General features: G+C 66.4%; 58 protein-coding genes, 1 tRNA gene and 1 pseudogene (2 of these 60 running past the window's edge). 17 read left to right on the plus strand and 43 right to left on the minus strand.

Going from position 1 to position 54,099, the window contains the following annotated elements; genetic code table 11:
* Nucleotides 1-650, minus strand: the 5' portion of a protein-coding gene (gene coxB, locus RTY13_RS10425) for a cytochrome c oxidase subunit II (RefSeq protein ID WP_312783246.1). Its footprint begins 301 nt before the window's first position; 650 of the gene's 951 nt are visible here — the first part of the coding sequence; the start codon lies at nt 648-650; the stop codon falls past the left edge of the window.
* Nucleotides 640-1,020, minus strand: a complete 381-nt coding sequence (locus RTY13_RS10430) for a c-type cytochrome (protein ID WP_312783248.1) — start codon at nt 1,018-1,020, stop codon at nt 640-642. Before RTY13_RS10430 ends, coxB begins: the two co-directional genes overlap by 11 nt.
* A 234-nt stretch (nt 1,021-1,254) precedes the next feature.
* On the opposite strand from RTY13_RS10430, the pseudogene RTY13_RS17705 reads away from it, so the two are divergent.
* Nucleotides 1,255-1,716: pseudogene (locus RTY13_RS17705) on the plus strand (c-type cytochrome); the annotation flags it as partial.
* On the opposite strand, the gene RTY13_RS10435 reads toward RTY13_RS17705, so the two are convergent.
* From RTY13_RS10435 to RTY13_RS10450, 4 genes are read right to left on the minus strand one after another with little or no spacing between them, the layout of a single operon-like run.
* Nucleotides 1,712-2,446: a cytochrome b gene (locus RTY13_RS10435; protein WP_312783250.1), complete on the minus strand. Its 735-nt coding sequence runs from the start codon at nt 2,444-2,446 to the stop codon at nt 1,712-1,714. The pseudogene RTY13_RS17705 and the gene RTY13_RS10435 overlap by 5 nt on opposite strands.
* Nucleotides 2,443-3,174, minus strand: coding sequence for a cytochrome c oxidase assembly protein (locus RTY13_RS10440; protein WP_312783252.1), 732 nt, complete (start codon nt 3,172-3,174; stop codon nt 2,443-2,445). The genes RTY13_RS10435 and RTY13_RS10440 overlap by 4 nt, the downstream gene beginning before the upstream one ends.
* 57 nt (nt 3,175-3,231) lie before the next feature.
* Complete coding sequence (locus tag RTY13_RS10445) at nt 3,232-4,539, minus strand: PQQ-dependent sugar dehydrogenase (RefSeq protein WP_312783254.1); 1,308 nt, start codon at nt 4,537-4,539, stop codon at nt 3,232-3,234.
* Complete coding sequence (locus RTY13_RS10450; protein WP_312783256.1) at nt 4,539-4,961, minus strand: DUF2231 domain-containing protein; 423 nt, start codon at nt 4,959-4,961, stop codon at nt 4,539-4,541. The genes RTY13_RS10445 and RTY13_RS10450 overlap by 1 nt, the downstream gene beginning before the upstream one ends.
* 264 nt (nt 4,962-5,225) lie before the next feature.
* Between RTY13_RS10450 and RTY13_RS10455 the strand changes: the two genes are divergently transcribed.
* Together RTY13_RS10455 and RTY13_RS10460 are read left to right on the plus strand one after the other, a co-directional pair.
* Complete coding sequence (locus tag RTY13_RS10455) at nt 5,226-6,005, plus strand: hypothetical protein (protein WP_312783258.1); 780 nt, start codon at nt 5,226-5,228, stop codon at nt 6,003-6,005.
* Nucleotides 5,989-6,804: a metallophosphoesterase gene (locus RTY13_RS10460; protein ID WP_312783260.1), complete on the plus strand. Its 816-nt coding sequence runs from the start codon at nt 5,989-5,991 to the stop codon at nt 6,802-6,804. The genes RTY13_RS10455 and RTY13_RS10460 overlap by 17 nt, the downstream gene beginning before the upstream one ends.
* 23 nt (nt 6,805-6,827) lie before the next feature.
* On the opposite strand, the gene RTY13_RS10465 is transcribed toward RTY13_RS10460, so the two are convergent.
* Complete coding sequence (locus RTY13_RS10465) at nt 6,828-7,721, minus strand: SDR family oxidoreductase (protein ID WP_312783261.1); 894 nt, start codon at nt 7,719-7,721, stop codon at nt 6,828-6,830.
* 201 nt (nt 7,722-7,922) lie between these two features.
* Between RTY13_RS10465 and RTY13_RS10470 the strand changes: the two genes are divergently transcribed.
* Both RTY13_RS10470 and RTY13_RS10475 read left to right on the plus strand, forming a co-directional pair.
* On the plus strand, nt 7,923-8,942 hold the full coding sequence (locus RTY13_RS10470; protein WP_312783262.1) for a ligase-associated DNA damage response exonuclease: 1,020 nt from the start codon (nt 7,923-7,925) through the stop codon (nt 8,940-8,942).
* On the plus strand, nt 8,942-10,564 hold the full coding sequence (locus tag RTY13_RS10475; protein ID WP_312783264.1) for a cisplatin damage response ATP-dependent DNA ligase: 1,623 nt from the start codon (nt 8,942-8,944) through the stop codon (nt 10,562-10,564). Before RTY13_RS10470 ends, RTY13_RS10475 begins: the two co-directional genes overlap by 1 nt.
* Nucleotides 10,565-10,811: 247 nt before the next feature.
* Here RTY13_RS10475 and RTY13_RS10480 read toward each other — a convergent pair whose 3' ends face one another.
* The 3 genes from RTY13_RS10480 to RTY13_RS10490 all read right to left on the minus strand — a co-directional run bounded on the left by RTY13_RS10480 (nt 10,812) and on the right by RTY13_RS10490 (nt 12,781).
* Nucleotides 10,812-11,003: a DUF3008 family protein gene (locus tag RTY13_RS10480; protein ID WP_105562386.1), complete on the minus strand. Its 192-nt coding sequence runs from the start codon at nt 11,001-11,003 to the stop codon at nt 10,812-10,814.
* Nucleotides 11,004-11,226: 223 nt separating this feature from the next.
* Nucleotides 11,227-11,493, minus strand: coding sequence for a SemiSWEET family sugar transporter (locus tag RTY13_RS10485; RefSeq protein ID WP_409450305.1), 267 nt, complete (start codon nt 11,491-11,493; stop codon nt 11,227-11,229).
* 73 nt (nt 11,494-11,566) lie between these two features.
* The gene (locus tag RTY13_RS10490; protein ID WP_312783265.1) at nt 11,567-12,781 is read right to left on the minus strand and encodes an FAD-dependent oxidoreductase; all 1,215 of its coding nucleotides are present in this window, start codon (nt 12,779-12,781) and stop codon (nt 11,567-11,569) included.
* 72 nt (nt 12,782-12,853) lie between these two features.
* On the opposite strand from RTY13_RS10490, the gene RTY13_RS10495 reads away from it, so the two are divergent.
* Both RTY13_RS10495 and pdeM read left to right on the plus strand, forming a co-directional pair.
* Nucleotides 12,854-15,316, plus strand: a complete 2,463-nt coding sequence (locus RTY13_RS10495; RefSeq protein ID WP_312783266.1) for a ligase-associated DNA damage response DEXH box helicase — start codon at nt 12,854-12,856, stop codon at nt 15,314-15,316.
* Nucleotides 15,313-16,032, plus strand: coding sequence for a ligase-associated DNA damage response endonuclease PdeM (pdeM, locus tag RTY13_RS10500; protein WP_312783267.1), 720 nt, complete (start codon nt 15,313-15,315; stop codon nt 16,030-16,032). Before RTY13_RS10495 ends, pdeM begins: the two co-directional genes overlap by 4 nt.
* 34 nt (nt 16,033-16,066) lie before the next feature.
* Here the strand turns inward: pdeM and RTY13_RS10505 are convergent, their stop codons facing one another.
* From RTY13_RS10505 to RTY13_RS10560, 12 genes are all read right to left on the minus strand, one after another.
* The gene (locus RTY13_RS10505) at nt 16,067-16,621 is read right to left on the minus strand and encodes a lipocalin family protein (protein WP_312783268.1); all 555 of its coding nucleotides are present in this window, start codon (nt 16,619-16,621) and stop codon (nt 16,067-16,069) included.
* Between the two features lie 103 nt (nt 16,622-16,724).
* Complete coding sequence (locus RTY13_RS10510) at nt 16,725-17,387, minus strand: hemerythrin domain-containing protein (protein WP_312783269.1); 663 nt, start codon at nt 17,385-17,387, stop codon at nt 16,725-16,727.
* A gap of 118 nt (nt 17,388-17,505) precedes the next feature.
* Nucleotides 17,506-18,645, minus strand: a complete 1,140-nt coding sequence (locus RTY13_RS10515) for a hybrid sensor histidine kinase/response regulator (protein WP_312783270.1) — start codon at nt 18,643-18,645, stop codon at nt 17,506-17,508.
* Nucleotides 18,642-19,217 (minus strand): chemotaxis protein CheB, encoded by a 576-nt coding sequence (locus RTY13_RS10520; RefSeq protein WP_312783271.1) that lies wholly within the window; start codon nt 19,215-19,217, stop codon nt 18,642-18,644. Before RTY13_RS10520 ends, RTY13_RS10515 begins: the two co-directional genes overlap by 4 nt.
* Nucleotides 19,214-20,050: a CheR family methyltransferase gene (locus tag RTY13_RS10525; RefSeq protein ID WP_312783273.1), complete on the minus strand. Its 837-nt coding sequence runs from the start codon at nt 20,048-20,050 to the stop codon at nt 19,214-19,216. Before RTY13_RS10525 ends, RTY13_RS10520 begins: the two co-directional genes overlap by 4 nt.
* Entirely contained in the window at nt 20,047-23,469 is a 3,423-nt protein-coding gene (locus tag RTY13_RS10530; RefSeq protein ID WP_312783274.1) for a response regulator, read from the minus strand. Before RTY13_RS10530 ends, RTY13_RS10525 begins: the two co-directional genes overlap by 4 nt.
* 146 nt (nt 23,470-23,615) lie before the next feature.
* Complete coding sequence (locus RTY13_RS10535) at nt 23,616-23,906, minus strand: hypothetical protein (protein WP_312783276.1); 291 nt, start codon at nt 23,904-23,906, stop codon at nt 23,616-23,618.
* Between the two features lie 227 nt (nt 23,907-24,133).
* Nucleotides 24,134-24,778 carry a hypothetical protein gene (locus tag RTY13_RS10540; protein ID WP_312783277.1) on the minus strand — a complete coding sequence of 215 codons (645 nt, stop codon included), beginning with the start codon at nt 24,776-24,778 and terminating at the stop codon, nt 24,134-24,136.
* 26 nt (nt 24,779-24,804) lie between these two features.
* Nucleotides 24,805-25,152 (minus strand): hypothetical protein, encoded by a 348-nt coding sequence (locus RTY13_RS10545; RefSeq protein WP_105562249.1) that lies wholly within the window; start codon nt 25,150-25,152, stop codon nt 24,805-24,807.
* Nucleotides 25,153-25,368: 216 nt separating this feature from the next.
* Nucleotides 25,369-25,752 (minus strand): hypothetical protein, encoded by a 384-nt coding sequence (locus RTY13_RS10550; RefSeq protein ID WP_312783279.1) that lies wholly within the window; start codon nt 25,750-25,752, stop codon nt 25,369-25,371.
* A 2-nt stretch (nt 25,753-25,754) separates the two neighbouring features.
* Nucleotides 25,755-26,573 carry a TIGR02587 family membrane protein gene (locus RTY13_RS10555; RefSeq protein ID WP_312783281.1) on the minus strand — a complete coding sequence of 273 codons (819 nt, stop codon included), beginning with the start codon at nt 26,571-26,573 and terminating at the stop codon, nt 25,755-25,757.
* 3 nt (nt 26,574-26,576) lie between these two features.
* Complete coding sequence (locus tag RTY13_RS10560; RefSeq protein WP_312783283.1) at nt 26,577-26,873, minus strand: hypothetical protein; 297 nt, start codon at nt 26,871-26,873, stop codon at nt 26,577-26,579.
* Nucleotides 26,874-27,257: 384 nt separating this feature from the next.
* Between RTY13_RS10560 and RTY13_RS10565 the strand changes: the two genes are divergently transcribed.
* The gene (locus RTY13_RS10565; RefSeq protein WP_296172073.1) at nt 27,258-27,431 is read left to right on the plus strand and encodes a DUF1328 domain-containing protein; all 174 of its coding nucleotides are present in this window, start codon (nt 27,258-27,260) and stop codon (nt 27,429-27,431) included.
* A gap of 263 nt (nt 27,432-27,694) precedes the next feature.
* Nucleotides 27,695-28,438: a Crp/Fnr family transcriptional regulator gene (locus tag RTY13_RS10570; protein WP_105562254.1), complete on the plus strand. Its 744-nt coding sequence runs from the start codon at nt 27,695-27,697 to the stop codon at nt 28,436-28,438.
* A gap of 261 nt (nt 28,439-28,699) precedes the next feature.
* Here RTY13_RS10570 and RTY13_RS10575 read toward each other — a convergent pair whose 3' ends face one another.
* Complete coding sequence (locus RTY13_RS10575) at nt 28,700-29,440, minus strand: Crp/Fnr family transcriptional regulator (RefSeq protein ID WP_312783286.1); 741 nt, start codon at nt 29,438-29,440, stop codon at nt 28,700-28,702.
* Between the two features lie 158 nt (nt 29,441-29,598).
* On the opposite strand from RTY13_RS10575, the gene RTY13_RS10580 reads away from it, so the two are divergent.
* The gene (locus tag RTY13_RS10580; RefSeq protein WP_312783288.1) at nt 29,599-30,444 is read left to right on the plus strand and encodes a Crp/Fnr family transcriptional regulator; all 846 of its coding nucleotides are present in this window, start codon (nt 29,599-29,601) and stop codon (nt 30,442-30,444) included.
* A gap of 124 nt (nt 30,445-30,568) precedes the next feature.
* Here RTY13_RS10580 and RTY13_RS10585 read toward each other — a convergent pair whose 3' ends face one another.
* Nucleotides 30,569-30,784: a hypothetical protein gene (locus RTY13_RS10585; RefSeq protein WP_207821867.1), complete on the minus strand. Its 216-nt coding sequence runs from the start codon at nt 30,782-30,784 to the stop codon at nt 30,569-30,571.
* Nucleotides 30,785-30,927: 143 nt separating this feature from the next.
* Here RTY13_RS10585 and RTY13_RS10590 point away from each other — a divergent pair, with 143 nt between their 5' ends.
* Nucleotides 30,928-31,419: a DUF4126 domain-containing protein gene (locus tag RTY13_RS10590; protein ID WP_312783293.1), complete on the plus strand. Its 492-nt coding sequence runs from the start codon at nt 30,928-30,930 to the stop codon at nt 31,417-31,419.
* Between the two features lie 30 nt (nt 31,420-31,449).
* Here RTY13_RS10590 and RTY13_RS10595 read toward each other — a convergent pair whose 3' ends face one another.
* From RTY13_RS10595 to RTY13_RS10615, 5 genes are all read right to left on the minus strand, one after another.
* Nucleotides 31,450-33,534 carry a catalase gene (locus RTY13_RS10595; RefSeq protein ID WP_312783295.1) on the minus strand — a complete coding sequence of 695 codons (2,085 nt, stop codon included), beginning with the start codon at nt 33,532-33,534 and terminating at the stop codon, nt 31,450-31,452.
* Between the two features lie 81 nt (nt 33,535-33,615).
* Nucleotides 33,616-33,855, minus strand: a complete 240-nt coding sequence (locus RTY13_RS10600; RefSeq protein ID WP_312783297.1) for a hypothetical protein — start codon at nt 33,853-33,855, stop codon at nt 33,616-33,618.
* 151 nt (nt 33,856-34,006) lie between these two features.
* Nucleotides 34,007-34,180, minus strand: coding sequence for a hypothetical protein (locus RTY13_RS10605; RefSeq protein WP_312783299.1), 174 nt, complete (start codon nt 34,178-34,180; stop codon nt 34,007-34,009).
* Nucleotides 34,181-34,289: 109 nt separating this feature from the next.
* A complete protein-coding gene (locus tag RTY13_RS10610; RefSeq protein ID WP_312783301.1) occupies nt 34,290-34,745 on the minus strand; it encodes a hypothetical protein in 456 nt (151 codons plus the stop codon).
* Nucleotides 34,746-34,749: 4 nt separating this feature from the next.
* Nucleotides 34,750-35,328: a DUF4142 domain-containing protein gene (locus tag RTY13_RS10615; RefSeq protein ID WP_312783303.1), complete on the minus strand. Its 579-nt coding sequence runs from the start codon at nt 35,326-35,328 to the stop codon at nt 34,750-34,752.
* A gap of 236 nt (nt 35,329-35,564) precedes the next feature.
* On the opposite strand from RTY13_RS10615, the gene RTY13_RS10620 reads away from it, so the two are divergent.
* The gene (locus RTY13_RS10620; protein WP_312783305.1) at nt 35,565-35,780 is read left to right on the plus strand and encodes a hypothetical protein; all 216 of its coding nucleotides are present in this window, start codon (nt 35,565-35,567) and stop codon (nt 35,778-35,780) included.
* A gap of 206 nt (nt 35,781-35,986) precedes the next feature.
* Here RTY13_RS10620 and RTY13_RS10625 read toward each other — a convergent pair whose 3' ends face one another.
* Complete coding sequence (locus RTY13_RS10625; protein WP_312783307.1) at nt 35,987-36,742, minus strand: MFS transporter; 756 nt, start codon at nt 36,740-36,742, stop codon at nt 35,987-35,989.
* Nucleotides 36,743-36,865: 123 nt separating this feature from the next.
* On the opposite strand from RTY13_RS10625, the gene RTY13_RS10630 reads away from it, so the two are divergent.
* On the plus strand, nt 36,866-37,891 hold the full coding sequence (locus RTY13_RS10630; RefSeq protein WP_312783309.1) for a helix-turn-helix transcriptional regulator: 1,026 nt from the start codon (nt 36,866-36,868) through the stop codon (nt 37,889-37,891).
* 2,030 nt (nt 37,892-39,921) lie between these two features.
* Here the strand turns inward: RTY13_RS10630 and RTY13_RS10635 are convergent.
* The gene (locus tag RTY13_RS10635; protein WP_312783311.1) at nt 39,922-40,422 is read right to left on the minus strand and encodes a pyridoxamine 5'-phosphate oxidase family protein; all 501 of its coding nucleotides are present in this window, start codon (nt 40,420-40,422) and stop codon (nt 39,922-39,924) included.
* Nucleotides 40,423-40,594: 172 nt separating this feature from the next.
* On the minus strand, nt 40,595-40,741 hold the full coding sequence (locus RTY13_RS10640; RefSeq protein WP_312783313.1) for a hypothetical protein: 147 nt from the start codon (nt 40,739-40,741) through the stop codon (nt 40,595-40,597).
* Nucleotides 40,742-41,305: 564 nt separating this feature from the next.
* On the opposite strand from RTY13_RS10640, the gene RTY13_RS10645 reads away from it, so the two are divergent.
* Nucleotides 41,306-41,536 (plus strand): hypothetical protein, encoded by a 231-nt coding sequence (locus tag RTY13_RS10645; protein WP_312783315.1) that lies wholly within the window; start codon nt 41,306-41,308, stop codon nt 41,534-41,536.
* Between the two features lie 224 nt (nt 41,537-41,760).
* Here the strand turns inward: RTY13_RS10645 and RTY13_RS10650 are convergent.
* The 4 genes from RTY13_RS10650 to clpX all read right to left on the minus strand — a co-directional run bounded on the left by RTY13_RS10650 (nt 41,761) and on the right by clpX (nt 46,298).
* Nucleotides 41,761-41,837 (minus strand) — tRNA-Val (locus RTY13_RS10650).
* Nucleotides 41,838-41,876: 39 nt separating this feature from the next.
* Entirely contained in the window at nt 41,877-42,152 is a 276-nt protein-coding gene (locus tag RTY13_RS10655; RefSeq protein ID WP_312783316.1) for an HU family DNA-binding protein, read from the minus strand.
* A 120-nt stretch (nt 42,153-42,272) separates the two neighbouring features.
* Entirely contained in the window at nt 42,273-44,672 is a 2,400-nt protein-coding gene (lon, locus tag RTY13_RS10660) for an endopeptidase La (protein ID WP_312783317.1), read from the minus strand.
* 357 nt (nt 44,673-45,029) lie between these two features.
* A complete protein-coding gene (clpX, locus tag RTY13_RS10665) occupies nt 45,030-46,298 on the minus strand; it encodes an ATP-dependent Clp protease ATP-binding subunit ClpX (protein WP_312783318.1) in 1,269 nt (422 codons plus the stop codon).
* A gap of 192 nt (nt 46,299-46,490) precedes the next feature.
* Here clpX and RTY13_RS10670 point away from each other — a divergent pair, with 192 nt between their 5' ends.
* The gene (locus RTY13_RS10670) at nt 46,491-47,138 is read left to right on the plus strand and encodes an HAD-IB family hydrolase (RefSeq protein ID WP_312783320.1); all 648 of its coding nucleotides are present in this window, start codon (nt 46,491-46,493) and stop codon (nt 47,136-47,138) included.
* Nucleotides 47,139-47,166: 28 nt separating this feature from the next.
* Here the strand turns inward: RTY13_RS10670 and RTY13_RS10675 are convergent, their stop codons facing one another.
* The 5 genes from RTY13_RS10675 to tig form a co-directional block, all read right to left on the minus strand.
* Nucleotides 47,167-47,487 carry a hypothetical protein gene (locus RTY13_RS10675; protein ID WP_312783321.1) on the minus strand — a complete coding sequence of 107 codons (321 nt, stop codon included), beginning with the start codon at nt 47,485-47,487 and terminating at the stop codon, nt 47,167-47,169.
* 39 nt (nt 47,488-47,526) lie between these two features.
* Complete coding sequence (locus RTY13_RS10680; RefSeq protein WP_312783323.1) at nt 47,527-48,063, minus strand: cytochrome b; 537 nt, start codon at nt 48,061-48,063, stop codon at nt 47,527-47,529.
* 105 nt (nt 48,064-48,168) lie between these two features.
* A complete protein-coding gene (locus RTY13_RS10685) occupies nt 48,169-48,810 on the minus strand; it encodes an ATP-dependent Clp protease proteolytic subunit (protein ID WP_312783325.1) in 642 nt (213 codons plus the stop codon).
* A 116-nt stretch (nt 48,811-48,926) separates the two neighbouring features.
* Nucleotides 48,927-49,820: a hypothetical protein gene (locus RTY13_RS10690; RefSeq protein ID WP_312783326.1), complete on the minus strand. Its 894-nt coding sequence runs from the start codon at nt 49,818-49,820 to the stop codon at nt 48,927-48,929.
* 229 nt (nt 49,821-50,049) lie between these two features.
* Complete coding sequence (tig, locus tag RTY13_RS10695) at nt 50,050-51,393, minus strand: trigger factor (RefSeq protein ID WP_312783327.1); 1,344 nt, start codon at nt 51,391-51,393, stop codon at nt 50,050-50,052.
* A gap of 170 nt (nt 51,394-51,563) precedes the next feature.
* Here tig and RTY13_RS10700 point away from each other — a divergent pair, with 170 nt between their 5' ends.
* Entirely contained in the window at nt 51,564-52,265 is a 702-nt protein-coding gene (locus RTY13_RS10700; protein ID WP_312783328.1) for an MBL fold metallo-hydrolase, read from the plus strand.
* Between the two features lies 1 nt (nt 52,266).
* Here RTY13_RS10700 and RTY13_RS10705 read toward each other — a convergent pair whose 3' ends face one another.
* Entirely contained in the window at nt 52,267-52,542 is a 276-nt protein-coding gene (locus RTY13_RS10705; protein ID WP_312783330.1) for a hypothetical protein, read from the minus strand.
* 216 nt (nt 52,543-52,758) lie between these two features.
* On the opposite strand from RTY13_RS10705, the gene RTY13_RS10710 reads away from it, so the two are divergent.
* Nucleotides 52,759-52,986, plus strand: a complete 228-nt coding sequence (locus RTY13_RS10710) for a general stress protein (protein ID WP_312783332.1) — start codon at nt 52,759-52,761, stop codon at nt 52,984-52,986.
* Between the two features lie 71 nt (nt 52,987-53,057).
* Here RTY13_RS10710 and egtB read toward each other — a convergent pair whose 3' ends face one another.
* A protein-coding gene (egtB, locus tag RTY13_RS10715) for an ergothioneine biosynthesis protein EgtB (RefSeq protein WP_312783334.1) crosses the window boundary here: on the minus strand, nt 53,058-54,099 show its final stretch. The gene runs 1,106 nt beyond the window's last position; only the last 1,042 of its 2,148 coding nucleotides appear in the window; its start codon lies beyond the right edge, outside the window — the gene reads right to left on this strand; it ends in the stop codon at nt 53,058-53,060.

Consider the following 54,099-nt stretch of genomic DNA (forward strand, 5'->3'; position numbering starts at 1 on the left):
CTGAGACGCCACGCCGCAAAATCCGCCGGCGAATGGGCCACCACCACCAGTCCCATCAGGGCGTGGGGGCCGCCGCAGTATTCCGCGCACTGGCCGGCGTAGACGCCCGGCTCGTCGGCCTGCAGACGCATGAAGTTGCGCCGGCCGGGGATCATGTCGGTCTTGCCGCCGAGGCGCGGGATCCAGACGCTGTGGATCACATCCGCGCTCTCCAGCTCCAGCACCACCGGACGACCGGCGGGAATATGGACCTCATTGGCGTCCTGAACGATCTCGCGCCCCTGATCATCGAGATAGGCCACGCGCCACCACCACATCTCCCCGGTCACCCGGACCCGCATTTCCCCCGCACGCGGCGCCTCGGCCACCCGGGCGGTGACGCTGAGCCCATAGACCAGCAGGCCGCTCAGCACGATGACGGGAAGGGCCAGTCCGCCGATCCAGACCAGCGTCTCGCCCGCCACGCGACGCTTCCACCGACGCGGGCCGAACAGGGCGACCACCAGGGCGAACAGCACCAGGGTCAGAACCCCGGCCCCCATGATGAACAGGACCCAGGCGACCGTGGTCACGGGTCCGGCGAAGGGGCCGGCGGGATCCAGCACCGGGGGCGGCCAGCCGCTCAGCATGGCGGGCGTCTCACTCGTCATCGAGGGTATAGAGATAGGCCGCCACGTCGCGGGCTTCGGCGTCGGTCAGGGGCATGGGCGGCATTCCCGTGTCGGGCAGCAGAGCCGGCGCGTCCCGCACGAAGGCCGCCATCACCTCCGGCTGGTTGGGCAGGCGTCCCGCGATCATCGGTCGCGCCCCCACGCCCGCCAGATTCCCTCCCGTTCGTCCTTGCGGCCAGCGCACGCCGGGGATGGCGTGGCAGGCGGCGCAGCCATGGCGTTCGATCAGCGCCAGCCCCTGCGCGGCGTCGGCCTGGGCCAGGGCGCGCGGCGCATTCGCCTTGTCGGCGCAGGCCGTCGCGGCGGCGCACAGCCCCCCCGCCAGCAGCAAGGCCCCTATGGTCCGCATCGTCCATACATGATCGCATCCCGCCCCTTTCCAGCTTCACCAGAACCCAATCCGTCGCAGCCTCAGGGGTTCCCGCCTGGAACCGGGGCCATAAGGCGGTGTTGGGAAGGGGTGCGCGCCCTCCCTTCCTTCGCTCTTATCGCTCTCGTCCTGGCCGGCCCCGGTCTGGTCGCGTGCGACGCCGCGCCGGGCGAGACCGACCGCGCCTTCTCGGCCACCGGACAGGTCATCGCTATGGGCGGCGGCGCGGGCGGCGCGACGAACGCCTGTTTCACCTGTCATGGACTGCAGGGTCAGGGCGACGGCGTCTCCACGCCCCGTCTGGCCGGACTGGACGCCGGCTATCTGCAAAAACAGATGGAGGACTACGCCAGCGGCCTGCGGCCCGACGACCTCATGACCCGCATAGCCAGGGATCTGGACGCCGACAGCCGACGCGCCGTCGCCGGCTTCTACGCCGGTCTGCCCACTTCGCCGCCAGGGAGCGCCTCCCTTTCCGTCGCCGCGTCCCCGACGATCTGGCGGACAGGCGACCTCTCGCGCGGGATCACGGCCTGCGCATCCTGTCACGGCCCCAGCGGCCAGGGCGCCGGCGAAGGCCAGCCAGCCGTCGCGGGCCAGCCAACCGCCTATACGCTGGAGCAGATCGACCGCTGGAAGTCGGGCAAGCGCCGCAACGATCCTCGCGGCGTCATGGCCGCCGCTGTCCAGAGGCTGACGGACGCAGAAGCGCGCGCCATAGCCCGGTGGCTGTCCGGCCAACCCGTTTCTCCAGGGTCCGCCAGCGCCTCTGCCACCGCGTCCGTTTCGGCCGCAGCTGCGGCGCGACCGGCAGCATCGCGTGAAACACGTCGTCCCGATCGATCAGATGGTGCTTGAGGGCGGCCCCGGCGTGTATCGGGATCATCAGCAACAAGGCCGCCACCATGGCCCAGTGCATCCATTCCGCGACGGCTTCTATCGCCCAAAGCCGGGTGTTCGAGACATCCTGCATCGGCAGCAAGGGCCATGGGACAAGGCCCGCCGCCGCCAGCTGAGTGTCGCGCGCCGTGGCGGAGACCATGGCCCATCCCGACAGCGGCAGGCCGAACAGGCAGATGTAGAAGACATAGTGGGTCACGTGCGCCGCTACGCTCTCCCACCCCGGCTTGTCCGCGTCATTGATCAGATTGGGCGCGGCCAGCCGCCAGGACAGCCGACCGATGACCAGCAGCAGCATCAACAGGCCGACGGCGAAATGCACCTCATAGGCCGCCGACTTGGCGCCGCCGACGGGCAACCGCCCCATCCACCAGCCCCAGCCTAGCTGGAAGACGACCAGGCCCGCCATGGTCCAGTGGAAGAGGATGGCGACCGGCGAATAGCGACCTTCGTCATGATGGCCGGCGGCCCACTCCAGCGCCTGCGCGATCAGCCGGTCGATCATGCCGGGCGCGCCGTCTCGCGCCCCTGGAACAGGCCGGCGACCCGCCACAGGGCGACCAGAAGATAGGCCGCCGCCGCCGGCGCCCACATGATCAGGCCCGCCGCCTGCTGGTCTTCAAGCGGCGTCAGCCCCCAGGCCAGGGTCGAGGCGAAATGCGGCGCGTAGAGGGGCTCCCCCGCAAAGACGATCAGGGCCCCCAGCAAGCCCATCAGCAGCATGGCCGCCAAAAGAGCCGCGACAGCGGCGGGCGCGCTGGACGCGCACACCGCCCCCCAGAACCAGACGGCGCCGCCGAGGATCGTCGCTTGCATGAGCCAGTAGACGGCGTCGTTCGACAGCGCCGCCGCATAGAGATCGGGCGCGTGCCAGGCCCAGAAGACCAGGGCCTGAACCGCCGTCGCCAGCCCCAGGCGGGGCGTCTTCAGGCGCGGAAGGCTCAGGGCGAGCAAGGGGGCCGCAGCGAGCAGGAGCAGGAGGTGATGCAGGGTGCGCGCCGTGAACAGGGCTGAACTGAGAGCGCAAAGCGGCGAGATGAAAACGACGACCAGGACGCCCGCCGCTCCCAGCAAGGCGCGTCCCCCGGCGCGGTTCCTCATCACCAGAAACACGCCGCCCGCGACGAGGAGGCCCACACCCGCAAGAAGCATGGGATCGCCGTTCCAACGTCCCAGAACATCCATCGGTTCGGGCGCGGGTCCGCAGTAGGGCGTCCAGGGCGTGATCGTCATGATCGGCTAACGACCCGGGACGGCGACGGTTCAAACATGCCGGCGATCCCGGCGTTCTCAGCGAGAGGGCGCGATCCGCCAGACCGTGTTGGACAGGTCGTCGGCGACCAGAAGGATCCTCTTGGTCGGATCAAAGGCCACGCCGACAGGGCGGCCGCGCGCCTCGCCGTCCTTGAGGAAGCCGGTGGCGAAGTCGACGGGCCGACCGACCGGGCGACCGCCGCTGAATGAAACCCAGGCGACCTTGTAGCCGGATGGATCTTCACGGTTCCAGCTGCCGTGCATGCCGATGAAGGCGCCGTCGGCGAACGCCCCCCCGAAACCCCCGTCGCGCGCGAAGTCCAGACCCAGGGCGGCGACATGAGACCCCAGGGCGTAGTCCGGCTTGACGGCCCGGGCGACCATGTCCGGATTCTGCGGCCTCACGCGCGGATCGAGATTCCGGCCCCAGTAGCTGTAGGGCCAGCCATAGAAGGCGCCGTCGCGCACCTGGGTCAGGTAGTCGGGGACAAGCTGCGGACCCAGTTCGTCGCGCTCGTTGACCACAGACCAGACGAGACCCGTCGTGGGTTCGATCGCCAGGGCGGTCGGGTTGCGGATGCCGGTGGCGATCGTGCGACGCGCCCCGGTTGCGCGGTCGATTTCCCAGACCACCGCCCGCTCCTCCTCCACGGCCAGCCCCCGTTCCCCGATATTGGAGTTGGAGCCTATGCCGACATAGAGCCTGGTCCCGTCCGCGCTGGCGGCGAGGGACTTGGTCCAGTGATGGTTGATGCGCGAAGGCAGGACCGTCACGCGCTCGCCCGGCGTCGCAATGCCGGTCCGCCCCGGCTGGAAGGCGAAACGGGTCAGCGCGCCCTGTTCGGCGACATAGAGGTAGCCCTCCACATAGGCCAGGCCGTATGGCGCATCCAGATTCTCGACCAGGACAGAGCGCAGTTCGGGGACGCCGTCGTTGTCGGCGTCACGCAGCAGGGTGATGCGGTCTCCCCCGCTGATCTTGGTGTTGCCCTGTTTCTTGATGAAGCCGGCGATCACGTCCTTGGGACGCAGGCGCGCCGCATGACCGCCGCGCCCCTCGGCGACCAGGACGTCTCCGTTCGGCAGGATCAGCATCTGACGCGGGATCTTCAGATCGGTCGCGAAGGCGCTGACGGTGAAGCCCTGGGGCACGGTCGGCGTCTCGCCGTTCCAGCCGGCGGGCGGGCTGATCTTCATGGCCGGAACCAGGGTCTCTTTGATCCCGGGCAGGTCGGGTGCGCCGCCGGTCTGGTTCAGCTTCGGATCGCTGGTGTTTCCGCAGGAGGCCAGGACGAGCGACAAGCCGATTGCTGCGACGCCGGCGGCGAGCAGGGTCTTCTTCATCAGAGGGTCTCCCGCGCGGAATAGGCGATCCCGCCGGCGACGAGGACCAGCAGGGTGCAAAGGGCTGACAGGGTCAGGCCAAGGGCGCCGACCGAGCTCCAGGCGTCCTGACTGTGCTTGAAGGCGTTCACCAGCCCCAGCACCCAGGCCAGGGCGAGCGCGACCAGATGGACCAGGGCCCGGCGGGATCTGCGGCGGCGGACGCCAAGTGCGAAATCGGCGATGGAGAAGAGGCCGGCGATCCCGCCGAACACCAGGGCGCCGGTGATCAGCCAGGCCGAGAAGTTCGTCCACTGGATCTCGGCGGTCTTCAGATAGGCGATGTCCGTGAACAGGGCGAAGGTGAACAGGCCGATCGGAAAGGCCAGCAACAGACGATGCAGAGGTCGAACCCACCCGCCCGACAATTCATGAATGCTCATGCCGCCCTCCCTAATGCCTGGCTTAGGCTAACCGCCTGGCTGAGAGATGGTTCACATCTTCCCCGTCGGGGCGGCCTCATTTCAATCGGACGGCCGCGTCCCGGCCGGGCGCCAAGCCGAACTGAGGCCCGCCTTGCAGCGCCAGGAGGGGCGAGTTGAGCTCAGGGCCCTGATCGACCTGTTCAACTCCGTTCCCAAGGGAGAGCGGCGGAACCCAAGCCTTCACGGCTCCGTTCCCCTGCCCTGTCCAGGAACTCCGCCCACATGTCCGACATGGTCGCCGATCCCGCCTTCGAACCGCCGCCCGAGGCGATGGCCTTCTACGAGGAAAGCCTCCGCCTGCTGACGGAAAGCGGCGTGCCCTTCCTGCTCTCGGGCACCTACGCCGTGACCGCCTATACGGGCATCCGTCGTCCCACCAAGGATCTCGACGTCTTCTGCAAGCCCGGCGACTACCCTCGTATCCTCGCCTTCTTTCAGGAGAGAGGCTACCGGACGGATGTCGAGGACGAGCGCTGGATCGCCAAGGTGTGGAAGGACGACAAACACTTCTTCGACGTCATTTTCGCCATGTCGAACGGGACCATCGCCGTGTCGGACAGCTGGTTTGGCCAAGACCGGATCACGGTCTACGGCCACGAGGTGACCATCACCCCGCCGACGGCCCTGATCCTGTCCAAGGTCTTCATCCAGGATCGCTATCGCTTCGACGGAGCGGACGTGAACCACGTCATCCTCAAGCAGTCCGACGCCATCGACTGGAAATCCATGCTGGACCAGATGGACCTCTACTGGGAGGTCCTGATGGCCCACCTGCTCAACTTCCGCTTCGCCTATCCCACCGAACGCGGCCTCGTGCCCGCCTGGTTGATGACCGAATTGCTGCAACGGCTGGAAGCCCAGGTCCATCTTCCCGCGCCCCGCGTCCGGGTCTGCCGCGGCCGTCTGTTCAGCCCCCGGGACTATATCGCCGACATCACCGAATGGGGCTTCGGCGACGTGGTGGGCAAGGGCCTGGAGGAACGCCATGACCCCGTCTACTGAGCGCGCCGAACCGGACGCCCGGACACGGGACGCCCAGACGCCCGACGCCCAGACGCCGCAGCCGGGCATGGAGGCCGGCCCCGGCAGGACGCTGCGCATCGCCGCCGTCGGCGACCTGCACGTCGGAGAAACCTCCCGCCGGGCCTATCGCGACCTGTTCGACCGGGTGCACGAGGAGGCCGACGTCCTGTGCCTGTGCGGCGACCTTGTGAACTTCGGCAAGACGACGGAGGTCGAGAACCTGCTGGAAGACCTGCGCGCCTGCCGCATCCCCATGGTCGGCGTCCTGGGCAACCACGAGCACGAATGCGGCCAGCCCGAGGAGGTCGTGCGGCTGATGACGGAGGCCGGCGTCAGGATGCTGACGGGCGAATCCTATGAGATCGACGGAGTGGGATTCGCCGGCGGCAAGGGCTTCGTCGGCGGTTTCGGCCGCTACATGCTCAGTCCCTTCGGGGAGGCTTCGATCAAGCATTTCGTGCAGCACGCCGTCGAGGACGCCAACCTGATCGAGAATTCGATCCGCACCCTGCGCACAGAACGCAGCGTGGTCCTGCTCCACTATTCGCCCGTGGTGGACACGGTGGTCGGCGAACCGCCCGAAATCCATCCCTTCCTGGGCTCCTCCCGTCTCGGCGAGGTGGTCGACCGCTATGAGAACGTCAGGCTGGTGGTCCATGGACACGCTCACCGCGGCGCGCCCGAGGGCCGCACCGCACGCGGCGTCCCGGTCTATAATGTCGCCCTGCCCGTCCTGCGCACCCTGGGCGACAAACCCTATCGCGTGTTCGAGGTCTGACCCTTCGCATGCCGCCGTCGTCCTCAGGCGATCCCGGCTCCACCGGTCACGCCCCAGACCTCGCCGGTGACGAAGCTGGCTTCCTGGGAGGCCAGCAGGACATAGACCGGCGCGATCTCCACCGGCTGACCGGGGCGGCCGAAGGCGCTGTGGGCGCCGAACTGCTCGACCTTCTCCTGGGGCTGGCCGCCGCTGGGTTGAAGCACGGTCCAGAAAGGTCCCGGCGCGACGGCGTTCACCCGCACGCCCTTTCCAATCATCTGCTTGGCGAGAGCCTTGGTGTAGGCGACGATCCCCGCCTTGGTCGTGGCGTAGTCCAGAAGAATGTCCGAGGGCTCATAGGCCTGGATCGAGGCGGTGGCGATGATGGCGGCGCCCGGCGGCAGATGCGGCTCGGCGGCCTGGCAAAGCCAATGAAGCGCATAGAGGTTGGTCTTCATCGTCGCATCGAAGTCGCTTGTTGACACCTCCGCGACATCCTTCCGGTACTGCTGGTGGCCGGCGTTGACGACCAGAAGGTCGAGACCGCCGAAATTCTCCACCACCCGCGCGACCATGGCCGCATTCCACGCTTCATCCCTGACGTCGCCTGGCAGGGCCAGGGCCTTCACCCCGGCCTTCTCGATCAGGGCGACCACCTCTGCGGCGTCCGCCTCCTCGGACGGAAGATAGCCGATGGCGACGTCGGCGCCTTCGCGCGCATAGGCGATGGCGGTCGCCCGGCCGATGCCGGAATCCCCGCCCGTGATCAGGGCCCGGCGTCCCTTCAGCCGACCATGTCCGACATAGCTGTCCTCGCCATGGTCGGGCCGCGGCGTCATCCGGCCCGCCAGACCGGGTTCGGCCTGGGGCTGGCGCGGAAAGGGCGGCCGCGGATACTGGATGCGCGGATCCTGCATGGCGAGGCGATCGGACATGGGGCTTCCTCGTTGTGGCGCCTGTCCCGGCCAGGGGCGGCGCAGGGGATGCCGATCTAATGTCCTCGTCCCTCGCGACGTTCCACCCGGCCGCCGACCCGACCCTCGCAACGCAGACGAGCCCGCCGCGTTCTCCCTTGCCGTCCTCGGCGCGCTTGTCGCCGCAGCCGACGGCCGTCACCAGGAGACGCCTGAAAGCGCATGCCCACGCCCGGTCAAGGTCTCGCCTCTGTCCTCCAGCCCACCCCCGCCGGCCTGTGGTGCCCGGCAGGCGACTTCTACATCGACCCGCCGCGTCCGGTGGACCGGGCCGTCATCACCCATGGTCACGCGGATCACGCTCGCGCGGGACATGGCGCCGTCCTGGCCACGGTCGAGACCCTGGCCATCATGGGCGAGCGCTATGGCGCTGACTTCGCCGGGCGCACCCAGGCCCTCTCCTATGGCGAGCGGCTCAAGGTCGGCGGCGTCGAGATCTCCCTGGCCCCGGCCGGACATGTTCTGGGCTCGGCCCAGGCGACCGTCCGTCAGGGCGGTCTGACCATCACCGCCTCTGGCGACTACAAGCGCCGTCGCGATCCCACCTGCGCCGCCTTCGAGCCCGTGCCGAGCGACGTCTTCATCACCGAGGCCACCTTCGGCCTGCCGGTCTTTCGCCATCCGCCGGACGTCCAGGAGATCGGAAGGCTGTTGCGCTCGGTCCAGCAGTTTCCCGAACGCGCCCATCTGGTCGGCGCCTACGCCTTGGGCAAGGCGCAGCGCGTCATCCGGCTGCTGCGCGAGGCGGGCTATGACGAGACCATCTATGTCCACGGCGCCCTGGAACGGCTGAACCGGCTGTATGAGCACTTCGGCGTCGATCTGGAACCGCTCGCCCCGGCTACGGGATCAAAGGCCGACTTCGCCGGGCGCATCATCGTCGCTCCGCCCTCCGCCATCGCTGACCGCTGGAGCCGACGTTTCCCGGATCCTGTCACGGCCTTCGCCTCGGGCTGGATGAGCGTCCGGGCGCGGGTGCGCCAGCGCGGCGTCGAGCTGCCGCTGATCCTTTCCGACCACGCCGACTGGGACGAGCTGACCGCCACCCTGACCGAACTGTCGCCCCAGGAAACCTGGATCACCCACGGCCGCGACGACGCCCTGCGCCGCTGGGCTGAACTGCAGGGGCTGACGGCGCGCGCCCTGCATCTGGTCGGCTATGAAGACGAGGACGACGACTGATGCGCGCCTTCGCCGCCCTGCTCGACCGGCTGTCCTTCACGGCCTCGCGCAACGCCAAGCTGCGGCTGATCCGCGACCACCTGGCCGACGCCCCCGATCCCGACCGGGGCTGGGCCCTGGCCGCCCTGACGGGCGCCCTCTCCTTCACCGCCGCCAAGCCGGCCATCATCCGTCAGGTCGTGGAGGGGCGGGTCGACCCCGAACTCTTCCGCCTGTCCTACGACTATGTCGGCGACCTGGCGGAGACCGTCGCCCTGATCTGGCCGGCCCGTCACGGCGCCAACCGCGAGCCGGAACTGTCCGAGGTGATCGACACCCTGAACGCCGCCAAACGCGGCGAGGTTCAGGGCCTGCTGGAAGGCTGGCTGGACGCCCTGGACGCCGACGGACGCTGGGCCCTGCTGAAGCTGGTGACCGGGGGTTTGCGCGTCGGCGTCTCGGCGCGACTGGCCTGGATGGCGGCGGCGGACTTCGGCGGGGTCGAGGTCGCCGACATACAGGAGGTCTGGCACGCCCAGACCCCGCCCTATCCCGACCTGCTGGCCTGGCTGGACGGCAGGACCGAGCGCCCCTCGGCCATGGCGCACGGCCGCTTTCGCCCGGTCATGCTGGCGCAACCGATCGACGAAGCCGTCGACCTGCCCAGGCTGGACCCCGGCGAGTACGCCGCGGAATGGAAGTGGGACGGCATCCGCGTCCAGGCGGTCAGCGAAGGGGGCGTCAAACGCCTCTACAGCCGAACCGGCGAGGACGTGTCCGCCGCCTTTCCCGATGTCGTGGCCGCCCTGGCCTATGAGGGGGTCGTCGACGGCGAGCTTCTGGTGCTGCGCGACGGTCGGGTCGCTTCCTTCGGCGACCTGCAGCAGAGACTGAACCGCAAGACGGCGGACGCCAGGCTGATGATCAGCCACCCGGCGGGCGTGCGCGCCTACGACCTTCTGGCCGCCGACGGGGAAGACCTGCGCGCCCTGCCCTTCGCCGAGCGCCGCAATCGCCTCGTAGGCTTCGTCGCCGAAATCGGCTCAGACCGCTTCGACCTGTCGCCCCTCGTTCCCTTCCGGACCTGGGAAGACCTGGCGGCCCGTCGCGCCGAACCGCCGCCGGGCGATCCGCAGTCGGCGGAGGGGCTGATGCTGAAACGGCTCGACAGCGTCTATGAGGCCGGCCGCCCCAGAGGGCCCTGGTTCAAGTGGAAGCGCGATCCGCGTCTGATCGACGCCGTCCTGATGTACGCCCAGCGCGGTCACGGCAAGCGCTCGAGCTTCTACTCCGACTACACCTTCGGGGTCTGGACCGAGGATGCGGACGGCGTCCATGTGCTCACCCCGGTGGGCAAGGCCTATTTCGGCTTCACCGACGAAGAGCTGAAACAGCTCGACAGGTTCGTACGCGAGCACACGGTCGAGCGTTTCGGCCCCGTCCGCTCCGTCACGGCGACGCGCGAGTTCGGCCTGGTGCTCGAGGTCGCCTTCGAGGGCCTGCAACGGTCCAAACGCCACAAGTCCGGGGTGGCCATGAGATTTCCCCGCATCAGCCGCATCCGCTGGGACAAGCCGGCAAAGGAGGCGGACGAGCTGCATACGCTGGAAGCCATGCTTGATGCGCCCTCGGCCGCCCTCTGACCTCGGCTAGCGGCTGTCCTTGTGTCGGGGATTGGGCTCGCCCGAGCCCGGATCCGTCCGGGTCTCGGTCGATAGCCCGGAGGCCTTGGAGCCCCTGGGTTCAGTCGCCGGCCGCGGAGGCTGTCCGGCCCGTTCCGGCGGGCGCAGATTTTCATTCTCGGCCTCGCGGCCGGTGCGTTCGGCCGGTTTGTCCGGTTGCGTCATCAGGCGTCTCCCAGGTGTGCGAAGAGGTCAAAGGAACCAGGGATCACGCCGACTTGCCCGTGTGCTCCGGCTTGCCCTTGCGCGGGGTCGAAGCCATTTCCTCCAGCTCCTTGCGGGTCATGCTTTCCTCCATGGACTTCGAGGCGCCCCGAAGCTTGCTTTTCGGCGCATCGCCCCGTTTTGCGGCCAGGGCGGCCCCTGCCGCCTTCTGCTGGGCTGCGGATTTGGCGGGCATGTCGAAATCTCCCTGATGTCGGATCATCGCCGGATCGAGCGAAAGGCCGGCGACACGCCTTCTTTCAACCCGCCCCCGAAACCCGGGTTCCTCGGGGACTGCGCCGGCTCGACCGGACCGACCGCGACAGCGGCATGGCGCTTAAGGACCGAAGAGTCCGATACCGGACAGAAGGCGGCGAGCCGCCGCGCGACCTTGAATGATCCAGCGCGGTTGGCCCTCCCTAGCCCTTCCGTTCAAAGCGCCATTTCATGATCAGGACGCCGCTGGCCATGACAAGGGCGCAGCCGTTGGCGAGGGTCACGGGCCATGCCTCGGTCAGCAGGCCGTAGCATACCCATAGAATGAAGCAGCTCACGGTAAGGGCGTAGGTCTTGAGCGAGACGCTGGAGGCGTCGCGCTCCTTCCAGATCTTGTAAATCTGGGGCGCGAAACTGCTGACAGAGCACAGGGCGGCGGCGACGCCGACCACATCGGCCATGGAGATCATAGGTCAGTCCCGAACTCGACCGGTCCGGCCGCAGTGAGTCAGCCTAACGCCGCGGACGCCCGCGGGCTCCTCGTCAGGGACGATAGAGGTCCGCGTCCGGGTCAGTCTCGCCCCTCACCCAGGCCGCCACGACCTGGCTGGCGATCACCGAGGAGGTGATGCCGTTGCCCCCGAAGCCCATGACGCTCCAGGCGTGGGCCATTCCTGGTACAGGCGCGATATGGGGCAGGCCGCTGGCGCTCTCTCCGAAAGCTCCGGCCCAGGCGTAGTCGACCTCCAGCGCGACCTCGGGAAGCAGGCGCTTCAGCTTGGCCAGTATGCGCCCCGTCTTGCGTTCCAGAAGCGCTCGGCTGGCATGGGCGGTGGCGGAATCCTCATCCTCCCCGCCGACGATCAATCGCCCGTCGTTGCTCGTGCGCATGTAGAGATAGGGGTCTGATCCTTCCCAGACGAGGGTGTCTCGCAGCCAGGCTGGACCGGAGAATCCCGGGGTAGACGCAAGCGCCCAGGTCGAGACCACCCTGGTGTCAGGCGCGGTCACGCCCTTGGGACGTTCGTAACCGCAACAGAAGACCACCGCTGAAGCCCGTACAGCGAAGCCGGTGCTTGTCAGCAAGGTCACCCCGTCGGGGTCCGACACGGCTTCGATCACATCGACCGGTGAGAAGAGCCTCGCGCCCCGGGCCTGGGCGCGCCGTAGAAGTCCCGCCGTCAGTTGAGCAGGATCGGCGCTGGCCGATCCGCCGCTGAGGATGGCGCCGGTTCGGTCGATCCCGAACCGATCACGAACCTGATCCGCCGGCAGGAAGAGGCTCTCCAGGCCGGCGTCGGCCCTCGCTGCGGCCTCGCTTTCGAGGGCCCTGGGGCCATAGGCGTCGCCCGCAAGATAGAGGGCGTCGCGATCCCGGTAGCCGCAACGGATACCCTCCTGGGCGATGATCTGTTTCAGGTCGTCGACCGCGCGCCGCGAGCGCAGATAGGCCCGCTGCGCCTTCGGCCGGCCTATGCGCTTCGCAAGCGCCTCCAGTGGAAGATCGATCTCCCATTGCAACAGAGCGGTCGAGGCGATGGTCGATCCCATCAGAGGCGGCCTGCGATCAAGGACCGCCAGCGTGTGGTCGCGCGACAGCTCATGCGCCATCAGGGCGCCGCTGATCCCGGCTCCGACGACGGCGACATCGACCGAAACGGCCTGCTTCAGAGGGCGAACCGGCGCCCCCGTAAAAGGGCTGTCCGCCCAGAGAGATCGCCCGCTTCTCAGGTCGCGCTTCTGTGTCAGCCTCGCCATTCAACCCCCGACACGCACAGCCTGCGCCTCCGCTTCAGGGAACGCGCGCTCCTGTGGAGGGTTGCTCAAACCATGGCCAAGCCTCATCGGATCACGACGTCTGCAACGGATCCGACGCACCAGCTTCCAGCGCCGTTTCGCGACTGGTTCGTGGACCGCGGCTGGACCTTGCGCCCCCATCAGCTGGACATGATCGACAAGGCGAAAGCCGGCGCCGATGTCCTGCTCGTGGCGCCGACAGGCGGCGGCAAGACCCTCGCCGGCTTCCTGCCCAGCCTGCTGCAACTGGCCGAACGCGGCCCACGCAAGGGCCGCAAGATCCTTCACACCCTCTACATCTCCCCCCTCAAGGCCCTGGCGGTCGATGTCGAACGGAACCTGCTGACGCCGGTCCGGGACATGGATCTCCCCATCCTCGTGGAGTCCCGCACGGGCGACACCGGCCAGGCCCGGCGCCAGCGTCAGAGGACATCCCCCCCGGACATTCTGCTGACCACGCCTGAACAGCTGGCCCTGTTCTGCGCCTGGAAGGGCGCGCGCGACTATTTCCAGGATCTGGAGTGCGTGATCATCGACGAAATCCACGCCATCCACGGATCCAAGCGAGGGGACCTGCTGTCATTGGGGCTGGCGCGGCTGAGGACTTTTGCGCCCGGCGTCCGGTGCGTCGGTCTGTCGGCGACCGTGGAAGACCCGGCCCGCGTCAGACGCTGGCTGTCGGACCGAGGCGACGACATCGTCCTTGGCCAGGCCGGGGCGTCGCCCCGGCTCGAGGTTCTGTTGTCGCAGAACCGGGTCCCCTGGGCCGGTCACACCGCCCAGCACGCCATGGCCGAGGTCTATGAGACCATAAAGACGGCGCGCACCACCCTGGTCTTCGTCAACACCCGCTGGCAGGCGGAGTTCGCTTTCCAGGAGCTATGGCGGCTGAATGACGACAACCTGCCGATCGCCCTTCATCATGGCAGCCTTTCAGCCGAGCAACGCCGCAAGGTCGAGGCGGCGATGTCGCGCCACGAACTGAGAGCGGTGGTCTGCACCTCGACGCTAGATCTGGGCATCGACTGGGGCGCAGTCGATCTGGTCATCCAGCTTGCGGCGCCCAAGGGCGCCTCGCGGCTGGTGCAGAGGATCGGACGCGCCAACCACAGGCTGGACGAGGCCTCGCGCGCTATCCTGGTGCCCGCCAGCCGTTTCGAGATGCTGGAGTGCCAGGCGGCGGCGGAGGCGGTGGCTGAAAACGCTCTCGACGGGGATCCGCCCCGGATCGGGGCGAGAGACGTCCTCGCGCAGCACGTCATGGGCTGCGCCTGTTCGGAGCCCTTCGACCTTGTGGACCTCTATGAGGAGGTGCGCCGGGCTGCGCCCTATGCTGGCCTTTCCTGGGAGGCCTTCGAGCAGGTCGTCGATTTCGTCTCGACAGGCGGCTATGCGCTCAGAAACTATGATCGCTTCCGAAGGATCATACGCGGTCCCGACGGCCGCTGGCGCGTCCTCAACGAGGAGACGGCGCGACGCCACCGGATGAATGTCGGCGTCATCGTCACAGCCCAGACCCTCAACATCCGGCTTGCGGGCCGACGCGGCGCCGGCCGCAAGATCGGCCAGGCCGAGGAGTGGTACTTCGAACAGCTGACCCCGGGCGACAGCTTCCTCTTCGCCGGCGAGATATGGCGCTTCGAAGGGGTCAGGGCGACGGATGCGATCGTCACCCGCTCGAACGACAAACAGCCCAAGGTTCCCAGCTGGGGCGGCTCCCGATTTGCGCTTTCCACCTTCCTGGCCAGGCGTGTCCGGCGCATGATCAGCGACCAGGCCTCGTGGTCGCGGCTGCCGCCTGACGTCTGCGAATGGCTGTTCGCCCAGCAATCGCATTCAAGCATCCCCGGGGAAAAGGATCTCCTGGTCGAGACCTTCAGGCGCGGCAAACGGCACTACATGGTCTGCTATCCTTTCGAGGGCCGACTGGCCCACGCCACCCTGGCCATGCTGATCACACGCCGGCTGGACCGGGCCGGGGTCGGGCCGATCGGATATCTCGCCAACGACTATGCTCTGTGTGTCTGGTCTTTGCGGCCCATGGACAGCCTCGATTTCGACGCCCTGTTCCAACAGGACATGCTGGGGGACGATCTTGAAGCCTGGCTGGACGAGAGTTTCATGGTGAGACGCGCCTTCAAGGAATGTGCGCTGATCAGCGGTCTGATCGAGCGCCGCATGCCCGGCCATGAGAAGAACGGACGGCAGGTGACCTTCTCCGCCGATCTGATCTACGACACCTTGCGCAGACACGATCCGGACCACCTGCTCCTCTCCTGCGCGCGCGAGGATGCGGCGCGCGGACTTCTCGACCTCGCGCGCCTGGGCGAGTTTCTCACACGCATCTCGGGCCGGATCGGGGTTGAGAGGCTTGCGCATGTTTCGCCCTTCGCCGTGCCCCTGCTGATGGAGATCGGCAAGGAGCGTGCGCCTGGGACCACCGCCGCGGACATGATGCTGGAGGACGCCGCCCTGATTGACGAGGCCATGTCTTGAACGTCTCAAGCCTGGCCGACGACGGCGCCTTCGCAACGCGCCTGGCCGGAGCCGACGTGGTGTTTCGCGTCTCCGGCGCCCTCTGGTTGCCGGCGGAGCACGCCCTGGTGGTCGCCGACCTGCACCTCGAAAAGGGATCCGCCTACGCCGCCCGCGGACAGCTCCTTCCCCCCTATGACACGCGCGAAACCCTCAACCGCCTGGAGCATGAGGTCGCGACCCTCGCCCCCCGAACCGTAGTCCTGCTCGGCGACACCCTCCATGACGGTGAGGCTCCGACGCGTATCGGCCAGGAAGAGCGCGCTCGCCTCAGGGCCCTGGCGGAAAGGGTCAGGCTGATCTGGGTCGTCGGCAATCACGACCCCGAAGGCGCAGGCGATCTGGGCGGCGAAACAGCGGACCTGGTCGAGGTCGCAGGCCTTTCGCTGCGCCACGAGCCCACCCCTGGCCCCGTGGAGGGCGAGGTCGCGGGACACCTTCATCCCTGCGCACGCGTCAAGGGCGCCGCAGGCTCTGTTCGCCGCCCCTGCTTCGCATCGGACGGCAGCCGCCTGATCCTGCCGGCCTTCGGCGTCTATGCCGGGGGGCTCAACCTGCGCGACCCCGCCTTCGCCGGGCTTTTTCGCTGTCCTCCCACAGGCTACCTCCTGGCGCGGCGCGTTGCGGCGGTCGCCTTCGAGAAGATGCGACCCGATCAGAGGTCCCTTCCCGACTGACCGCCCCCTGGCGTCCAGGGCGAGGTCCTGCGCCCTAGTGCCGGGTGGGCCGGATCATGGACATATCATAGCCCAGGGCGCGGGTCCGCTCGGCGATCAGGCTGCGTACCTCCGCCGAGGGCTCGGCGACGCGGCTCAGCTGCCACAGATAGCGACCCGACGGCTCCCCCACGATCGACCAGGAATAGTCGTCGGCGTGATCCAGAACCCAGTAGTCGCCCAGATAGAAGGGACCGAAGAAGGACACCTTCAGCTTGGCCCCCTGGCTGGCGGCGACTACCCTGGCCTTGCCTGCCGACGACTTGGTCGGTCCACCTACCCCGCCTTGGCGGCAGGTGTTCAGCACCCCGACGAGACCGTCGTCGCGCACCTCATAATCGGCCGTCACCGCCTCGCATCCGCGTTCAAAGCCGTTCTCATAGCGTCCGATCTCATACCAGCGCCCGGCGTAGCGGGTCAGATCGACGGGCTTCGCCGGCTGCGGGACCGCGAGATTTCCGACCGGACCCCGCTCGAGCGACGCGCAGGCGCAAAGGGCGAGAACCGAACCGGCTACGAGGAAGAAGGGAACGGCGCGTTTGAAGGTCATGGCGTCGGAAACGAGCCGTTCGCGACCGGGGTTCCGCGGTCCTGCCTATAGCGGCCAGAACAGCAGGATCAGGGGCGGGCCCGCCATGAGCACCATACCCATCTCAGGCCTTGAGGCGGATCTTCTTTTCGACCTCTGCGGCCGCCTTCTCTTCCTGCTTGCGCCTGTTGAAGACCGTCCGCATGAAGCGGCGATCCGCGAGGCTCAACACCTCTTCAGCGGCGACAAACTGCTCCTGCTCCTCCTCGCGGATGTGATGGAGGTATTCTTCTCGCAGGGCGACGAAACGGCGGATCCATCCGGGAGACGCCATGTCCCGCGCGGCCAGATCCGCGAGGAGATCATCGATCTCCTTGTGTTCGGCGATGGCGTGGCGGGCGAAGTCCGTGGTGTCCGGGTTTCTCAGCACGCTGGACCAGAGCGCCTGTTCCTCTGCCGCGGCATGCGCCTTCAGCTCATGAACCAGTTCCACAAAAAGGCGCTCGCGCTCGGGAGACTTCCCCTTCGTCTCCTCCAGCATGGCCAGGAGCGCGCGATGGCGATCATGGTCCTCGACCAGCCGACCGAAGATGTCGGGATCCCCCCTGAATTTGGTGGCGGGCGTGCTGCCGATCCGCGCGGCCAGGTCAGGCGCTACAGCCCGCGCCTTGGCGACGGCGGCAGCCCTGGCCTCCCGGGGCGCCACAGGCCGGACGCGATCCTGGGCCCGCTGTTCCTTTCCACCGGCTTTCGCCCGTATCTCGCTCCCCAAGACCCATTTGCGCATGCCCTGCTCCTGTCTCGAGCCGTCAACCTCCTCCGGAGGCCGACAAGCTCTACATTCGCAGTACGAACCTTTCGGTGCTCAGCCGGTTCCCGACTGTCCGACAGCCGACGGAGCCTGCCTAGCCGACAACCGGGAACCAGACTGTGAACCGGCTCCCCGCCCCCGCCCCGGCGCTTTCCAGTTCGACAGCGCCCTCATGCATTTCGACCAGCTGGCGCACCAGGGCGAGGCCGATCCCCAGCCCCTCGCGCGACCGGTCATCCGGCCCTTTCGACTGCGTGAAGAGATCGAAGACCCGGGACTGCATCTCCTGCGGCACGCCGACTCCGTTGTCCGCGACATCGATCCGCACTCGGTCCTCGACCCTGTTGGCCGACACCTGGATCCGCCCCTCCGACGGCGTGTACTTGGCCGCATTGGTCAGCAGATTGCTCAACACCTGGGAGAGGCGGGTGAAGTCGCCGTCGAGCCAGATCGGCGCGCCCGGGACGTCCACCGTCAGGTCATGGCGCCCCGCGTCGATCTTGGGTCGACTGGTGTCCACCGCCGAGTCGATGATGCTCTGCACCGTCACGCGCTCGCGTTGAAGCGAGATCTTGCCCTGGTCGATGCGGGCGACGTCCAGCAGATCCTCGATCAGCCGCGACAGATGGTGGGCCTGAACCTCCATTCGGGCGTGGATCAGCGCGCTCTTTTCCGGATCCTTCTGTCTCTCCAGCAGCTGGAGCCCCGCCCGGAAGGCCATGACGGGATTGCGCAGCTCGTGTCCGAGCATGGCGATGAAGTCGTTCTTGCGCCGGTCTGCGGCGCTGAGGGCCGCCGCATAGGCCTTGAGCTCGTCCCGATGCGAGAGGATCTCCTGCCTCTGGCGGTAGAGCTCGATGAAGACCTTCGCCTTGCTCTTCAGGATGTCCGTTTCGACGGGCTTCTGGATGAAGTCCACCGCTCCGGCCTCATAGCCCCTGAAGCGCCGCTGCTGATCGGCGCTGCCGGCGGTGACGAAGATGATCGGCACGTGACGCGCATTGGCGTTGCCGCGCATGAACTCCGCGAGCTGGAAACCGTCCATCCCCGGCATCTGCACATCGACCAGGGCGAGGGCGACGTCATGCACCAGCAGAAGCTCCAGCGCCTCGTCGCCGGACCGGGCCTTGAGACAGGCCACGCCGTCGCGCTTCAGCAGGGCCTCCAGGGCAAGGAGGTTCTCCTCGAGATCGTCCACGAGAAGGAGGTGGATCGGCTTGTCAGGGCTCGTCATGCCTGGCCTAGACCTTTCAGAACTTCGAGAATGCGCGCGAGCGACATCACTTGTGCGACCGGGCAGGCGCGCAGGGCGGCCTCCGGCATGGGGCGGGCATGGGCGGTGGCCGGGTCTTCGACAAAGGTCAGACCGCCGGCGGCGGCGACTGCCTTCAGCCCCGCCGCACCATCCTCATTGGCCCCCGTCAGAACCATGCCGACCAGACCGGCTCCGTAGGCGTCAGCGGCGCTTTCAAAGAGGACGTCGATCGAAGGGCGGGAGTAGTTGACGAGCTCGTCGGACGAGAGAGCCAGAGCGCCGTCGGCCTCGACCAGGAGGTGATAGTCGGAAGGGGCGAAATAGACCACGCTGGGCTCCACGGGCTCCTTATCCTCGGCCTCCTTCACGGTGAGCGCGCATTTGGACGCAAACAGGGGCGCCAGAACATTGCTGCGGTCGGCGGGCACGTGCAGGACCACCAGGATCGGCAGGCTGAAGTCGGCGGGAAGCGACGGCAGGATGGCGAGCAGAGCCTGGACGCCTCCGGCCGAGGCGCCGATCACGACAGCGCGGGCGGGATGAGGCGTCATGGCTCGCGCCTGCGATAGATCTTTTCTTCAGGCACGAAGTCGGCGAAGGCGCCGGCGTGCCGCGAGAAGCGCAGGCTCTCCTTGGATCCGATGCCCAGAAAGCCGTTGCGAGCCAGCGAGTCCTTGAACAGGCCGACGGCGCGGTCCTGTAGCGGGCGATCAAAATAGATCATCACATTGCGGCAGGAGATCAGCTGCATTTCGCCGAAAACCGCATCGGACGCCAGGCTGTGGTCCGAGAAGACGACATTGGCCCGCAGGGACTTGTCGAAGACCGCTCGGCCGTAGTCGGCGGTGTAGTAGTCCGACAGCGAGGTTCGCCCGCCCGACTTCTGGTGGTTTTCGGTGAACTTGCGGATGCGATCCAGAGAATAGACCCCCGCCTCCGCCGCCCGCAGCGCATCGGGATTGATGTCCGTGGCGTAGAACATCGTCCGTTCGAAAAGACCTTCCTCGCGGAACAGGATGGCCAGCGAATAGACTTCTTCGCCGGCGCTGCATCCCGCGATCCACACCTTCAGGGAGGGATAGGTCCGCAGGTGCGGCAGCACCTGTTCGCGCAGGGCCCGGAAATAGGCTGGGTCCCGGAACATCTCGCTGACCTGGACCGTCAGGAAACCCAGCAGCCGCGGCAGCATCTCCGGATCATGCAGGACGCGCTCCTGAAGGGCCGTCAGGCTGGGCAGGCCGAAATGGCTGCGCGCCTGGAGCAGGCGGCGCTTGATCGAGGCCCGCGCATAGTGACGGAAGTCGTAATGATAGCGCTGGAACAGGGCCTCCAGCAGAAGCTGGATCTCTATGTCCTCCACCGCATGGGGCGCGACGGCGTTCAACGGGGCATCCAGACGCGCACGAGCGAGAGCAGCTTGTCCACGTCCAGCGGCTTGGCCATGTAGTCATTCGCCCCTGCCGCCATGCAGCGCTCCTGGTCGTCGGGCATGGCCTTGGCCGTCAGCATCAGAACGGGCAGGTCGCGCCAGCGCGGGTCCTTCCTCAGTTCGCGCGTCGCGGCCAGGCCGTCCATGACCGGCATCATGACGTCCATCAGGACCAGATCGATCGCCTGCTCGGCATCTTCGGCGGACTGCTCCAGGCGCTCGATCGCCTCCTTGCCGTTGCGCGCGATCTCGACAAGGGCGCCGCGCGGCTCCAGGACATTGGTCAGGGAGTAGATGTTGCGAACATCGTCCTCGACAATGAGGATCCGTCGCCCTTCCAGCACGGCGTCGCGATGGCGGGCCTTGCGGATCATCTTCTGCTGCTCGGGCGGCAGCTCCGAGACCACCTGGTGAAGGAAGAGGGAAACCTCGTCGAGCAGCCGTTCAGGCGACTTGGCGCCCTTGATGATGATGGAGCTGGAATAGCGACGAAGCTGCTGCTCGTGCTCCGGCGACAGGTCGCGACCCGTGTAGACGATGACCGGCGGATAGCCCTGCCCGCCCTCGCGGCTGAGGGTCTCCAGCAGGGAGAAGCCGGACGCGTCCGGCAAGGTCAGGTCGAGGACCATGCAGTCAAATGCCTGGCTCTTGAGCTGCTCGAGGCACTCCGCGGCCGTGCCGACGCCCACCGTCTCGACATCACCCGATTCCAGCAGCTTGCTGACCGCTTCGCGCTGAACCACGTCATCCTCGACGATGAGGACGCGCCGCACGGTTCGCGTCAGCTTCTCCTCGAGCGATCGCAGCACCTCGGCCAGGGCCTCGCGTCCCACGGGCTTCACCACATAGCCGACGGCCCCCAGAGACAGGGCGGTCTGGCTATGATCGTCGGCGGAGACGACATGGATGGGAATATGGCGGGTGTCGTCGTCGCGCTTGAGCACGTCGAGGACGGTGAGGCCGGACTGGTCCGGCAGGCCGATGTCCAGCACGACGGCGTTGGGCCGATAGCGCTTGGCGAGCTTGAGAGCCTCCTGGGCCGTCCCGGCCAGAATGCACTGGAACCCCATCTCGCGCGACAGGTCCCGGACAATGGCGGCGAAGCGATCGTCGTCCTCCACGACCAGAAGCAGGCGACGTGTCCCGGCCAGATGATCGCGGTCATCGTCCAGGGCCCGGGCGAGCGTCGCCGCCTCCGCCGCTCGAGGGGTCGGAGCCCGGGCCGCCGGGATCGGAGCCACGCCGGAAGGCGCTTCTCTGGGCGCCACGCGCGAGGCGTCATAGGTCCGAGGAAGGATCAGGGTGAAGACGCTGCCTTCGCCGGCCCGGCTTTCCAGACCAATACGGCCGCCGAGCAGGCGCGCCAGTTCGCGCGAGATGGACAGGCCCAGGCCGGTCCCGCCGTAGCGGCGGCTGATGGTGCCGTCCGCCTGCTGGAAGGCTTCGAACACGCTGGTCTGCTGGTCCTGCGCGATGCCGATGCCCGTATCCGAGACCGCGAAGGCCACCTCGTCCGGCCCGGCGTCCGAGACCGACAGGATCACCTTGCCCTTCTCGGTGAACTTGAAGGCGTTCGACAGAAGGTTCTTCAGGATCTGCTCAAGCCTTTGGCGATCCGTCTCGAGCCCGTCATCGCCCGATCCCAGGTCGATCTCGAAGGCGAGGCCGCGATCGTCGGCCACCGGCTGGAACATCTGGCGGATGTCATCGCCGAGGCGCTGCAGGGACACAGCCTCCGGACGGGCCTGGATATGGCCGGCCTCGATCTTCGACAGGTCGAGAATGTCATTGATCAGGGTCAGCAGGTCGTTGCCCGAAGACTGGATGGTGCGGGCGTATTTGACCTGGTCTTCCGACAGGGTCTCGTCGGGGTTGTCGGCCAGGAGCTTCGACAGGATCAGCAGGGAATTGAGCGGGGTGCGCAGCTCATGGGACATGTTGGCGAGGAAGTCGGACTTGTACTGGCTGGCCCGCTCCAGTTCCCTCGCCTTGAGCCCCAGGGCTGCGGATCCGCGCTCCAGATCATCGCGCTGGGTTTCCAGCACCTGAGCCTGCTCCTCGAGCTGGCTGTTGGTCTGTTCCAGCTCAGCCTGCTGTTGTTCCAGACGCACCTGGGATTCCTTGAGGGCCCGCCCCTGCTCCTCCAGCTCCTCATTGGAGACCCGCAGTTCCTCGCTCTGGACCTGGAGTTCTTCGGACTGCCGCTGGGTCTCCTCCAGCATGTCCTGCAACCGGGCCCGGTAGCGTGCTGATCTCAATCCCGTGCCGATCAGCGGCGCGGCTTCCTCAAGCAGCGCGAGGAGACGCTCGTCGGGAAGACGAAGGAAGCCCAGTTCAAGAACAGCGTTGATCTCGCCGTCCGCGCGACCCGGGGCGATGACGAGGTGCCGGGGCTTGGAGCGTCCCAGCGCCGAGCCGATCGTCAGATAGTTGTCCGGCACCTCGGGCACCGTCAGGGCGCGCCCTTCGGCGGCGACCTGCCCCAGCAGGCCCTCGCGCGGACCGAAGCGCTCCGGGACAGGCGCGTCGGCGGGAACGCCGAGGTCCGCGACACGGCGGAACACGCCGCCCTCGCCCTTGAAGACGGCGGCGGCCTGAACATCGGCGTAGCGCGCCAGATAGGCGAGGATGCTGGCCGCCAGCTGTTCTACGGACTGATCGCCCATCATGGCGTCCGCCAGCCCCACCTGGCCCTTGTGGATCCACTCCTGGCGGGCCTTCTGACGGGCGCTGCGGCGGATGAGGGCATAGACGCCCAGGGTCAGGCCCGCGCCCAGCAGGCCGGACAGGACGCCGCTGACCAGGGCTGTGCGATAGGCGGCGTCCATCTCCTCGAGACGGGCGAGACGGAGCTTCTGCTCCTCCTGCCTCATCAGATTCACCTCGCTGCGGATGGCGTCCATCTCCGCCTTGCCGCGATCCGTGTTCATCCGGGACACAGCGGCCTGCAGGCCCTCGCTGCGGCGCGCCTGGATGGTGGCGTCCAGCTCGGTCATCTTGGCGTCGACATGCCTGCGGACCTGGCTCAGATGGGCCTGCTGCACCGGGTTGTCCCGGGTCAGGCGCGCCACATCCTCCAGGCGCCGCTCCACGGCGGCCGGGGCCATGTCATAGGGTTGCAGGTAGAGAGGATTGCCCGTCAGCAGATAGCCGCGCTGGCCTGTCTCGGCGTCCTGGACGGTCGATAAAAGATCGTCGACGGCGACGATCACCTGATGGGTGTGAATGATCTGCTGATTATTCGCCCTCAGCACCTGGACATTGAACCAGGCCACCCCGCTTGTCGCCAGAAAGAAGGCCAGAACCAGGGCCAGTCCTGCTGCGGACCAGGCTTCGGTCTTCGAGCCCGCGGGCGGGCGACGGAACAACATCATCAGCAGTCTGACCTCGGGTGAGCGACGGGAACCTCCCTGCCTAGAGGGCGGAGCCGTCAGCGCAATAACCTGTGCTGGTTTTTCTCGGCCTGGGCCGAGGCCATGGGTCGCACGCCCCAGCGGCGCACGCCGGCAAAACGATCATGTCAGGGCGTGAACTGAATCGTGCGGGCGAACTGATAATCCTTGCGGCCCGGCTCGACCTCGGCGTCGCGCATCAGGGCGATGGCCGCCTCAGCGAAGCCCAGACCGGGGTGGGTCTCGCCCAGGACGCGGCAATCCTCGACCCGCCCGGCGGCCCGCGCGGTGCACTCGAGGGTCACTGCTACAGTCAGAAGCGGGGCCGGCGCCTCATGCTGCGCGGCTGCGGCAGATATTTCAAACTTCGGGAGACGGTCGATCTTCGGCGACGCATCCAGCAGGATGGCCGCGGTCAAGGCCAGGATCATCATTGCAAAACCCTCCGTTTCCTTAACCGGGCGGGTCGCGATCTGTTCCAACGGCGCGGCCGCTTGTGGCGAACAAGGCGAGGTTGGATGCCTCTTGCGACCGGGCGTTTACGGCAGCCGGCCCCCCGTCCTGCGACGAGGGGCCGGCCTCGATCCTGAAGCAGCGCATCACCGCTCAGCAGGCTCGATCGCTTTCAAAGGGCGTTCAACAAACCCTATCGATTGTAGCGCGCCCTTTCCTGGGCGATCTGTTCAGCGGTCCAGGGTTCCGCCGCCGCGTCAAACCCCGACCACCCGCTCTCACGATAGGCCGCGCCGCGCGTCAGGGAATCGAACCCCCGCCGGTCATTGAGAAGCGTCTCGATACGGACTCGGTCGGCCTCCTCCGTCCTGACGCTCACAAGGGTCCCGCCGCGACGGACGCCTTCGGCGTAGACCTGGGCCTCGCCTTCGTCATGGCCGGCCTCCTTCAACGCGCCCAGCAAGCCGCCGGCGGCGCCGCCGACCGCAGCGCCCGCCGCAGCCGCCACCGCGGTCGAAGCGAGCCAGCCTGCGGCGACCACGGGGCCCAGGCCAGGAATCGCCAGCATCCCCAGCCCGGCGAGCACGCCCGCCCCGGCGCCCAGAACGCCCCCGGTCGCGGCGCCCTTCCCGGCTCCCTCGGCGACGTCGTTCTCGCCGTCGCCGTTCATGTCGCCGAACCGGCGCCCGTCTCCCGAATGGGCATGACCGTCATGCCAGTTATCGGAATTATTGGAGATAAGGCTGATCCGGTCGGAGGCGACGCCGGCCCGCTCCAGGGCGGACACGGCTTCAAGCGCATCATTGTGATTGTCAAAAAGTCGCGTGACTACGGCCATTTGAAGCTCCTTCTTTATCTAGTTTCTTAGTTGGCGGAGGCGCTGACCGCGCCCTTGTAGTCGACCGACACCTTGCTCTCGGCGCCATTGCGCGTCGCTGTAGCGCTCCAGATGCCCTGGGCGTCCTGGCTCATCGGCCCCACCACGGCATACCCCTGCTTCTCGATCGCCGAGCGCGCCTGGGCTTCGGTGAAGGAGTTGGCGCCCGGCGTCAGGGCCGCGTCTCCGCCTGGCGCGGTGTCGACGGCGGGATTGCGCGGGGCTTCGGATTCCGAAACGACCGGCCCTTCGACACGGCCCTCGTCCGCCTTGTTGTCTCCGCAGGCAGCCAACAGGAATACTGTCGCGCCCAAGGCGATGATCGCTCTCGTCATTCGGCTTGTCCTTTTTGGTGATGGCGAAAAAACAAGCCCCCCGTCCGGAAGAGGGTTCCACCGCTTTCGCCCCCCTCATGGCCCTGATCGCTCGCTATCGCCGCCACGCCTGGCCTGGAGCGGGATGTGACCTCTATCCGACACAAGGGGGCCATGAGGGATGACGCCGCTCTCGGGAAGCCGGCCGCCTTCGACCTCAGGGCACGGCGCTCGCCCTCACGGGCTCGACCAGCCGAGGACGCGCAAGGTCGCACGCGGGCGCTCGTCCCCGGTGAAGACCAGGGCCGCAGCCTTGCTCCCATGACCGGGCACATAGTCGAGCGTGGCCTTGGCTGTTTCGCTCCCGCTTACGCCTTCAACCTCCACGGCGGCGGCGGTCAGGTCGCCCCGGTTCACCACGGTCACGTCCATGACCCAGCCGCCCGCGCCTCTTCGAACCGACTCTGCCTGGACAATGAGGTCAGGCGGCCTCGCCTCGACCACGACGGCCCGCGCGAGGGTCCCGATGACGCCGAGGATCACCGCCAGGCCGATCAGGGCGCACAGGCCTTGAAGACGCGAGGGTTGCGAAGCGCTGGAAGAGAGCTTGCGGCTGGACATGGCTAGACCAGAAGCCGCGCCGCCGCCGCGCCTATGGCGGCGGGAAAAGCGAGAATGACGACATTGGCGACCAGCGACTGGAGCCCGTGACCGTCGAGGCCGCCGAAGGTCCACAGCATGGCGAAACTGGCGACGAGGCACAGGGCGTAACCTGGCAGAGTGAAATCAATGAAGGCGCGTAGCGGCGACTCCTTGTCCTCCTGGCCGGCGAAGCCCGCCTCAAACACGATGAGATGCAGAAGAACTACGGACAGGAGCAGGACGCCAAGCGCCCCCAGGGGCGTTGTGCGATAGGCGATCAGCCGCATCTCTTCCGTCGGCGCCAGGTTCATGGCGAAGTAGAGGGCGCCGGCCAGCATGAGGAAAAGCTCGCCGGGGTAGGAGGCCTGATCCTCGCCATCCTCCCCCGCTCCGTTCGAGAGCTGACGTCGGGCCACAAGCGCCCCGAGCGCGGCCGGGACGGCCTGCAGCGAGACCTGGCCGACAGCCGAGGCCAGGGAACTGCGGTCCAGAACATTGAAGAGGGCCAGCAGCCCGCCGGCCGTGACAAAGCCCGCCGCAAGCGCCGTCAGGGTGTCGAGGAGGTTGTTCAAGGCCCCGCGACGCGCGGAGAAGCCTGCATAATGGGCCAGCCCGAAAAGCACGGGCAAGGAGACGACGACAAAGGCCAGGCGTCGCTCGGGCGTCGCGGCGTGGCCCAGGGCCCACATCTCCATCGTCATGAGAAGCGGCAAGCTGAACAACAGCGCGCCGCCGAAAGCGCGGCCCAGGTCGCGAACATAGCCCGCCTCCTGGGATTTGCGGGCGGCGACGGCGCTCATGGTCTAGTCGGAGACAGCCGCTGCAGCCGTCGCAACATCCGGCGCGGGCGGGCCTGCCTCGTCGAAGGCTCGGGCGTCAGCTGCTTGCTGGGCGTCTGTCGGATTCTGATTGATGAAGACGCCATTGGCTGCGGCCCAGATCGCGAGCAGCAGGACGGCGACCGCGGCCGTGGAAGCGACCAGTATGGCGAGCACCCGGGCTCCGCGCCTTCCGCCCCGGACGTAGCGAGCAGCGACAGGGCGCCCCTTCCGGACGGCTTGTGCGGCCTTGGCGTGGCGACGGCTTTCTTCGGGGATCATGTGACCTCTCAATCGGCTCAATAGGGCAACGCCGCCTCAGCCTGGCTGTTCCTCGCCGCCCCCGCGAGCAGATGGACCTGCAGCCTCGCCGGATTGAAGCGACCCGATCTGTCGCGCAGCGGGCGAACGACAAACCGGGCCGTCAAGCAGGCCTCCCCCCCGGGAGACCGCGTCGAGCGCCAACAGCCCGCCCTGGCGCCGGTTCCACCGCGGGTCATCTGGGTCGGGAATCCGACCCAGAGCTTTCCTGACATTGCTCGCTTCGAGCCATGCGGTCCGGATTACCTGGACCAAGCGCCGGGTCCCGCGGCCCCCCGGCCAAACTCCGGAACCCTGAGAGAAGAGGCGACGTTGGGCTGGCTCCGGCGCTGAAGGAGAATTCGCATGCTGAAATGGGCCCTTATTTTTGCGGTCATCGCCATCGTCGCCGGTCTTCTCGGGTTCGGCGGGATCGCCGGCGCCGCAGCGGGGATCGCCAAATTCCTAGCCGTCCTCGCCTTGATCGTCTTCGTGGTCTTCCTCTTCCTGGGCTTCGCAGCCGCCAAGAAGATCACCTGAAGGAGAGCCTGGCCGCCGACGGCTAACCTCCCGATCGCCTCGGGGACACGGCGGCCAGGCCAGTCCGCGGCCCTCCCTGGAGACGTCGCGGCGTCCGTCTTCCTGCCCGCCGTCTCACAGCGGAGGCGCGAAGAGCCGACATGCGCTTGAGACAGGAGGGCCCGGCTATCGGGTCCGGGGCCTTCAGAACCGCGCGCCAAGTCGCGCGAAACCAACCTATGTGAAGAACAAAAACGCCGAAGCCATGCTGTTGGTCTAAGGCCATGAAGAATCAGTCGGAAACCCATCACGAAACCCGGCACACCGCGTCGCTTGAGCGGATGCTGTCCAGTTTCGGGCCGCTTGGCGCCGACGACATCGCCTATATCCGGGACTGCTTCACCGGGGTGCTGCAGACCCATGCGGCGGGAAGCCCGGTCATCCTGGCTCCGGAGCGCAATGAAGCAAGACTGGTCTTCAAGGGCTGGGCCGCACGCGGCGCCATGCTGGAGGACGGACGTCGCCAGATCGTGGGCCTCAATCTGCCCGGCGAGATGATCGTCGCATCCGGCGCGGTCGACACCGACATGCTGGTCTGGGCCCTGACGGACGTCGTCACGATCGACGGCACCGCCTTCTGGACCGGCATGTCCGAGCTGCGGACGCAGAGTCCGCCGCTGCTGGAAGCCTGGAGGCATTACCGCACGGCCGAACGCCTGCGCATGGCGCGCCAGGTCATAAGATTGGGTCGGCTCAACGCTTACGAACGCACAGCCCATCTCCTGCTGGAGCTCCACGAACGCCAGGCGCGTCTGGGTCCCGTCGTGGCGGGGGTGCTCCATCTGCCGCTGACCCAGGATATTCTTGCGGACATCCTGGGCCTCAGCGCCGTGCATATGAACCGAACCCTGCAGCAGCTCAGGCGCAACGCCCTGGTCGATTACAGAGCCGGGCGGGCGGTCCTGCAGAACCTCACGAGCCTGGCCCAGGCCGCCAACCTGAGCGCTGACTGCGGTCCAAGCCTCTGACGGCGGGCTTCGCCGCGGCGGACGAGAGACCCTCGCGTCCGCCAGAGGCCGGGTTAACCCATGTTGTTTGATCTTGCCCGGAGCAGGATCAGAATGCGCCCTTGCCGAGGAGGCTGGTCATGCCTCGACCTGAAGAGCTCTGGCGGCGTCTCGTCGCCTTCTTGCTAGGCCGGACACCCGCCATGCGGACGTCCCGACGCCTGCCCCATCCCCATTGGCCCCGGCGCTCCGGGCGTCACTGAGGCTGCGGCCCGGACAGGCTCAGACCGGATCGCGCCCCAGGCGCAGATAGGTCGGATCGAACTCCGCCAACCGCACCAGACGGTCCCAGTCCAGGATCCTGATGTTGCGTCCGCTCCATTCGACAAGGCCGTCGGCGCGGAGCTGGGCCACGGATCGGTTGACGTGGACGGCCGAGAGGCCAAGCACGTCGGCGAGGATGGCCTGGCTGAGAGGCAGTTCCATCCGATGTCCTTCCGCCCGCTCCACGGAGGCCAGGCGAAGATAGACCTCGCACAGGAAGTGGGCGAACCGCTCGAAAGCCGTGCGCCGCCCCAAGCCCGCCAGCCATTGGCGATGCACGGCGGCGTCGATGAGGGTCTCCAACCACAGAAGGCGCGTCAGGTGGGGTTGGGTCTGGGAAATGAAACGCAGGGCCTCATGGGGGCAATAGCCCACCTTGCAGTCCGTCAGACAGACCACGCCATGATCCATCGGGCTCACGAGAAGGCTATGGAGGTCGACAAAGTCGCCCGGGACATTGAGTTCCGTAATCTGGCGCGCGCCGTTCATCAGCACGACATATCGCGCCGCGAAGCCTTCGAGCAGAAGCGTGCTGCGCGACGGGCGATCATATTGTTCGACGATGTTGTCGCCGGCCTTCAAGGTGACCGGCGGCGCGACCACATCCGCCAGAACGGCCTTTTCCTCGTCAGAGATGAAGTCTCGACGCGACAGCTTGTCGATCAGGGGACTGATCAGGGTGACCTCCAGATTCCGCACCGCTACTGCGGCAACGCTTGCAAAACCATCCAGTTCCTCCGCTGCAGGCCCTACGTCGTCCAGCCGCGCGGGCGCGGTTCGCCGGCCCCCGGCCTCCTAACCCATGTAAGTGGCGACCGCCCCGCCATGGGCCACACTCCCCCTCTTAGGAGTGCGACATGCAGACCACGACCGGCCTACCAGCCATGGCCTCTTCCCCTCGCTCTCGTCTTGAGGTTCAGGATCACCCGGTCTTCCAGGCCCTGCCCGCTGACGCCCAGGTCCGGATAGAGGCCTGTGGTCACAGGGCGTCGCTGGCGGCCGGCGAGGTATTGCCGAACAACGGCGGGCTCTACTTCATCCTCTCGGGCGTGGTCGGCCTCTTCCCGGGCGGCGGCCGCATCTGCGTGGCCGCGGTGACAGCCGGATCCGTCCACGGCTGGGACCAGGCTCTTGAACCGGGCGCCCGTCGCCCGGAGGCGCGAGCCCTGATCGACACCGTCGTCTGCCGCGCCGCCGCCGCTCCCCTCGTGGAGGCCATGGGCCGGGAATGGCTGACCCGTCTCGTGGCGCGTCATGCGACCGCCCGTCTTGACGCCCTGGCGACGGAGGCGGCGTGCAACGCCTCTCACCTGGTGCCCGAAAGGCTGGCCAAATGGCTGGTTCGGCTCCACTGCGGCGGAAACGGCGCGCCGCTCTTTCTCACCCAGGCTGATTTCGGGGGGATGCTTGGGGTCCAGAGAACCAGCGTCAACGCCGCCGCCGCCCGTCTCCAGGGCCAGAACCTCGTGCGCTTCGGGCGAGGCAAGGTCCAGGTGCTCGATCTCGTCGGCCTGCGTCAGGCCTCCTGCGGTTGCGGCGAAGCTGTCGCGCCGGTCTCAGCGACACCCCGGTCGGCGGTGCGGAGCACAGGTCTCGCTACGGAAGCGGCCTCCTGGTCGCCTGCGCATCCCGGTTCACCGTCTCGCGACGTCGCCGAGCCGGAGGGCGTGGTCGCCTCGGCTCCATTGGCGCGCGCAGGCTAGGGCCCAGCCAGACGCTAATCTTGCAAGGCCTGGCTCCAGCCCCCGTTTGATCAACGGCCCCAGACCTTCCAGCCTCGAGGGCTGGATTGGCGCCCACGGCCTTCGCCGCCCGAGCGAAACGACGTCAGGCGGGGGCGGTTCGCAGCTCCGGGCGAGCCTCGGCACGCGCCCTCATCCGAGCCCGCAACTGCTCGCGAATGGTCCAGCCGTCGAGATGGGCGAAATCGTTCAGCGTATAGCCTTCGCGGGCCAGGGCTTCTTGAAGATCAGAAATCTTGAGGCAGGCGCGGTTCTCGTCGGCGATCTGAAAGGCGCGCTCGATAACGTGGATCTGGTTCATGTTTCCTCCGTGGCAAGAGAGAGCGAAAGCCGACGGCTACGGTTCCCAGAGCGGATGACGCAGGGCCGCAAAGTCAGGTCCAGGGCCTTTGGAACCCAAAGGCGTTGCGGGCGCTGCCCCTCCAAACCGAAAAGGAGCTCGCCTTGAACCTTCGCCCCCTGCTTATCGGACTGGTCGCCGGCCAGCGCTCCATGACGCCGCTCGCCGCCGTGGCGCTGGCGGCGCGTTCCGGCAGCCGCGCCCGCGACAATGGCGCTCCAGCAGTTATCGGCAAAAGGTCCGCTGCGATCGCCGCCAGCGCTCTGGCGATCGGAGAAATGCTCGGCGACAAGATGCGGTCTGCACCGGACAGGACCGTCCCTCCCGGGCTGGCGGCCAGGCTGTTCGCCGGAGGGGTCGCCGGCGCCGCCCTCGCGCCTCGCAGTTCACGCGCATCCGCCGCCGCCCTGGGCGCGGCGGGCGCCATCCTGGGCGGTTACGCCGGCCTGGCGCTGCGCAAGCGCGCCATGCGCCGTTTCGGCCAGACACGCAGCGGCCTGGCCGAAGACCTCCTGACCCTGGCCGCAACCACCCTCATCCTTCGCGCAGGTCCCAAACGTCAGGGGCCGTCCGTCGGGCGGGAGGGCGACGCGTAAGCCCGCCCCCCTGCCTGAACAGGAAAGGGATCAGGCCAGGGTGCGAACGGCCGGTTCCCGCGCCCACTGACGTGTGCGGGCCGGCGGCAGGAAGTCCCCCGCCTTGGCCGCAGACAGGTCGACGACCCCTTCATCGGACTTGATCCCGGCCCGATCCAGAAGAGGGCCGACCTCGCGCGTATGGCCGATGGCCTTGAGGTGGCCGAAGGCGTCCCTGACGAAGTCCACCGCCGCGCCCTCCTTCAGAAGCTGGGCGCATCCGCCCTCCGACAGGATGACGGCCACGGCGTCGAACAGGACAGAGGGGCTTCCCGCCAACTGGCCGTCAGCAGGCAAGACGGACCCGTCCGCCAGTTTCGCCCCGCCGATCTTGGGCGCGACGATGAAGACGGCGCCGCCGTCGCCTTCCACCGCCTTGCGGACAGCCGCGACGATCGCGCCGTCGGAGCCGTCGGTGACCAGGATCGCGACCTTGCGGCCCTTCAGGCTGTCCGGATACTTGCCGACGATCCTGAGGGCCGGCGAGGGTTCGAGGTCGATGGGCGTAGCGGCCGGAGCGGACGCCTTGGGCAGAGACAGGCTCATGGCCCCCGCCACGCGTTTGGCCAGATCCTCGTCGACATTGCGGAGATTGGCCAGGACGCGCGCCCGGACATGGTCCAGAGTCACCTTCGACAGTTCAAAGACGAGGGCGCTGGCCAGATGGGCCTGTTCGATCTCCGTCTGCGAGCGGAAGAAGAGCCGGGCCTGGCTGTAGTGGTCGGCGAAACTCTCGGCGCGCAGCCTGCCCTTCTCGCCCTCCACCGGCACGGCGGCGGTGCGGAAGCCGCCTTTCGGGTCCTCGCGCGGCCCGCCCTCCTCTCCCGCCTCGGACAGACTGTTCGGCTCGTAGTTGGCGCGCCCCTTGAAGACCTGGGTCTGCATATGGCCGTCGCGCTGGAAGTTCTGGAAGGGACACCCCTTGGCCTGGTTGATCGGGATCTGATGGAAGTTGACGGTCCCCAGCCGCGACAGCTGGGTGTCCTGATAGGAGAAGAGCCGCCCCTGCAGCAGGGGGTCCTCCGAGAAGTCGACGCCCGGCACGATGTTGGTGGGCAGGAAGGCCGCCTGCTCGGTCTCGGCGAAGAAGTTGTCGGGGTTTCGGTTCAGCACCATGCGGCCGATGACCCGCAGAGGATGATCCTCTTCCGGGATCAGCTTGGTCGCATCGAGGATATCGAACGGCAGGGCGTCCGCCTCGGCCTGGTTCAGCAGCTGGACGGCGAACTCCCATTCAGGGAAGTCGCCCTGATCGATGGCCTCGAACAGATCGCGCCGATGATAGTCCGGGTCGGCCCCGGCGATCTTGACCGCCTCGTCCCAGCAGGTGGACTGGGTCCCCAGCCTGGGACGCCAGTGGAACTTGACGAAGGTCGCCTCCCCCTTGGCGTTGATCAGCCGGAAGGTGTTGACGCCGAAGCCCTCGATCATGCGCAGCGATCGCGGAATGGCCCGGTCGGACATGGCCCACATCACCATATGGGTGCTCTCGGGCATCAGGCCGATGAAGTCCCAGAACGTGTCATGCGCGCTGGCCGCCTGAGGATAGCCGCGGTCGGCCTCCATCTTCACGGCATGGATCAGGTCGGGGAATTTGATCGCGTCCTGGATGAAGAAGACGGGGATGTTGTTGCCGACCAGATCCCAGTTGCCCTCGGACGTATAGAATTTGACGGCAAAGCCCCGGACGTCGCGCGGCGTATCCACCGAACCGGCGCCGCCGGCGACCGTCGAGAAGCGCGTGAAGACCTCGGTCTTTTTTCCGACCTCGGTGAGGATTTTAGCCGTTGTGTAGTCTTCCAGACTCTCGGTGAGTTCAAAAAAGCCATGGGCGGCCGATCCGCGTGCATGGACGATCCGCTCCGGAATACGCTCATGGTCGAAGTGCTGGATCTTCTCGCGCAGCACAAAATCCTCGAGCAGGGTCGAACCACGGGGCCCAAGTTTGAGCGAGTTCTGGTCGTCGCTGACCGGCGCGCCGTGGTTTGTCGTAAGGCGGCCCTCCGGCGTTGAGGCGGTCTGGTGGAGTTCGCCGCCCGCACCGGGGCGGACGTCTGCAGCGGGCGACTTGGACATGGGGTTTCCTTCAGTCAGGTTGTCGGGCGACAGGGTTGAAAGCCCGCAAAAGCGGGCGCGCGGAGGCGGACGAGCGTCCGTCTATCTTTGCGGCGGCGGTGCAGCCGCCCCCTCCTGCCCGGCCTGGTCGACTTGTCGAGCCGGGGTGTCGGCGACCCCCGTGGACGGGGTGGAACCGGGATTTGCGCCCGCCACGCCGCTCGTCGCGTCCGCCTCCAGCGAGGAGGCTTCAGGGGCCGCACGCTCCGCGTCGCGGCTTCCGCAAGCGCCGAGGGCGAGAAGCGGCACGGCCAGGATCGTCATCGCAGTCAGATGCTTCATGTCTTTCTCCCTGGAGGAACAACGGCAAGGCGGATGGGGCGTTGCACCAGGCCTGCGGCCGAGGCGGCGCGCGGCGTCGCATCTCGTCTGACGTCAAAGCCCGTAGCGCGTCTCCCCTCGCGGGACCCGGCAAGCGGCCGCAAAGGAAGGATCAGCCAAGGGGCGCCATGCCCGACCCGCCCGGAAGCCGGGACAATCTGAAGGCTTGAACCGAATAGACCTCCCCGCTGCGGCTGTCCCGGATCGCCACCCCTGCCAGGCCTTGAGCCTCGAAGGCCGCAGCCAGTCGCAAGGCGGCCGCCTCGTCTGACACGCTCGTCGCCATGTCATGGTTCCTGCAAACGTAGCTGACCAGATAGGGCATGGCTCTTTCCGGGCGCCGGATCCCTCGCAGTTCGCTCCCCTGGTGGGAAGCGCGGGGTCCGGCGGACTCATCAGGCTTTTCTGGCGGCCTCCAGCTTCCGGACGAGTTCCGCCTTTTCCTTGTTGAACCTCTGCTCAGCCGCCTCCCCCTCGGCCTCGATCCTGCGTCTTTCCTCCTCAAGCCGGGCGCAGGCCGCGGCATGGGATGTCTCAAGTTTCTGCAGCGCGACCGCCAGGGCCTCGATCCGCCGTGTTTGCGCCGGCGACGGCCTCGCGGGCGCCGGCCTGCGGGGCCGTCGCGAGCCGATTTGCCGGACGTCCACGGCGAGACCTCGCTCGATCACCGTCCCCGGTCGGGCGCGCGCCGCAGCCTCGTCTTCGGTCTCCACCGCCTCGCGCGCCAGTCCTGAAGCGAAGATGTCCTGCTGGATGCCCCATGCGGCCAGCGCCTTGGATCGGGATGAAGCCGCCACCGTGAAGCGATGGAAGCCGTCCGACCATTCAAAGACCTTCAGCCGCGAGGCCATTGGCCTATCCCGAGATGGCCGTCTGGATCTCCCTCGCCTTCTGAAGGTGGGCCTCGATCTTGGGAAGGACGGTGCGGGCGTGCGCCGCCAGGGCCGGCGCATCACTATTGTCCGCGAAGCCCCGGTTCAGGGTCACGGCCTCCTCATGGGCCGCCACCTGCTGGTCGATATAGACCTTGTCGAAGTCGTTCACGCCGGCCGAGCGAAGATTGTCGAGGAGGCCCTTGCGGCGCTGGTCCAGCTCTGTGGGGAGAACGATGTCCGGCGCCGCCGTCGCGACCGCCGTCTTCAAGGCCGTGCTGGCGGCCGTGTGATCAGTCTTGATCATTCTGGCCAGGGCCTTGACGTCAGCTCGCTTCGCGCGCTCGAGAGCGATGTCCGCCGCCTGGATTTCATACATGTCGCCCATGGCCGCGGACGGCGCATAGGCGCTCGCCAGGTTAGCCCCCATGGTGGCGGCGGACGTCTGTCCGACAGGGGCGGACACGGCGTCCTGGGCCTTGTCGACCGCTTTCTCCCCGCCCTGCGGGCTGCAGGCGGCGACCAGAGCGGTGAAGGCGACGAGGGTCATGGCGCGGCGCATGATGGTGATCTCCTGAATGTGTGATCCCTCAAGCGCCTCCGAGGCGATCCGGTTTCCTCCTCAGGCCCTTCCGCCTCTCTCACGCCCGCCCCCGCCGCCGTGGGAGCCTGTGTCGGGAAGACGACACACAAACCTGATTGAAGCCTGGAGCCGCTCAGCGCTCCACGCCTTCTCGGCCTTGTGTCGGGTAGCCGCCATCCACGAACGGTTTGGCGCGCGGCGCGTAGAGCCTTTCGATGGCGACCTATGATTACACGCTTCGAGGGCCGGAGCCCGATATGGTCCTCCAGGGCGTATCCGCGACAGACGCGGACGCGCGCCGTGAGGCCATCCTGTTCCTGTCGGAGATGATGCGAGAGCAGCCCATTCGTGACGGCGGAGCCTTCGCACTCGAGGTCGTCGTCAGCCGCTCCGGGATAGAAATCTGTCGAGTGGAAGCCTCGGTTTCCTGACCCCGCACTCATCCGCCGCAAAGCGGGAGTTTCGGGAGGAAGGCGGCCAGTTACGCCAAAGGGGGGCAATCACGAAGCCGGCCGCCTGCAGACTCCTCCCAAGGAGAGTGCAAAGACCTAACGTCCTTCTCCTCCCCTCAGGTCCCTATGTCTGGAAGACGACATAGCGCCCCCCCAGGCAGGGACGCCCACGCTCGCGCCCGATCCTAGCCCTGGCCCGCCGCCCCCAGCCTCTTCATGTCAGGAAGCAGGGCGGTGATCAGGCCGAGAAGCGGCAGTACGGCGCAGAGCTTGTAGACCCAGATAATGCCCTGGACGTCCGCAAGCAGGCCGAGGCCTGCCGCGCCGATGCCGCCTATGCCGAACATCAGACCAAACATTAGCCCCGACACCAGGCCGACGCGGCCTGGAACGAGCTCCTGCGCATAGACGACCAGGGCCGCGAAGGCGGAGGACATGATGAAGCCGATGGCGATCGAAAACACGGTCGTCCACCCGAGATCGACGTAGGGCAGCAGCAGGGCGAACCGTCCGCCCGAGGCGAGACGGGCCACCCGCGAGGCTTCCGGGTGGAAGGTAGCGGATCCCACCCCGATCACCGCCGAGGCGACAAGAAGCATGGCGAAGCTGCCGGCGGTCGCCAGCAAGCCGATCCCGATCAGGGTGACGAACATCCCGCAGGGCAGCAGATAGGGCTTGGGATGCTTGTCGGTATAAAAGCCGATCCAGGGCTGAAGCAGCGACGCCGTGAACTGATAGACCAGGGCGACAAGACCGATCTGGGTGAAGCTCAGGGCGAACTTCGTCTTCAACATCGGATAGATGGCCGGCAGGACAGCCTGAATGAGGTCGTTGAGGAGGTGGGCGAAGGCCACGGCGCCGACGATCCCGATCAGAAAACGCGGCGAGGTCGCCATATTGGGGACCGGTTGGGCGTCTGTCAGGTCTGTCGGAATGGTCATCGGCGCTCGATACAATCGGACCGACGCCCCGCGTCAGCCCCTTCATGGACCGCTATAGCAAGTTGACCTGCATCCCACTTCGATAGACGAGACATTCAGTTCTGAGTCTGGGACAATCCATCCATGGTGCTCCAACGCGATGACATGGACGAAGTCCCCAGAGCCGTCGTGGCTTTGGGCCGCCTATACCCGCCCGCCTTCGAGCTGGGCGAGCACCGCCATCGCCGGGCCCAGTTTCTCTACGCCGCCAGCGGCGTCATGGTGGTCAGCACGCCTCACGGAGCCTGGGTGGCGCCTCCGGAACGCGGCGTCTGGATACCTGGCGAGACGCCCCACGCCGTGAAGATGGTCGGTTCTGTGCAAACCCGCAGCGTCCTGATCGAGGCCGGCGAATGCGCCGCCCGATCCAGGACCTGCGAGGTCGTCGCCGTCTCGCCGCTGCTGCGCCAGCTTCTTCTGGAAGCCTTCGACCTACCCACCGAATACGACCTCGCGGGGCGCGACGGTCTCGTGATGAGCCTGCTGTTGAGCGAGATCGACAAGGCGCCTCCAGCGGGCTTCGCCGTCCCCTTCCCGTCTCACGCCGCCCTGGCCGAGCTCTGCCAGGCCTTTCTGAACAGGCCCCAGGCAAACGCCACCATCGACGGCTTCGCCGACCGCCTCGCCATGAATCGGCGCCGCTTCACGCGTCTGTTCCGACAGGAGACGGGCCTGAGCTTCGGAGAATGGAGGCAGAGGGCATGTCTGGCCGTCGCCTTGCCTCGGCTCGCGGCGGGCGAAGCCGTCACAACCATCGCGCTTGACCTCGGCTACGAGGGAGCCGGCAACTTCTCGACCATGTTCAAGCGCCAGGTGGGGGTCGCCCCGAGCCTCTATCTCCCCCATTCCGGCCCCAGTGTTCGGACCGGACATGCGGCCCCCCCGATCCCGAGCCCGTGGAAAGCTCGCCGAGGCGGACGCCTAGTTCAGCAGAGACGTCACGGCCGTCCGATCCGCAGGGCTCAAATCCATCCGGGATGCGGCGCTGAAGCTCCCTCGCGCCGCTTCAGTCTGTCCCGCCGCCGCCTGCGCCCGGCCCAGCGCCAGATGCAGCGCGCCCCAGGCGGGCGCCAGCCTTACAGCCTCGCGATATTTCCTGGCCGCCTCTGAAGGCTTGTTCTGCATCATCAGGGCGTCCCCCCAGAACTTGCGCGGCTCAGCCCAGTTTGGCCCCTTCTCGACTGCAAGCCGCGCCTGGAGGATGGCCCGAGCCGGATCGCGCCGCACCAGATAGGCCTCGGCCCAGTCGGCGTGCGGCGTGGGAAGAGAGGGCGTGATCCGCACGCTCTCGCGCAACCAGTGATCCGCCGCGCGTTCATCGCCGGCATAGGCCTCGACGAGTCCACGCGCGCGAACGCAGGGCGCGCAGTCCAGCTTGGTCGGTATGATCGCCGCCCGGGCTTCGTCGATCTGACCGAGCCGGGCGTGGGCCGCCGCCAAGACCGCGCGGTTGCCGGCGCTCAGATCGGCCTGGGCAGGGCCCCGCTGAAACGCGGAGCTCGCCGCAAGAACTCGGGCGACATGATCGCGCGCCGCCGCCCAGTCCCCGACCGACATCGCGAACTGCGACTGGTATTCGAACTCCGGTCCAAACTGCATCTGAAGCTTGGCCATGGCTTCCGGCGCCAACAGGCCATGCTCCTGCAGCACTCGTCGTGCGGCCGGCAGGTCATGGGCGGCCGCCGCGACCGGAGCGCTCGCCGTCCCCTGCGACCAGGGCGAGAGGCCAATGCCCTTCTCGGCGCGTTGGGACGCCTGACGCGTGTCGCCGACAATCCCCGCCCGGATCAGATGGGCCTGATTGAGCATGTCCTCCGCCCAACCCGACTGAAGCTCACGGCGAGCGTGGCCGGCGTGAGCCACAAAGTCCCCGAGGGTCGTATAGCCCTGCTCCTCGCGTCCGTCGGCGCCAAGGGACATCGCCAGGTTGAACATCGCCGGCGTGAATCTCGGGTTCAATCTCAACGCGGCCTGCAAATTGCGGTGCCGTTCCGCAGAGGTCTCCGCGAGATTGGACAGCCCGTAATAGCCCCACAGCCTCTCGTCCTCGTCCGAGCCGGCGACCAGAGCCTGAAACACCGCCTTGGCTTCGTCGTTGCGGTTCTGCTGCACCAGCCAGACCGCATAGCGAAACGGCTGGGTCTCGGCATAGATGGCCTCAGCGCCTTGCTGAAGCAGTGCATCCAGGTTCGCCTCGGCGCCCTCCCCCCTCGTGGCCGGATTCGTACCCACGCGCGTCGTCACCGCCAGCCGACCGTCAGTCAGCCGGAACACCTCGCCTGACAGCCGCGTCTGATCGCCCAGCCAGGCGCGCAGATAGCGACGAACTTCTCCGATCGACACGCCGGTGTTGGGGATTTCGATCTCGATGTCGCCGCCCCAATCATTGGCGTAGGTCGAGGCCGCCCGCGTGGATTCAGTCTGCGCCTGCATGCGGGAGAGCTTGTCGAGCATCTGGGCCGCCAACACCGGCCCGCTCAGCCCGCGCTCCACCAGATCGGGCGGTGCGGCGAACGGTTCGACCACCACCCCCTTGGCCTGCGAGGCGTCCCAGACCAGCAGGCATGCCCCCGCCAGGACGCAAACGCCAAGCGCCGTGATGATGAAGTCGCGCCACCGCTGGCGGCCCAGTTGCGCCGTCTGCGCCTCGATCAGTCGCTCATTCTTCTGCAGAACCCGCCGCGCCGGACTCTCGAGGTCTGGATCGTGACGCCCCGTTTCCAAAGCGATGTCGATGGGGTTTGTCGTTGGTGGAACACCTGCGACCGGCGCGTTCCGAAGTTCACCCGCCTTGCTGTCCCCGCCTCGTGCGACCTTCATGTCCATGCCCCCCGACATTCACAAATAACGTCACTATCGGAGCTATTGACTGACGTGTCGAGGAAGGCCCGTGTCGGCGCTCCCCTCAGCCTCAGCCTCAATCGTTTCGTCTAGCCACGTCAGGGGCGCACGTCCGGAGCAACACGCCGGATCGTATTGGAGAGATCATCGGCCATGCGCCGCCCAGGAACACAGGGAACGAAACGCCGCAACCGCCGAGGTCGGGGGAAGGCTTCTGCGGCGATCACGACGGATCAAGGATGCGGATCGCCGTGTCGTGCACCCGGCGATCTGCTCCTCTCGACCTATACGACGGTTTGTCAGCCCAGATTGACGTCCGCGACGCCGCCAGCATCAGGCGTGCTCTTGGTCAGGTTCGCCTTGAGGATCTGGTAGCCGAAGCCGAGCATGCCCGTGTCCGAAACCCAGACCCGACCGTCATCGCCATCAAAGCGTATGAGGGTCAGATGAGGATCGGCCTTTCCATCGGGATACCAGGCCGCAACGACCGGGTTCCAGAAGCGGTCTATGCGCTCGCGATCGAGATCGATCGCCAGCCTCCCGTGAATACAGGCCTGAAGCTTCTCGTCCTTGGCCTGGTAGCAGAACATTCCCATCTGACCGCCGGCGGCGACGTCTCGAGCGAAGTCCGTGTCGTTGCGTGTGAAGAACCAGATCGTCCCGGTTTCGGGCTCGCCAAATCCAGTCATCGGCTGGTGATGATACCCTGGTCGGTCGATCCCGAGCATGCCCGTATTGGACTGCTTGAGGCTTTTCCAAAACGCTGTCTCCGCCTCGGCTGGAGTCAGATGATCACTCATGAAACGTCTCCTTTTGTCAGCGATCAACCGATCGGCCGGAAACAGGTTCCTGAGCACATAAGGCGGCACAGCGGCCTCTACCCGGCGCTGCGGATACGCCATCAAACGCTTTCAAGGCACAGCCAAGGCGCAGATAAGATCGCGAGGTTCGACGATACACCTCGGCCTTACTTCAGGTGTCGTCCCCTGCGGACGCAGGCGCCCCGTCGTCGTCACCTTCATCGCGATTGGGCGTGACTGGCTTGCGCCTGCTCCGTCTTATGGCGACGACGGCGATAGCGGTGAACACAACACCAAGACCGAAGAGAACGAAGTTCATCGGTCGTCTCCATATCGAAACGGGAGTTGGATGAGCATCCTCCCCCTTTGCCAGTGAGTGGACTTGCGGGCCTGATCGGCAGGAATGCGGTCCGTCATAGGGGATTAGCGTCGATCGTCATCCTGACGTTCCGAAATGGCCGGATGGATACTCTTATGCGTCCCGGAGCCAGCGACGCCCCTTTGACGGGTGCGGTTCTCATCCCAACGCAACAATGCCTTGGGCGAGGACGCCAAGGCTCACCAGAGTGAAGATGGCGGTGGCGCAAATCATAAGGAGCAGCAGCTTGCATCCAGAACGCTTCATCGACACTCCTGGAGCATTGCGAATAGCGCAAACGGGTTGGGGAGAGGTCCTACCGCCGAGCCTGGAAACCGACCCCAACCTTCACAATGGCACTGGAACACGAAAGCGCAATCTGGCGACCAACATAGGTTAGGACGCACAAGCGTTCTTCAGTGTAGCCTCGGTGCATTGCGGGCCGTGATCATCCAGGCGTCTGCAACTGGAAGAGACCTGTGGCGCACGCCGCAAACTCCCGCCTTTTGGTCTGAGAGGATTGCCGTGGTCTACTTCTGTTTGATCGAAACTGGCGGCCCGACCGCCTCGCACCTCGAGGTCCTGGACGCCGAATGCGCCCAGGCCGCCACTAGCGAAGCCAAGCAACTAATGGCGCGGCACGCCAGCGCCGTCATGGTGCATGTGATCCACGGCGATGAAACCGTGGCCTCAATCCCTGCAGCAATCGCTGCGGCTGGGTTCGACGGGGCTGATGGATCAGGCTCGGGCGTCTAGTCGACGCTCCAACCACATCGTCTCCCGCCCATCATGCGAACTATCATCAAGCGGTGATCGCTGGGGGCCAAACAAGCCTCGAGCGGCCAGAACCCTTTCAGGACGTTTCAGCGAATTCCGCAGAAACTGCCCCCCTATTGCCCCCCTTGCCCCAAATTGATCCGGGTTCGGAGCATTTGGCATCGCCAAAGACCCAGCAACTCGCTGAATTTTATAGGAAAAAATGGTAGGCGGCGACGGGTTCGAACCGCCGACCCTCTCGGTGTAAACGAGATGCTCTGACCAGCTGAGCTAGCCGCCCTCATGACGCACGTCAGGCGGGCTTCATGCCCGTCTCGGCTCAACCGTTCAAGGCGCTTTTCAATCCTTCCCCAACCCGGAAACGCGCAGTGCGCGAAGCCGGGCGGGCGATGGCCTCCCCGGTCTGGGGGTTCCGGGCGGTTCCGGCCTTGCGTTCTATGGCGATGAAGCTGCCGAAACCGACCAGGCGCACGTCGCGGCCCTTGGTCAGAGAAGCGGTCACATTGTCGGTGAAGGCCTCCAGCGCCAGCCTGGCCTGATCGCGACTGATGCCTGCCGCCTCCGCCATGACGCCTATCAATTCAGTCTTGTTCATCGAGCCCCACTCCCCGGTATTTTCCCCAGGGCGCACTTAAGGCCTTCCTGACACGAACGTCAAAAGCAACGCGGCCCGGGTTTCCCCGAGCCGCGCGCTGTCGATCAGCTTGTCGTCGCCCTAGTGGCTGACGGCGGTGCCGTCCTGGGTCGGCTGGGCCTGCGGCGCGGGCAGCAGCGGCTCGGCCGCCTCGTCCCATTCCACTGGCGTCAGCGTGCCGGTCAGGGCCCACTTCAGCGCCTCGTCAGCGGTCGAGATCGGAATGATCTCCAGCGCCGACTTCACGTTGGCCGGCACATCCTCCAGGTCCTTCTCGTTCTCCTGAGGGATCAGCACGGTCTTCACGCCGGAGCGCAGGGCCGCCAGCAGCTTCTCCTTCAGGCCGCCGATGGCGGTGACCCGGCCGCGCAGGGTGATCTCGCCGGTCATGGCGATGTCCTTGCGGATCGGGATGCCGGTCAGGACCGAGACCATGGCCACCGTCATGGCGACGCCGGCCGAAGGGCCGTCCTTGGGCGTGGCGCCATCCGGCACGTGGACGTGGATATCGGTCTTCTCAAAGACCGGCGGCTTGACGCCGAAAGCTAGCGAACGGCTGCGGACATAAGAGGCGGCGGCGGAGATCGACTCCTTCATCACCTCTTTCAGGTTGCCGGTCACGGTCATACGCCCGCGGCCCGGCATCTTGATCGCCTCGATGGTCAGGATGTCGCCGCCGAACTCGGTCCAGGCCAGACCGGTGACGATACCGACCTGATCCTCGGCGTCCGTCTCGCCATAGCGGAATTTCCTGACGCCCGCATATTCAGCCAGCTTGGCCGCGTCCACGGTGATCGATACGGCCTTGGTCTTGGCCATCTCGCGCACGGCCTTGCGGGCCAGACCGCCTAGGGCGCGTTCCAGCGAACGCACGCCGGCTTCGCGGGTGTAGTAGCGGATCAGGTCGCGGATCGTCTCTTCCGGGACGATCAGCTCGCCTTCCTTCAGGCCGTGGTCCTTGAGCTGCTTGGGCAGGACGTGACGCTTGGCGATCTCGACCTTCTCGTCCTCGGTGTAGCCGCTGACCCGGATGATCTCCATCCGGTCCATCAGGGGCTGAGGCATGTTCAGGCTGTTGGCCGTGGTCACGAACATGACCTGAGACAGGTCGTAATCGACCTCCAGGTAGTGATCGCCGAAGGTCGAGTTCTGGGCCGGGTCCAGCACTTCCAGCAGGGCCGAGGACGGATCCCCGCGCCAGTCGGCGCCCAGCTTGTCGATCTCGTCCAGCAGGACGAAGGCGTTGGTCGTCTTCGCCTTCTTCATCGACTGGATGATCTTGCCGGGCATTGAGCCGATGTAGGTCCGGCGGTGACCGCGGATCTCGCTTTCGTCGCGCACGCCGCCCAGGGACATACGGACGTATTCACGCCCGGTCGCCTTGGCGATGGACTGGGCCAGCGAGGTCTTGCCGACGCCGGGAGGTCCCACCAGGCACAGGATCGGGCCCTTCAGGCTGCCAGTGCGCGCCTGGACGGCCAGATACTCGATGATCCGTTCCTTGACCTTCTCAAGGCCGTAGTGGTCCTCCTCGAGAATGTCCTCGGCCTTCTGCAGGTCGATGGGTTTGGTCTTGGCCTTGCCCCACGGCACGGACAGCAGCCAGTCGAGGTAGTTGCGCACCACGGTCGATTCCGCCGACATCGGCGACATGTTGCGCAGCTTCTTCAGCTCCGCCTCGGCCTTGGCGCGCGCTTCCTTGGACAGCTTGGTCTTGCGGATACGCTTTTCGAGTTCCAGCAGCTCGTCGCGCGTGTCGTCCGTCTCACCCAGCTCGCGCTGAATCGCCTTCATCTGCTCGTTCAGATAATACTCGCGCTGGGTCTTCTCCATCTGGCGCTTCACGCGCGAGCGAATCTTCTTCTCGACCTGCAGGACGCTGATCTCGCCCTCCATCAGGCCATAGACCTTCTCCAGACGCGCCGGCACCTCGATGGTTTCCAGCAGGCCCTGCTTGTCGGCGATCTTCACCGACAGGTGAGCGGCCACGCTGTCGGCCAGCTTGGACGGGTCGCTGATCTGGGGGATGGAGCTGAGGGCCTCGGGCGGGACCTTCTTGTTCAGCTTCACATAGTTTTCGAACTGCTCGATCACCGCGCGCAGCAGGGCTTCGCTCTGTGAGGCGTCGCCCTCTTCATCGGCGATTTCGACGGCCTCGGCCTCATAGTAGTCTTCGCGGTCGGTGAAGCGCGTCAGGCGCGCGCGGCCCTTGCCTTCGACCAGCACCTTCACGGTGCCATCGGGCAGCTTCAGCAGCTGCAACACGGTCGCTAGGACGCCGGTCTGATAGATGGCGTCCGCCGCCGGGTCGTCGTCGACGGAGTTCTTCTGGGTGGCGAGCAGTATCTGCTTGTCGCCCTTCATGATCTCGTCCAGCGCCCGCACGGACTTCTCGCGTCCTACGAACAGCGGCACGACCATGTGCGGAAAGACGACGATGTCTCTCAGCGGCAGGACGGGGAGGATTTTGCTCTCGGTCATGATGCGTACTTTCCAGGGCCTTCGTGGATCTCCGGCCCACTGAGCCGACCCGTCTCGGCGCGAATGCGTCAACGTCTCGACTCAGCCCGCCATTATCGGCGGCTTTCGTATGAGTATGTGGCGCTGCGAACGCCGTGTTCAAGCGTAGCGGACGCAAGGCCCACAGAAGCGTGAAACTGTGGTGACGCTGGACAGGCCGTCCGATCTCGAGATCGAAGCCGGTCGGATCGTGCTTTCGCGGCGCCGTGTCGGCTATTTATCGCCGTCGCCCCCCTGTGGCGCCGTTTCATCAGGGGACGAAGCGAAAGGGGCGGCCCGTCGCCGGACCGCCCCCTGCGTCTGTGACGGGCGTCAGCCTCAGGCGGCGCCGTCGGCCTTCTTCTTGGAGGCTTCCGAGTAGATCAGCAGCGGCTGGGCGCGGCCTTCGATCACCTCGGCGTTGACCACGACTTCCTCGACGCCCTCGTAGGTGGGCAGTTCGAACATGGTCTCCAGCAGCACGCCCTCCAGGATGGAGCGCAGGCCGCGGGCGCCGGTCTTGCGGGTGATCGCCTTCTTGGCCACCGCCGACAGGGCGTCGTCGGTGAAGGTCAGCGTCACGTTCTCCATCTCGAACAGGCGCTTGTACTGCTTGACCAGGGCGTTCTTCGGCTCGGTAAGGATCTTGATCAGCGCCGTCTCGTCCAGGTCCTCCAGCGTCGCCAGGACCGGCAGACGGCCGATGAACTCGGGGATCAGGCCGAAGCGCATCAGGTCGTCCGGCTCGACCTGCTTGAGGATTTCGCCGGTGCGACGCTCGTCGATCTCCTTGACCTTGGCGCCGAAGCCGATCGAGGCCCCCTCGCCGCGCGCCGAGATCACCTTTTCAAGGCCGGCGAAAGCGCCGCCGACGATGAACAGGATGTTGGCGGTGTCAACCTGCAGGAACTCCTGCTGCGGATGCTTGCGCCCGCCCTGCGGCGGCACGGAGGCGACGGTGCCTTCCATGATCTTGAGCAGGGCCTGCTGCACGCCTTCGCCCGACACGTCGCGGGTGATCGAGGGGTTGTCCGACTTGCGCGAGATCTTGTCGATTTCGTCGATGTAGACGATGCCGCGCTGGGCCCGCTCGACGTTGTAGTCCGACGCCTGAAGCAGCTTCAGGATGATGTTCTCGACATCCTCGCCCACATAACCGGCTTCGGTCAGGGTGGTGGCGTCGGCCATGGTGAACGGCACGTCGATAATGCGCGCCAGCGTCTGGGCCAGCAGCGTCTTGCCCGAGCCGGTCGGCCCGATCAGCATGATGTTCGACTTGGCCAGCTCGACGTCGTTGTTCTTCGTCGCGTGGTTGAGGCGCTTGTAGTGGTTGTGAACGGCGACGCTCAACACCTTCTTGGCGTGGCTCTGGCCGATCACGTAGTCGTCCAGGACGTCGCGAATCTCCTTCGGAGTCGGAACGCCGTCCTTGGTCGTCTTGAAGGCGATCTTGTGCTCTTCGCGGATGATATCCATGCACAGTTCGACGCATTCATCGCAGATGAAGACGGTCGGTCCCGCAATCAGCTTGCGGACTTCGTGCTGGCTCTTGCCGCAGAACGAGCAATAGAGCGTGCTTTTGGCGTCTGTGCCGGCGGCTTTGGTCATAGACCCTTCTCACTCCCGCGATCCGGCCCGACATGGGACGAAAGGCGCTTACCTCGTCATTGATCCGTGAATCTATGCACGAAGGTCTTCAAAAAAAGACAATCACCCATCACACGTTCCGCCACAACCCTGTTGCGACACGACAAAGCGCGAACAGGGACGGACAGGACAGTTTCTATGGGGATCACGGCAATGTCTGACATGGGCGCCGCACAATCGTTTCGCCAGTCCCCCGCCGAGGACCGCCCGATCGTCGCCTTCGACTTCGACGGCACCCTGACGATTCGCGACAGCTTCACCGCCTTCCTCCGCTGGCGGGCCGGCCCGGCGGGCTGGGCGATGGGTCTGGCGAAGATGGCGCCGGCCCTGGTCGCCTACATCGGCGACCGCGACCGGGGCCGGATCAAGGCCGCCTCGGTGCGTGAATTCCTGCTGGGCGTGGAGCGCGCCACGCTGGAGGCCGAAGCAGAGCGTTACGCTGATCAGGTCTGGGACCGGTTCATGCGCCCCGACGCCCTCGCCTGCTGGAAAGCCTGGGGCGACAAGGGCGCGCATCGCGTCATCGTCACCGCCTCGCCCGAGACGACCGTCGCCCCCTTCGCCCGCCGCCTGGGGGCCGAGGGCCTTTTGGGCACGCAACTGGTGTTCGACGCCCAGGACCGCGTGACTGGCGCCTTCGCGGGCGAGAACTGTCGGGGCGAAGAGAAGGTGCGGCGCCTGCGCGCCGCCTATGGCGACGACATGACCTTGGCCGCCGCCTACGGCGACACCTCGGGCGACACCGAGATGATCGCCATCGCTGAGGAAAAGGGCTTCCGCGTCTTCACCGGCCGCCCCTGAGCGGAGCGCTGACGCACAGCGCCGGCGGTCAGTGGCCGTCGGCGTCCACGTCGAAGACCATGGGCTTGCCGCGCGAGGTGGGATTCCACCCCGCCTCCATCGACGAAATCACGGCGTTGCGAACGGCGTCGACGTTGACCCGCTGCTTCTCGACATCCGGCCGGCCATTGGGACGCAGCGGCGGCGGGAACTGGATAATGGCTTCGCGCTTGAAGCCGACCAGGCACAGGGTGACGGCCATGCCCTCCCATTGCCCGCCCGACTTGGGTTGCGGCTGACGGCGGATCTCCCACTCGTAGATGTCGCCGTCGACTTCGACCGTGCCTTTGGAATCGCGCGTGTACTGCATGCAGGCCTGATAGCATGGATCCGGCGAAGGAGAGCCTCATTAGCCCAGCATGCGCCGGGCCGTGTCGTCCTTCCAGATGAAACGATGGACCAGAACCATCAGGACATGCCCGCCGATCGCCGCCAGCAGCAACCAGGCCAGCAGGCCATGGAAGGCGTCTGCTGGCGCGGTCATCCACGCCACCTCCGATCCGCCGCCCGTGATAAAGGGCAGACCGAAGAAGGTCATCGACTTCCCGGAACCATATTGGCGCAACAAGGCCGAGGCAGGCACCACCAGCATCATGGCGTACAGCGCCAGATGCCCTCCCCTGGCGGCCAGTCCCCAGAATCCGCCGCCGTGAGCGGGCCGCGCCTTCATGTTGTAGAGGCCCCAGATCGCTCGAACGATCAGAAGCGCGAGCAGCACGGTCCCCACGCTCTTGTGCGTGCCCACCCAGAAGGCGGTGATGGGCGCCTTGCCGACCGCCAGCTTGATCCCCATGCCCGCAAACTGCCAGGCCATCAGGCCCGCCATGCTCCAGTGCAGCAGGCGCGTCACCAGACCGTATCTGAACCCGTCGTCTCGCATGGCCATGCCTGAATGCTCCTTGTTGGCGACAAGTGCTCAAACATGATTCGAGGCGGCGTCCGTCGCAGGGCGCCGCCTCGCAAATTGTCGCAGCCGAAGCGGCGCTAAGGTTTAGGGTGCCTTCACACCGTCGTCGTCGGCCTGGGTGCGCTTGTCATAGACGTGGTCGACGATGCCCCAAGCCTTGGCTTCCTCGGCGGTCATGAAGTGGTCGCGGTCCAGGGTCCGCTCGACTTCCTCATAGGTCCGTCCGGTGTGGTGGACATAGATCTCGTTCAGGCGGCGCTTGGTGGCGATGATGTCCTCGGCGTGGCGCTCGATGTCCGAGGCCGTGCCGCGGAAGCCGCCCGAGGGCTGGTGCACCATGACCCGTGCATTCGGCAGGGCGATGCGCTGACCCGCCTCACCGGCCGTCAGGATCAGCGAGCCGGCCGAGGCGGCCATGCCCATGACCACGGTCGAGACCGGCGACTTGATGTATTGCATGGTGTCGTAGATCGCGAGCGCCGAGGTCACCTGCCCGCCGGGGCTGTTGATGTACATGCTGATTTCCTTCTTCGGGTTTTCCGATTCCAGGAACAGCAGCTGGGCGCAGATCAGCGAGGCCATGCCGTCCTCGAACGGGCCGGTCAGGAAGATGATCCGCTCGCGCAGCAGGCGCGAAAAGATGTCAAACGACCGTTCGCCGCGGCTGGATTGCTCCACCACCATCGGCACCAGGTTGTTGGAGATGTAGTCAATCGGATCGCGCATGAATGCCTTTTTCGTATTCTGCCGGCGCGACTCGCTGCCGCCGCCCTAGCCCGCAAGATATCATCACCCGAGCCGCGCGGCGCAAGATCAAGCCGAGCGGAGTTTCCGCGACACGATCAATCCTCTGTCTCGGGCGCCCCCGCTGCGCGCTTCCGCTCACGCGCCATCAGGCCACGGACCTCGCCGGTTTGCTGAATTGCAGAGCCCTGATTCAGCTCAGCGGCGTACAAGGCCTTGAGATAGACCATGTCCCAATCGGTCAGCCCTTCAACGGAGCTTGAATGGGAGAATAGGCCCAATACGGAATCATACCCGCTGGTGTCCGCATCTGGATCGACCTGAGAAAAGGCCACCATGGCGGCATAATCCGCGATCTGGCGGAAATTCATCCCGTCCGTCTTGGCCACGTCGAGAATGATGATCACTCGGTTGAGGTCGTTTCTGATCGTTGTCCGCAGACGGCCAGAGGTGGTCCGTTCAATCCGGATCGGCTCATCATCGCCCGGCATCCGGACCGCACGCGTGCCGGTCTGTGCGTCTACAGGTACGCTGATATGCCACCAACGCACGGGTGCGTCCCCGCTCTGAAATGCTTCAAGAGCCGCACGACTGCGGTTCATACCCGAACCTCCGGGCCAGAAGACCCTGGGACGCGCCTCGACCAGCCCCCGCGCCATGCCCGCTCCGTCTGCAGAGCCGATGATCAGGATATTCGGTCTACAGCCGGGTTCACCAATCTCCAGGCCCACTTCCAGCGCAACTTGGGAAACGCGATCAACGACATACTGCGCGGCCTCACCACGGATGTTAGCCACCCCAACACAAATGCTGTCTCGCCAACGCGCTGGCCCGCGTCCGCTGGGGGCTGCAATGACCTCGTCGATAAAACCGCTGACCCGCTGATCGATGCGACGCCCTTGAACGACGATATCGCTCAGCTCAGTCGCCGACTGATCGCTCTCAACCTGGCGCCCTTGGTCTGCCGTTTGCGACAGCAGAGCCAGACCCATTATTCCAGCAGCAAGCCATGCCATCCTTCACCCCTCCAAGTTTCATCGATTTTTGAAAATCCCGCAGATTAGGGTCGCAGTATGGCCGACCGGCCAGGGGACATTAAGCCTTTGTCATGAGCCAGAACGTCTCCCCGCGCGACTTTCACGCCGCTAGTCTTGAACGAAAGAGGGGCGGTTCCTGCGGAACCGCCCCTCTCGAAGTCACTGAGCTATGGACGAAGAGAGCTTAGCCCTCGTCTTCTTCCTTCAGCAGCTCTTCTTTCGAGATCGGCTTGTCAGTGACGTCGGCGACGCCGACGATCAGGTCGACGACCTTCTCTTCATAGATGGGCGCGCGCAGCTGGGCGGCGGCGTTGGGGTTTTGGCGATAGAAGTCCAGAACCATCTTTTCCTGGCCCGGGTAGTTCCGGGCTTCGGCCATGATGGCGCCCGACAGTTCCTGGTCCGTCACGCCGACATTGTTGGCGCGGCCGATTTCGGCCAGCACCAGACCCAGGCGCACGCGGCGCTCGGCGATCTTCTTATACTCGGCCTTCAGTTCGTCTTCCGACTTCTTGGCGTCGTCTTCCGGCAGACGGCCGGCGTCCTTGTCAGCCGACACCTGGGCCCAGATGCCTTCAAACTCGGCTTCCACCATCTTCGGCGGCAGGGCGAAGTCGTGGGCTTCGTCCAGCTGGTCCAGCAGGGCGCGCTTCAGCTTGAAGCGGGCGGCGCCGGCGTACTGCTGGTCCAGGTTGGCCTTCAGCAGCTCTTTCAGCTTGTCCAGCGACTCCAGGCCGATGCGGGTGGCGAACTCGTCGTCGATCTTGGCTTCGGCTTCAGCCTTGATGGCCTTGACCTTGACGTCGAACGTGGCGGCTTTGCCGGCCAGGTTCTTGGCCTGATATTCCTCGGGGAAGGTGACCTCGATGGTCTTCTCTTCGCCGACCTTGGCGCCCTTGAGCTGCTCTTCGAAGCCCGGGATGAAACGGTTGGAGCCGATCACCAGGTCGGCGTCCTCGGCCGAACCGCCTTCGAACACTTCACCGTCCAGCTTGCCGACGAAGTCGATGGTCAGTTGGTCGCCTTCGGCGGCCTTGACGGTCTTGCCCTTCTTGTCCTCATAGGACTTGGCCTGCGAGGCCAGTTCCTTCAGGGCTTCGTCCAGGTCCTCGTCCGAAGCGGTATAGGTCGGGCGCTCCAGCTTCAGGGTCTTGGGATCGACCGGCGTGAAGTCAGGCATGACTTCCAGCGACATTTCGTAGGCCAGGTCTTCCTGACCGGCGATGACCTTGTCCATGTCCGAGACCAGCTTCATCTCGGCCGGGGCGGCCGGACGGATCTTGGCGTCGTCCAGGGCCTTCTGGCTGGTTTCGTTCAGCGAGGCGTTGATGATTTCGCCCATGAAGTCACGGCCGAAGGTCTTCTTGACGTGGGCGGCCGGCACCTTGCCCGGACGGAAGCCCTTGAGCTTCATCTGGGGCGCGACTTCCTTGATGCGCGCTTCAAGCTTTTCGTTCAGCTCGGCTACCGGAATGGTCACCGCGATCACGCGGCTGAGGCCTTCGTTCGACTTTTCGACGACTTGCATGGTCGGGATTCTGACGCTCTGTGGCGACGCCGAACGGCGCGCGCGGTGGATAAAGCAATAGGGCCGCCCTTTTGGAGCGGCGCCTCGAAGCCCGCTCTTATGTCGAGAAGGGGCCGAAAGGTCAACGCGCGCGGGTTCCTTTGCCGGCATCCCCTCGCTATCTGGGGACCATGAGCCAGCCCGCCTCCCCCATCGGCGTCTTCATCACGCCCGTCACGCCGCTGCAGCAGAACTGCACTACCGTCTGGTGTACGAAGACGAACAAGGCCGCCGTCATTGATCCAGGCGGCTCGGCCGATGCGATTCTGGGTGAGATCGCACGGCGCGGCCTGACGCTGGAGGCCATCTGGATCACACACGGCCACCTCGACCACGCTGGCGGCGCTGCGGACATGCAGGAAAAGACCGGCGTGGACATCATCGGCCCCCAGGCCGAAGACCAGTTCTGGATAGACCTGATTCCCACCCAGGGCCAGAAGTACGGCCTGCCCGACGCCCGCATCTTCACCCCGACGCGGTTTCTGGTCGACGGCGAAACGCTGACGCTGGGCGAGACGACCTGGGAGGTTGTCCACTGCCCTGGCCACACGCCGGGCCACGTCGTCTTCTTCAACCGTGAGGCCCGCTTCGCTCAGGTCGGCGATGTCCTATTCCAGGGCTCGATCGGCCGCACGGATTTCCCGCGCAGCGACCACAGCGCCTTGCTGCACGCCATCACGCAAAAGCTGTGGCCGCTGGGCGACGACGTGACCTTCGTGCCCGGCCATGGCCCGCATTCGACGTTCGGGGCCGAACGACGTACCAACCCGTTCGTATCGGACCAGGCGATGTCGCGTGCGCCCATTGTTCGCCCGGCGACCGGCCCCTCCTGATTTATCGCGCGGCCAGCAGGCCGATGATAACACCGATCCCAAGCGCATAGAGTGACGCCCGCAGGGGCTCGTCACGGATCGCGTCACGCGCCCTTTTGACGCGCCGGTCGGCCCAGGCCCGCGCCTCCGCCGCGTCTTCGCGAACGGCCTCATGGATCGGGCGCGGCGAGGCGTTCCTGGCGATGATGGCGTCAGCCGCCTCTTCCAGCCGTCGGGTCGCGGTCGAGGCGCCGTTGATGATCTCTTCCGGCAATGGGGATGTGCGGGGTTCCGCCATGAGGGATCTCTCCGGGTGATAGGGGGTCGTTTTTCAACCCGCCGGTCCAAAGCTGGTTCCTGATCAAACCGCCCTTCAAGCCGATGGCGGCCCCTGGTGATTTCCGCTCCACGACTGACCGTCCACAGAACAAGGAAATCGTTCTTGTTCGGAACCGCATCGACGGCGCCGGGTTCTTTCCGGCAAGCGCCACCGTCTTTGAAAGGAACAGCCGACATGGCCGAAGGTCAGCCCACCCGCGGGTCGGGTGTTTCCAAACGAGGATTCGCCTCGATGGACCCCGAACGCCAACGCGAGATCGCCCGCAAGGGCGGGGCCAGCGTTCCCAGCGAGAAGCGCAGCTTCTCTCAGGATCGCAGCCTAGCCGCCCAGGCCGGCCGCAAGGGCGGCGAGGCCTCGCACGGCTCGCGCAGCAAGGATAGCGACGCCCCGCCCAAGGGCTGAGTCATTCCTCTGACATATCAAGGCGGCGCAGCCTCTCGGCGCGCCGCTTTTTTGCTGCGTCGCTGCCGGGATCAGGCGGCCAGCAGCGCCAGCCCCACGGTCGGGTCCGGCCCGACCGCGAACACCTCGAGCCGCCAGCCTGACGCATCGGCCAACGCCCTCACTGACGCCTCTTCGAACTTGCGCGAGCTTTCGGTGTGGATGGTCTCGCCCTCGGCGAAGCGGAAGGCCAGCTTGCCCAGATGCACCGTCATCGGCCGTTTCGCCTTCAGATGCATCTCGATCCGCGAGTGCTCGGCGTTCCACAGCGCGACATGAGAGAATGCGTCGGGCTCGAAATCCATGCCCAGTTCGCGATTGGCGCGGACCAGCAGGTTGCGGTTGAACGCCGCCGTCACGCCCTGGGCGTCGTCATAGGCGGCGACCAACACCTCTGGCGACTTCACCAGATCGACGCCGAGGACGAACAGGCTCCCCTCGCCCAGCACCTGCCGCGCCGAGCGCAACAGGGCCACCGCCGCCTCGGGCGTCAGATTGCCGATGGTCGAGCCGGGAAAGAAACCGATCCGCCGCCCCGGCCCTGCCTCGGTCGGCGGCGGCGCCAGATGCTCGAAGTCCCCCAGCACCGGCAGGACTTTCAGTCCCGGATAGTCGGCACGGATGCGCTCCGCCGCCTCATTCAGCGCCGTGGGGCTGATATCGATGGGGGCGTAGGCGGCCAGGTCAGGCACTGCATCCAGCACGATGCGCGTCTTCTCGCTAGCTCCTGATCCCAGTTCGACCAGGACCGCGTTCGCCCCGAACCGGCCAGCCCATTCCGGCGCGACCCGGCGCAGGAGCGCCGCCTCCTGCCGGGTAGGATAATATTCCGGCAGACAGGTGATCGCCTCAAACAGGCGGGACCCCTCGGCGTCATAGAACCACTTGGGCGGCAGAGCCTTCGAGCGTCGCGACAGGCCGTCGATCATGTCCTGACGAAAGGCGTCGTGAGCGCCCGCTTCCTTGATCTTCGACCCGTCCGCCGCCAGCCTGACCCCGGCGAACATCCAGCGCTGATGTGGATAGTAGAAGTTGCGATAGCTGGGCCGCGCATGGCCTTCGGGCGTGGCGAAC

The organism is Brevundimonas sp., from assembly GCF_032055285.1.
GTDB lineage: Bacteria > Pseudomonadota > Alphaproteobacteria > Caulobacterales > Caulobacteraceae > Brevundimonas.

Excerpts from the sequence above, each read along its gene's own strand:
- RTY13_RS10450 (WP_312783256.1), bottom strand. The coding sequence starts at position 4,961 with ATGAGCATTCATGAATTGTCGGGCGGGTGGGTTCGACCTCTGCATCGT.
- RTY13_RS10435 (WP_312783250.1), bottom strand. The coding sequence starts at position 2,446 with ATGATCGACCGGCTGATCGCGCAGGCGCTGGAGTGGGCCGCCGGCCAT.
- RTY13_RS10545 (WP_105562249.1), bottom strand. The coding sequence starts at position 25,152 with ATGACGAGAGCGATCATCGCCTTGGGCGCGACAGTATTCCTGTTGGCT.
- RTY13_RS10510 (WP_312783269.1), bottom strand. The coding sequence starts at position 17,387 with ATGCGCAAATGGGTCTTGGGGAGCGAGATACGGGCGAAAGCCGGTGGA.
- RTY13_RS10605 (WP_312783299.1), bottom strand. The coding sequence starts at position 34,180 with ATGGCGACGAGCGTGTCAGACGAGGCGGCCGCCTTGCGACTGGCTGCG.
- RTY13_RS10580 (WP_312783288.1), top strand. The coding sequence starts at position 29,599 with ATGCAGACCACGACCGGCCTACCAGCCATGGCCTCTTCCCCTCGCTCT.
- RTY13_RS10515 (WP_312783270.1), bottom strand. The coding sequence starts at position 18,645 with ATGACGAGCCCTGACAAGCCGATCCACCTCCTTCTCGTGGACGATCTC.
- RTY13_RS10530 (WP_312783274.1), bottom strand. The coding sequence starts at position 23,469 with ATGATGTTGTTCCGTCGCCCGCCCGCGGGCTCGAAGACCGAAGCCTGG.
- RTY13_RS10630 (WP_312783309.1), top strand. The coding sequence starts at position 36,866 with ATGGTGCTCCAACGCGATGACATGGACGAAGTCCCCAGAGCCGTCGTG.
- RTY13_RS10685 (WP_312783325.1), bottom strand. The coding sequence starts at position 48,810 with ATGCGCGATCCGATTGACTACATCTCCAACAACCTGGTGCCGATGGTG.
- RTY13_RS10635 (WP_312783311.1), bottom strand. The coding sequence starts at position 40,422 with ATGAGTGATCATCTGACTCCAGCCGAGGCGGAGACAGCGTTTTGGAAA.
- clpX (WP_312783318.1), bottom strand. The coding sequence starts at position 46,298 with ATGACCAAAGCCGCCGGCACAGACGCCAAAAGCACGCTCTATTGCTCG.
- RTY13_RS10565 (WP_296172073.1), top strand. The coding sequence starts at position 27,258 with ATGCTGAAATGGGCCCTTATTTTTGCGGTCATCGCCATCGTCGCCGGT.
- RTY13_RS10520 (WP_312783271.1), bottom strand. The coding sequence starts at position 19,217 with ATGACGCCTCATCCCGCCCGCGCTGTCGTGATCGGCGCCTCGGCCGGA.
- RTY13_RS10470 (WP_312783262.1), top strand. The coding sequence starts at position 7,923 with ATGCCCACGCCCGGTCAAGGTCTCGCCTCTGTCCTCCAGCCCACCCCC.
- RTY13_RS10705 (WP_312783330.1), bottom strand. The coding sequence starts at position 52,542 with ATGGCGGAACCCCGCACATCCCCATTGCCGGAAGAGATCATCAACGGC.
- RTY13_RS10465 (WP_312783261.1), bottom strand. The coding sequence starts at position 7,721 with ATGTCCGATCGCCTCGCCATGCAGGATCCGCGCATCCAGTATCCGCGG.
- RTY13_RS10680 (WP_312783323.1), bottom strand. The coding sequence starts at position 48,063 with ATGGCCATGCGAGACGACGGGTTCAGATACGGTCTGGTGACGCGCCTG.
- RTY13_RS10445 (WP_312783254.1), bottom strand. The coding sequence starts at position 4,539 with ATGAAGAAGACCCTGCTCGCCGCCGGCGTCGCAGCAATCGGCTTGTCG.
- RTY13_RS10490 (WP_312783265.1), bottom strand. The coding sequence starts at position 12,781 with ATGGCGAGGCTGACACAGAAGCGCGACCTGAGAAGCGGGCGATCTCTC.
- RTY13_RS10595 (WP_312783295.1), bottom strand. The coding sequence starts at position 33,534 with ATGTCCAAGTCGCCCGCTGCAGACGTCCGCCCCGGTGCGGGCGGCGAA.
- RTY13_RS10640 (WP_312783313.1), bottom strand. The coding sequence starts at position 40,741 with ATGAACTTCGTTCTCTTCGGTCTTGGTGTTGTGTTCACCGCTATCGCC.
- RTY13_RS10550 (WP_312783279.1), bottom strand. The coding sequence starts at position 25,752 with ATGTCCAGCCGCAAGCTCTCTTCCAGCGCTTCGCAACCCTCGCGTCTT.
- RTY13_RS10505 (WP_312783268.1), bottom strand. The coding sequence starts at position 16,621 with ATGACCTTCAAACGCGCCGTTCCCTTCTTCCTCGTAGCCGGTTCGGTT.
- RTY13_RS10540 (WP_312783277.1), bottom strand. The coding sequence starts at position 24,778 with ATGGCCGTAGTCACGCGACTTTTTGACAATCACAATGATGCGCTTGAA.
- RTY13_RS10485 (WP_409450305.1), bottom strand. The coding sequence starts at position 11,493 with ATGATCTCCATGGCCGATGTGGTCGGCGTCGCCGCCGCCCTGTGCTCT.
- RTY13_RS10440 (WP_312783252.1), bottom strand. The coding sequence starts at position 3,174 with ATGACGATCACGCCCTGGACGCCCTACTGCGGACCCGCGCCCGAACCG.
- RTY13_RS10460 (WP_312783260.1), top strand. The coding sequence starts at position 5,989 with ATGACCCCGTCTACTGAGCGCGCCGAACCGGACGCCCGGACACGGGAC.
- RTY13_RS10670 (WP_312783320.1), top strand. The coding sequence starts at position 46,491 with ATGTCTGACATGGGCGCCGCACAATCGTTTCGCCAGTCCCCCGCCGAG.
- RTY13_RS10570 (WP_105562254.1), top strand. The coding sequence starts at position 27,695 with ATGAAGAATCAGTCGGAAACCCATCACGAAACCCGGCACACCGCGTCG.
- RTY13_RS10615 (WP_312783303.1), bottom strand. The coding sequence starts at position 35,328 with ATGCGCCGCGCCATGACCCTCGTCGCCTTCACCGCTCTGGTCGCCGCC.
- RTY13_RS10560 (WP_312783283.1), bottom strand. The coding sequence starts at position 26,873 with ATGATCCCCGAAGAAAGCCGTCGCCACGCCAAGGCCGCACAAGCCGTC.
- RTY13_RS10455 (WP_312783258.1), top strand. The coding sequence starts at position 5,226 with ATGTCCGACATGGTCGCCGATCCCGCCTTCGAACCGCCGCCCGAGGCG.
- RTY13_RS10585 (WP_207821867.1), bottom strand. The coding sequence starts at position 30,784 with ATGAACCAGATCCACGTTATCGAGCGCGCCTTTCAGATCGCCGACGAG.
- tig (WP_312783327.1), bottom strand. The coding sequence starts at position 51,393 with ATGCAAGTCGTCGAAAAGTCGAACGAAGGCCTCAGCCGCGTGATCGCG.
- RTY13_RS10710 (WP_312783332.1), top strand. The coding sequence starts at position 52,759 with ATGGCCGAAGGTCAGCCCACCCGCGGGTCGGGTGTTTCCAAACGAGGA.
- RTY13_RS10430 (WP_312783248.1), bottom strand. The coding sequence starts at position 1,020 with ATGCGGACCATAGGGGCCTTGCTGCTGGCGGGGGGGCTGTGCGCCGCC.
- RTY13_RS10475 (WP_312783264.1), top strand. The coding sequence starts at position 8,942 with ATGCGCGCCTTCGCCGCCCTGCTCGACCGGCTGTCCTTCACGGCCTCG.
- RTY13_RS10480 (WP_105562386.1), bottom strand. The coding sequence starts at position 11,003 with ATGCCCGCCAAATCCGCAGCCCAGCAGAAGGCGGCAGGGGCCGCCCTG.
- RTY13_RS10620 (WP_312783305.1), top strand. The coding sequence starts at position 35,565 with ATGGCGACCTATGATTACACGCTTCGAGGGCCGGAGCCCGATATGGTC.
- RTY13_RS10610 (WP_312783301.1), bottom strand. The coding sequence starts at position 34,745 with ATGGCCTCGCGGCTGAAGGTCTTTGAATGGTCGGACGGCTTCCATCGC.
- RTY13_RS10700 (WP_312783328.1), top strand. The coding sequence starts at position 51,564 with ATGAGCCAGCCCGCCTCCCCCATCGGCGTCTTCATCACGCCCGTCACG.
- RTY13_RS10555 (WP_312783281.1), bottom strand. The coding sequence starts at position 26,573 with ATGAGCGCCGTCGCCGCCCGCAAATCCCAGGAGGCGGGCTATGTTCGC.
- RTY13_RS10655 (WP_312783316.1), bottom strand. The coding sequence starts at position 42,152 with ATGAACAAGACTGAATTGATAGGCGTCATGGCGGAGGCGGCAGGCATC.
- RTY13_RS10495 (WP_312783266.1), top strand. The coding sequence starts at position 12,854 with ATGGCCAAGCCTCATCGGATCACGACGTCTGCAACGGATCCGACGCAC.
- RTY13_RS10625 (WP_312783307.1), bottom strand. The coding sequence starts at position 36,742 with ATGACCATTCCGACAGACCTGACAGACGCCCAACCGGTCCCCAATATG.
- RTY13_RS10600 (WP_312783297.1), bottom strand. The coding sequence starts at position 33,855 with ATGAAGCATCTGACTGCGATGACGATCCTGGCCGTGCCGCTTCTCGCC.
- lon (WP_312783317.1), bottom strand. The coding sequence starts at position 44,672 with ATGACCGAGAGCAAAATCCTCCCCGTCCTGCCGCTGAGAGACATCGTC.
- RTY13_RS10675 (WP_312783321.1), bottom strand. The coding sequence starts at position 47,487 with ATGCAGTACACGCGCGATTCCAAAGGCACGGTCGAAGTCGACGGCGAC.
- RTY13_RS10690 (WP_312783326.1), bottom strand. The coding sequence starts at position 49,820 with ATGGGTCTGGCTCTGCTGTCGCAAACGGCAGACCAAGGGCGCCAGGTT.